We start from the raw sequence: 57,161 nt of genomic DNA, 5'->3' as shown, positions 1-57,161 counted from the left end.
TCACCTGAACAACTATGGAAAATCAAAAAAGGAAAGCATAATCCTGGCCAGGATTTTATAGCGGGGGTTTTATCAGCTTTTCCAGAATCTAGCTTTGATGACTTTTTTATTGTACCAAATTCCTTGCGAGCGCGCAAGAAAGTAATATAGCTTTTAGTATTTTTAAAAAAATTTAAAAAGGGTGAACGAAATGAGTGAAGTAAATAGCCTGCTTTTACCAATGTCGTTAAAACAAGCCTCGATTGAATATTTTCAAGGCAAGGTTAGCTACAGCAAACTTCGTGCAATGGCAAAGGCAGGTACATTGCCAGTTACCAAAATCGGTGGTCGCTACTTTGTTAGAAAAGATTTGCTAGACGCTTGGTTTGCCCAGCAGCAAATAAAAACTGTTCCTGATAGTCAGTATGGGAAACTGCGAGTTATCAATGGGTAAACAGCAAGAAGGTGAAAGACAAGAGTTACTGCAACAAATTCGCGCGATTGTAGGTGGCTAAAAGCATGAATAACTTAACAATAACAACTCAATATTTACCTGCAGCCATTGAAGATTTGGCGCGGTTTATTTTAGTAGGACAAGAAAAACTTATTTCAGTTAAAGCGGAGATTCGGGCAATTACCAAGTTGGAACTTGCGGAAGATGTAAGAAATCAGAAGATGGAAGAAGCGCAAATGGTTAGTGAAGCTCTTTTAGACGCTCAAGTTAAAATAGGCGAGATAACAGATAAGCTACCAAAAGTAAGTGGCGGGGATAGGAAAAGTGAAAATTTCAAACTTCATCGCGGTATGAAATTTGATTCTAGCGAACTAACATCATCACCCTGCAATGACAAGATTGAAACTAAAGAGCAGGTTTGCGCAAAGCTTGGTTTCAATCGCAACCAAATCCACCAATTTGAAACCCTCGCCAACAACAAAGACATTGTCGAGCAAGTCAAGGCCGAAGCCCGTGAAAATGAGGATATCCCGACCCGTTTCCGCGTCTTGCAACTGGTTAAAGAAAAAAACAAACTGGTAAAACCTGACGTTGACCCAGATTTTAAGTATCATGCTTCTCGGTCAATTAACGAGGCTATCGGCAATGCCAGTGCGGTGCAGGTTGACAATGAAAGGCTGTCCTGTTGGTTTTGTAGCTTAAAAGATTCAGCAGAACATGACTTTCAATTACTAATGATTGATGATGCGATCCGGAATCTGCAAGTTATCAAAGCATATTTGACTAAACAGAAAGCGAGGTGAGTATATGAGCTTAATTAAAGAGGCCAGGAATTATATCATCAGTAAATTTGAAGAAAACCCAAGAATGAGTAAGGAAGAACTTAAAGACCTGATTCGGCCGCATTATATTGCCGACTATCCAAAATTAGTTGATCAGGATATAAACCGTATTGTTAATTATATTATTGCCCGCATTCGTGATGAAAACGGTGTAAGGCAAGCATTTGTCATTGATGATAGCGGCGAAAAAGCAGTTGTTCATATTGATAAGAGCAATGATTTGCGCGACATTAAGACCGTTTATAGTTCATTAGTTAAAGATCGTGATGGTCGTGAACGTTCCATCGCTAAAGTACGAAAACGCGGCCAGGAAGTTGCAGGGCAAATGGCTCTAATCTTTGATGATGCTTTATGATTCAGTTTTGACATTATGCTCAGGAAAAGCTGGCATAAAAAAACCGGCGATGTGCCGGAAAAAAGTTGAAATTTGATAACTTGATTAAGGTTTTTTAAGGGGATTAGGTATTAAATCTATTTTAACTTCATCACAGAATTGTTTAGTTGTATTAACCATGCTCTGATGTATTGCGCTTTGATAACTAGGTCTTCCAAATGCATCAGCACTTTTACCACTAACAGAGATGTCTTGTCTGTATAGATAGTCTTTTAAATTTACATCGATTACTTTGGCATTTAATTTTATAACAGCTTTATATGTTGCTGTCCAGAAGCTAGAACTAAAGTCAGAAGTACCAAAATTATAAATAAGTAAAACCACGTAATCATATCCGTATTTTTTGCCGAGAGACGAGACTATTTCTCGATTAACCATACTCATGTCAGAAATTTTTTCATCTTCCATACTTGTTAAAAGTGATTGATAAAATTGTTTGTCCTCTATTAGTGTATATTGTGCTTCTGGGAATTTCTTGTTAAGGAGCGATCTCAATGCAAGTGGAGTTTTTTCATGCAATTGAGTAAGGGAATCAGTGTTAATTACTAAAGCTATACGCGGTTTTTCAGAATGTATTTGATTATTTAATGAATTATCGCTTTCTCCCGTAGTCCTTTTAGAAACCGATATTTCTTGAGTATCTTTATCTTTTGATGAGTTATTTGAATTTGATTTAGCATAAGTGCTAATACTTTGGTTCGGATCAATTGCTGTTGCGTTACATATCGAAGAAGTCAGTAATAAAAGAAAACACATTACGACGATTTTTTTCATTAATACCCATCCTTTCGTTATATTCCTTTTTCAATTTAGCCGCATTAACTTTGGCGTATTCTGTTACTGAAATATACCACTGTTCAGAAACTGTTTCTGGCAAAATGGGTACCCATTTATTTGGATCATATGAACTGGTTATTTTTCGCGAAAGCTGTCCTGTTGCATCATAATCAAGAGAATCAAGTGAAAGTATTTCGGAATTGTGTAACCGGAATAGATAGTGACTTAAATTATAAGAATTATCACCATTAGTGGAAAGTGTTTTAATCCAGACATTTATCAATAATTCATCACGGTAGGGATCTTTTTCATATCGCAAGGTTTCTTTATCAAAGAGAGCTACAACTGTATCGTCGACCATGATATTTTCATAGCGTTGAGATGGCGGTGCCGAAAGGCCAGTAACAGGGAAGCAAATAAGAAGAAACAAGATAATACTGAAAAAACACTTTGTAACGCGCATACTATCCCCTTTCATTATTTTTAATCATTAATAATAAATCGATAATAATTCTTTAATATTTATTAGATTTTCCTTAAAAAGTAGCAATTAATGATCCTTAAGTCTAAGGAAATAGCCTGATCGGCCAGCACAAGGCATAAAAAAAACCCGGCGTAACGCCAGACATCTCTGTTTCGGAATTATGCAAAGGAGGTGAACATCATGGTAAAAATCTCTCCGGCGCGAGTATCGCGAACTACTAAAAGCTTGGCCGCATTGGGTTAAGCGCAGTAAAAATGGCTTTTGGAAGTGGTAATGATTGGCCAATAAACGACTAGAAGGGAAGTGTGAAAATGCCAGAGCAAAAAGAAATGCCCGGCCTAAGGGAAGGCCAGACATTATGGCGTGCTGATGAGGTCGAATGGAATCGGCGACTTAATTTTTCAATCGTTGTTGATGGAGAATTTTGCAGGAAAAATTTCTGCACCAAATATCCAAATATAGTTCAACTTAGTGACACATCTGATTTATTTGAAAAAGTTGGCGCATGGAATGAAGTAGGACGAGCAGCAATTAATGCCTATCAGCGCCTTCATGAGTACCTTAATGAATGGCTGTATGACCCCTCTAATATTATGGATATTGATTTTATGACTGCTATGTTAAGAGATATGAAAATACTTTCTGAGTACATCGAAGCCAGGCTGTTACATCTTAAAGAGAACCGGGGATATTAATCAACTTTGAAATATGAAGATCCTTCTTTAAGCCCTGGTTTTGTGCCATATTTATCAACCAAAATCTGATACATGTTAAACGGCATACTGCGTAAAGAGTCCGGGCTATGTTGGTAAAGAGACATGGCCATGTATTCAGGATATTTAGGATGTTTATGCCAATCCTTTTCAGAAATAGAGCTTGCGCTCCGCAAATAATACCATTTTACATACTCTTTTACAGTGTTCAGTCTTTCGTCGATAGTCAAAGCAGTTTCAGGATTTATTGCCTCATGAAAATTGTTATGAATGTCATTATCAGAGGCAGCCTGATAACCGAATTCCTCTGAGAAACGCAAGAAACGTTCATGTAGTTCAACGTGATCTTCGTCTAAGTCATTATTGATGTGCCGTTTAAATTGGAAACCGCAGATACACCGACCATCTGGCAGGCAAGAAGTATTATATTCTCCTATTGCTGTATGACTATAGGGACCTACCAGATTATAAACAGTTGTATTTACGATTCCTGCAAATTTATATGCAATTTCTTCAGTGATTGTTGCTTCATTATTTTCCAGATTCCTCAACTTCTGATCAGATATGTTTAAAAAAGAAGCAGTAGTTTTAACTGATAATCCTTTTGCTTTACGAAATAGTTGCATTCTAGTTCCAATGGAATATTGCATTTCAAATTCCTCCCATATTGATTATTTCTTGGCAGATTCGACAGTCACTAATAAATTCCCTGTAGAAAGGAGGCCCAACATGCCCGAATACCTAAAATCCCGCTGCTGCATGTGTCCGCAGAAAAATGATTCCAGCCGTATTTGCCCTGGCGTACCCGGCACGCCGCATCCCGATCCAAGTCGGTGCCGATTTGTGAAATTCTACCAGGATAAACGTGGATGGCAATATTTCGTTCAGGCCGGAATCGGCGGGAATACCTTCAAGACGTTTTACCGGAAACCAGGGAAAGCCGGTAAGGGATTAATACGTGGTAAGTGCTGGCGGTCGGTACCGTGGCGCGACAGTTTCGATGAGGCCCAGACCGATCTGAACACTGAAGCCGAAAAAAGCGGATGGGAGGAAATCAATGATGCCCCCGCCTACTGAGGCCAGCCGGGTACTGGCCGAAATTCCCGATCAGCTTCTAGCCGACGGGAGTCGCGGGAACCCGCTACGAGGGAGTATTGCAAGGCTCCCCTTGATATAGATTGCTCTTTCAAAATCACAAAACAGGAGGCAAGAACATGCTAAATATCAATGCGATGATTCAAAAAGCTATCCAGGAGCAAGTGGATACCTCTATTATGTCTGACGCAACTGAGCCTGCAAAGGCTAAAATCATTCTCGAAATACCCGGTCAGGATACTGTTGTACTGGATGGACTTGACGAGTTTATGATATTTCACGAGGTAGGTAACCGTTCGGGATGCGTAGGGATAGCCACTATTCCATTTCTGATCCGTATGTTTAAAGAACTGAAGGGCAAAATTGACAAGGCTATATGTAATGGATTGGCTGAGGCATTGGGGAGGTGAGTACTATGTCCAAGGTCAGCACCATGACTAACCACATCCTCAGCCTGGTTAAACTTTTTGATTTTTCGCCAGGCGAAACGCTGATGGTCCTCAGTAAAGTAAAACAATCGATCAAAGCTACAGAAAAAGCTAAGGAGGCGTAACTTTTGCCAACATGGTCTCATATCCCCGTGGCAGTAATCATCGGAGCCGGTGCTGCTATCGTAGCAGCCATAATCATCGCGGCCCGTGAACTCGGCGACTGGCGTGCAATTCGACTGCAACTGGTGGTTAACAATCGTAATCATAACCAGAGGAGGTTCGAAAGTGACTAATTCACGTTGCTGGTGCCGGCGCTGCGCTACGAGCTGCTGCGGCGCCAGACAGTGCAAAAAGGATCCTTGCCCGGTGGAAGAGGTCTGCCAGGCGATGAAAGGTTGCTTGGACTTCACCCCGGATCTCACGCAGAGAGGTGAACATTAAGATGATTACCGCCAAAATCCAGCAAGGTCAATTCATCATACTTGCCAGATTTTATAATGCTATCTATCGTATTCGGGGTCCTCAGACTCGTGTTAATCATTTACTGGGAGAGCAGATAATTCCGCGCATAAAAAAAGCCGCCCATTAGAGCGGACTAAAGAAAATTTCTATTATAGATATTCTAGCACACTGAAAACCAAATAACAATGGGAGGGATTTACTTGAAATCAATCGGTATTGTACGGAAACTTGATGATTTGGGCCGCGTAGTCATTCCGATCGAACTGCGCCGAACCTTGAATATTGCAGAGAAGGACAGCATGGAAATCTTCGTCGACGGTGACCGGATCATCCTCAGAAAGTATGAACCGGCCTGCGTATTCTGCGGATCTGCCAATGATATCACTCATTTTAAGGGGAAGAATGTCTGCCAGGACTGCATAGATTCAATGGCGCACCATGAGCCTAAAAGGAAGGGTGCATAAGGATGGCGGCCGGAAAGTCAGTCAAATCTCATAAATTAGGGTATTCCATTCCGAAAGTTGCTACTAATACGCCTGCAACTCCCCATACTGCAGAGCTTGTGGATCCTGTTTCATACATCAAGTTTTGGGACAAGTATAATCACTACGCACCGGTAGATATTTCAAAGGCGAAGAAGATGACCAGGGCTGATCTGATGGAAGCGGATCCACGTGGCATTGAGCTGATGCTGTCCTATGGCGTAACCCAGAAACAGATTGCCATGCAGTATAACGTGCCTTACGGAAGTTTAACGGCGATATTCAAGCGGCTAAGCGTGAATACGAAAGTGGATTCAGTGGTAGAGCGACTCGAGATAATGGATCCTCCAGAACATGAGGAAACGAGTCCTACTCTTACTCCTGATGTACCAGAGCAAGAGTTAGCTATAGTGTCAACTGAAATGGAAGAATCCCCGACAGAAGAGTCGGCAGAAGATGCCGGTGAATATTCATCGAGTGAGGGGCCGGAACTCTCAGATCAGTTAAAAGATGCGATTGATGAGCTGCTTTCAGAGGATACTGCCGTAGAAAATGATAGGCCAGATTATGAAGCGTTGTATCCAAACTACACGTGGTACGATGGCAGCCTGAAACAAACGGAACAATTCTTAACGGTATCGGGAGATGGCAGATTCTCGTTGTCAAGCGGGATACGAAGAATCTTTCAGGGTTACTTGGTTGCCATCGGTTTATCTCCTGACAGGAATCATATCGCGATTGTTCCCAATGAAGACAGCGCGTATTTGATAAAACAGGAAAAATCCAGATATAGAAACCCTTATTTAAGTGAAGAATTGTCCAGGTTCGGGATCCCTTTGCCGGCAAAGTATCAGATGTCTTGGAATGAGTCAGGGGCGACATGGGAAGGTACTCTTGTTGCATATAACCCGGAGGAGCAATTTAGCCTCCGTCAATATGGGTAGACTCCCCCATTATAAAATATGCAGTATGCAAGCCATATATGCATAAAGAGGTGAAATAAAGAAGCATGACCAGCCTATACATCAATGAAGGCGCTACATGCCCCACCTGCATTTATCAGGAGGGTGCACTCAAAAAAGAATTAGACGCCGTAAGGCAGTGCAAGAAATGCATGCGGCGGGAAGGCCGGCCAGGATGGGACCCTAAGCCAAGCGTTAAAATAGAGGTTTCCGAAAAATTGATCAATTGCAGGCAAGTACGTATGGTCAGGCGGGTGATTTCGTGATTGTATCTGTTCAAATTAAAGGATTTCAATCGCACGTTGATAGCCGGTTTACCCTTAGTCCGGAGCTTACCGTTCTGACCGGTCCGACGGACTCCGGAAAGACGGCGCTCATCCGGGCGATACGCTGGGTGGCCTTCAACGAGCCGGCCGGCGAAACTTTTGTTAACCAGGCGACTGGTGAGGCAATAGTCACAATTACGCTGGATGACGGGACGGTCATTACAAAAGGCCGCAGGAAAGGTGGGCGGACCATCCATCATCTGGCGCCGGCCGGCGGGAAAGGACAAATCTTTGAGCAGGCCGATGTACCGCCGGAAGTCACGGCGGCGCTCGGCATCACCCGGCAAAGTTTTGGTGATTTTGAAATAGCGTTGAATTTTGCTTTTCAGTTGGATGCCCCGTTTCTGATCAGCGAAGCTCCTTCGGCCGGTGCTAAGGTGCTGGGCAAGATTGCTGGCACGGAGATTGTCGACCAGGCCATAAAATCTGTAGCCAAAGATACCTACGGCGCACGACAGGACAAGCTGCAGGCCGACAAGCGGATCGAGAAGCTGACTGAGGATCTGCAACAGTATGCCAATGTTGATCTGCTTAAAGATCAAGTGGGGGCATGCGAACTGCTTTTAGAAAAGTTCGATCAGTTGCAACTGAAGTATGAAACATTATCTACGTTAAAGCTCCAGAAAACACAGGTGGATGGACACCTGGCGGCGCTTGAGGCAAAACTGCAGAACTATGTGTCACTGCCGGCTGCTGGGCAAAGCCTACAGGCTGCGGAGTCTGATGCACAGCGCCTGCAATTGCTGTCAGAGCTGGCAGGCAAACATGGTCAGCTCGATATGGCGATTTCCCGGCATCAGGAGGAGCTTGCCCGTTACTCTGATCTTCAATGGGCGGGCGAATATCTGGTAGCACTCGACCAGCTGCTCTCTAAGTCGGATGTCCTAAGTGAATATGCTAACCGGCACGCACGGCAGCTTGAAGTTCTGGGAACAGTGGATGCCGTACTGTCAGTGACCAAGGACCTGGATGTAGCGGCTGCCGATCTGGCCGAGGTGGAACAGGGAATACAGCGGCTGGATGATCTGGAATTATTGTTTACCCAATACCAGGCGCATACCGTGACAATTGCGGCCCGGCAAAAACTGCTGGACGCTTTACAAGGGATTGATCAAGCGGAACCGCTGTTTGTCGGTTTGGATGAACAGCGTAGTCTCCTGGATCGATTACGGGAACTGCAGACGGTATACCGGGTGAAACACAGCACCTATGAGGACGCCGGCAGGAAGGCTGCAGCCGCCGTGACAGCGGTAGTTGCACAAGAAAAAGTCATTCAGGATTTATGGACGGAAGTTGATATATGCCCTTTGTGTGAGAGGGTAATTGAGAAAGGGGATACAATGCATGGACATTAAAGCCAGAATTGAAACAGCCAAGAGCAATCTAAAGAGAGCAGAGCAGGCCAAGACCGTGGCCGAGACCCAGAAAGCGGCTGCTGAGCAGCAGCGCGAGGAAGTGGTTCAGAAAATGGCGGCCGAAGGCGTGACACCGGAAACAATTGCTGCAAAGATTGCTGAACTGGAAACTGCAATCACTGATACGTTGACTACGGTCGAGGGACTTATCCCTCAGGTTTAAGGAGGCATGATTATGGCATTGCGTGATTTACTAGGGCCTTCTGCACCCGGAAATCACATTTTAAATACAGATTGGGGCAAATCGTTCACAGAAACTAGCAATTTAAGTACGGAATCCGCTCAATCGTTCACGATTAACTCCTATCATGTAAACAAAATCAAACTGGACGTCCGGCAAGCCGCAGAGAAGATTACCAAGCAAATCGCCAAGCGGGATCTGCTCTTTGAGCAAAGGGACGCGGAGATAGTGAAAAGCATGGCAGCCACTCAGACGCTGGACCTCAATGAAAAGGTGCAAAGGCTGCTGCAGCTCACTTCGGACTTCGCCAGGCAGCAGGCCAAAAGCCGGATTGAAGAGATAGTCACTTCGGCGCTTTCGGTTGTATTCGGCAAGGATTACAAATTTCAGTTGTCATTGGAGATCCGGGCGAACCGGCCGGAAGTCGACTACTGGCTGGAGTCGGAAGGCATTGTGACACAGCTTAAGCCACCGGATTATGACCGGGGCGGCGGAGTTGCCGATGTGGTGAGCCTTGCTCTCAGACTGGCTGTAGCTGAATTGTCAGAGGTTAAAGGGCCGGTACTTTTGGATGAGGTAGGCAAACACGTATCAGCGGAATTTGCACCGAATGTGGCATATTTCCTTAAGGAATACAGCCAAAAATTCGGCCGACAGATGATCCTGATTACACACAATGACGCGTTGGCTGAGATTGGCGATGTTAGCCTGGCGGTATCTCAAGTCAATGGTAAAAGTGTGGTGAAAGCGGTTTGAACCCTTATTTTTCCCGGCAAGAAAAAGAGAATTTCATCCGCTTAATGATACTCGAAGCCATTCTTGACGTGATTATTGAGGACTACGAAAAAGCCAATAAGCCAGACAAACAGTTTATGGCCGATATGCGCCGGGCTCGAACTTATACCACCAAAGCCCTTAACCGGCGCCAATCTTTTCTGGATCAAACTGCTAAGCTGAATTTTATGGAAAGCATGCAACGGCTTGAAGTCCTCTTTGTCCCAAAGAATGAAGCTAAGAAGCACTTTCAAGAAGTAGCTAAATTGCAAAGCATGGTATCATTTGAGGCCAAGGATTTTAAAGATTGGTATGAATTTCTCATTGAACATGCTTGCCGAACTTGTACTAGGAAAGATTTTGGAGAGTGCCAGGCTCGCCGGATACTTATGAAACATGATATTTACGCCTATAACCCGGCTGCCGTTCAGCAGTGCCAATACAGTTATGTGGAAGCTGACAATGAACAGCAAGGTCTTGGCACTGTTGGGGAAGCGTTGCTTAAAGCTACGAAAATGAAAGGAGGCGTCGCGTGAAGTTTTTATTCGTTGGCGACTTACACCTACGCGGCACCAATCCCCGCAACCGTATAGATGACTATAAAGAAGCCGTCAAAGCCAAACTCCGGGAAGTTTTCAGTTTGGCTGAACAGCATGAAATTAAAGCCATTCTCTGCCCGGGCGATATCTGGGACCGGCCGGAGGTATCAATCGGCGTACTGGTTGAGTTTATGCAAGTATTCCGGGAGTGTCCGGTAGATTTCTACACCTGCGCCGGCAATCACGACATTCACGGCTACAATCTGGATACTTACGACCGGACAAGCCTTCGGCTGCTGGCAGAGCTGGTGCCGAAATTCCGGGTATTCAGCGAAAGCCAGGTGATGGTATATCCGGATGTGGCCATCACTTTCGGACCCTACTCCGGGAGAATAGACCGAGAAGGGCATGGTTACGACACTCACTGGAAGGATGAGCAGTTTAAAATTCACATCACCCACGGCATGCTGCTCGACCATACGCCGCCCTTTGACCGGTTCACCTTAATTCAGGATGTCAAAACGACAGCAGACCTGGTGCTGACCGGCCATGACCATCACGGTTTTGGCATCTACCGGCGTTCAGACGGCAAGGTATTTTGCAACCCGGGTAGCCTGACGCGGATCAGCGCCAGTACCGGCGAGATCGAGCGGCCAATACAAGTAGCCCTCATCGATGTGCTGGACAAGCAGACGTTTGATATTCAATTGATTCCGCTGCAGTCGGCCAAGCCAGGAAGCGAGGTGCTGGATCGTTCAAAAATTGAAGCAGAAAAGCAAAGACAGTACGCCATGGAAGAATTCGCGGCGCTCATCCAGACCGGCAGCGGCGAAAAAGTGCTTCTCAATATTAATGATATTGTTGAGTCCATTGCTGCAAAGGAAAGTTTAGCACCGGATGTTGTGAAGAAAACTTTAGAAAAAATTCAGGAGCAGCGCCTTGGCGCTGCGTGATAGGAGAACTTGCATGAATGATGTTCAAGAGCAATTAGAGCATTTAGTTACGTTATACGGTCCGGATAAAGTTAAGGTGGCTGCCCAGAAGTTGTCAAACGCGTCCGTCCGGACGATGCCGGCGGAATACATTCCGGTCTTATCCCCGGATGAAGTGGAAAAAACGATTAGAAATCTTGACCAGGCGCTTGATTGGACGGTAAATGCCGGCAGAAAAAAGGAAGGCACTTATCAGGATAAAGCCGGTCTGGTTAAGCAGCAGACTACAATGGAGGCCGCGGTGAAACTGGCTGAAGCGGAAGCTTTTATGCAAATTGAGGGGGAAGGCCGCGACCAGTATGTTATGGAGGAGGGCAAAAAAATTGCACTCAATAATGATGCGGCTCGGGATGCGTTCCGCCGCCGAGCGTCTGTGGAAGAGAGGCGCCAGGTGGCCAACTTAACAGCACAGATCAATGCAATTGATGTGGAACTGGCCGAGGCCGGCGATGCCTGGTTTACGGCTAAGGAAGCTGTTGAGACCATCCGGGCCAAAGCCTATCTCCAGGCGGCGCTGCTGAATTTCTTAGCGGGCAGAGGAGCCTAGCACATGAGCTCTCCAGCAAGTTTTAAGCAAAAAGAACGCCAGCAGCGCGGTGATGATTTTCAAAAGGAGATCCGTCGCAGCTGGCGCCTCATCCCTAACGTTTGGCGCATGCGGATAACCGATGGCGGTGCCGGTACCCGGCCCGGGGATGAAATTGTACTTACGTCTAAAGCAAATTTCTTAGTTGAAATGAAGCGGACCATGGGAGATCGGTTTGAACTCAGTATGCTACGTCCTAACCAGTTGCACGGATTGCGAGACTTTGACAGAGCATTACCGAACAATATAGGCCTGGTGCTTGTATCTTTTTTAAATCCGCAAATTGATGACGCTTATGCCATTCGGTTAGCCACTTTAGAGCGCCACCTACATCAGCTGAATCACCGTTATGTAACTAGAAAAACGCTTATTGATTTACAGGTTGAGGTTGGTGCCGTGCAACTGAAACGAATTTATTATCATGACCCGGCCAATGCCAAGATGTCTGGCCCCGCCTATGATTTGTCGGAGGTAATGCAAAATTGCCAGTTCTTATAACAGTCAGCAATAACCTCCGGATCCGCGGTGCCAACACCCCACTTAGGGCAGCCATTACAGCTGCCCTGACCGTGGACAACCCCGTTTATTTGGACCGTAAGGCTAAGCGCCGGCCGAGCTGGGGTATTGACAAGAAACTTACTCTTTATGTGCTAGAAGGTACTGACATTATTGTCCCCCGAGGATTTTTAAAAGAACTGCTAAATGAACCGCAATATCAATGCGAACGAGTAATTACCTGGCAGACTACGGTTCTTCCGCCTATTGATTTTGGCCAATGGAATCCCAAATACCCGCTAAAAGATGACCAAATACCAGCGCTTGCGGCATTGGATGGGGAAAGCGGCATTCTGGTGGCACCGGCCGGAAGCGGAAAAACTGTTATGGGTATGAGGTATATATACCAAAATCAGCAGCCAGCATTATGGCTCACACATACCAAAGATCTGCTATATCAATCAGTAGGCAAAGCAAAAGAATTAATGCTTGGCGTAGGGCATGTCGGTATCCTGGGAGACGGAAAACAGCAGTGGGGTGACGGCAAGCTGATTGTAGCCACAGTTCAAACCCTGAGTGAAAATCCAAAATTAATTGAAGCTCTGACTCCGTTAATAGGGACCTTGGCCATTGATGAAGCTCACCATTTCCCGGCAGCAGCCTTCTTGGAAGTGGGAGGCCGGTTTGCGGCTGCTAACATGCTAGGCTTAACCGCAACGACAGACAGAAAAGACAGGCTGGAAGTTTACATGTATCGTGGTATTGGCCCGAAGACATACGAAATCAAGCGCAGCGGCTTATATGAAGCCGGCCGCCTGGTTAAGCCGGAAATTCGGTTCGTGTACACTGACTTTGCCTATGAGCAGGCCTCTGACCGGAACGAGATAAACTCCATCGATGCCGGCGGCGAGGAACTTGACTACCGGGCTTTGCTGGATGCACTGATTGCCGATGAGGCCCGGGCCAAGCTCATTGCCGGCAACATCCTGGATCACGCCCACATGCCAAGCATTGTTATTACAGAATCTGTACGGTATTGCTACATTTTGAAAAACATGGTGGAACGGTTTGCGAAAACCAGGTGGGGGCAGGTACCGCGAATCGCCGTTATTCATGGGCCTATTCAGAGATATGCCTGGCGCGCGGCCGGTACCGAGCATGCAGCCAGAAATATGGTGAAGGCCGGCGAGGCGATTGATTGCCGGTACAGTGACCGGCTGAAGCGCTGGGAGGTACAGGTTGAGCAGTACACGGACCAGGAATATAAGGAATGGCAAATTGCCAATACGGAGCGTAAAAACCGTATGGAAGCCTGCCGCAATAAAAAAGTTGATATTTTATTCGCAACTCAGCTGGCGCGTGAAGGTCTGGATCTGCCACACCTCAGTATTGGCCATATGGCGATGCCAAAGCGCGGCGATGCCGTTGGCTCGAAAAACGGCGCCGCTGTCGAGCAGGAGATCGGCCGGATCATGCGGCCGGATCCCGCAAACCCGAATAAGAAAGCCATTTGGTTTGATTATGTTGATTACAACGTGGGGGTGTTTAAGAGTCAGTATTCCAGCCGGCGCAGCGTATATAAGCGCCTAGATTTAAAACTGCCTAACAAGCCTCGGTCTGAGGTAGAGAAAAATCTGGATAAGTTTCTGGGTGCAATGACCTGGTAAATAAAAAAATGGAGGATGATTTCATGAGTAACGTAACAACTGTAAATAATTCGGTGGCCACGGTGGCCGTCAGCACTAACTATATAACGGCCATGCTGGAGAATATCAAAAACGATTTTCTGGCCGTTAACGAAGGCATGGATTTTGATTTCGTCAATATCGGTACATGGCTTTCTATTGACAGTAAGGGCAATTTTGTTGAAAAGGATTCCAATGATGCCGTTGTAGCGAACTATACGGATTCATTTGATGTTGTGGTTGGATACGGCGAGAAACGCTGGACACTGTGGGGAGAGCAAAAATCTCCGGAGGAAGGTCTTTTGATTGTTGCAAAGCGCGATAAGGAAGAAGCCGAGCAAGAACTTACAGCCTGGCTGCAAGAAAATCCTGACGCACAATGCCGATATAACCTACAATCTCTGGAACTACGTTACCTGGCCTACATTGTACCGGTGAGTACGTTGAGTCCAGATGATTTCCCCAAAATCTACCTTATGAGCTTCCCTTTAACTACCACAATCAGCTGGGGTAAATATGCGCAAGGCATTTATTTGGGCAATGGCAAGAAAGTGTTGATTCCGGCACGGACCGGCGTTAACAGAGTTGTTACCCGTATGACAACCTCGGAAAAATCCAGCGGCAATAATAAATGGACTGGTATCGACTTTGAAGCGGTAGGCCTTTTCGATCCCAGAGACTATGGTATTGACTGGGATCCGAAAAAAGCGGCAGCTTCTGCTCCTAATGAAGCCACCACAGCCGCAACTGCTGCTGAGGAAAAGGTCGCAGCCGGCGCCGAATCGTTTTAATTGAGCAAGACTGCCCCGCCTGGTAGTTGTTTGCCGGGAACGGTGCGGCCGCCAGGCGGGGCACAATTTTTACACCTATTTGCAGAGGTCGCAAAGATGGGTATTGAGGAGCATATTTTTAAGGAATACGAAAACCTTATCCATTACGCTATCAGCCACTACTATCCATACCGGATCCATGTTGAGTATGAAGATTTGTTTCAAATTGCCAGTATTGCTTTGATCAACGCCTGGAGAAGGTATAACCCTGCCCGTGGCGCCAGTTTTGTCACTTATGCGTTGCTTCATCTGAAATCTGCTTTGTATAAGGAGATACGGCGTAATACTGCACAAAAGCGTAGCGGTAGCGTAGTTTCGTTATTTCAAGAGGTGGGAGAGAACCGGACTCGTTTTATTGACCTGATTCCAGACCCCGACACAATAGAAGGGTATAACTTGTATCGAAAAGGAGGGAGGCCTATGGCAAGCCAAAAGAGCACAAGACCGGTACCGGTGGCGCCAGTTGTCACGAAGCTGGACTTGTCTTTATTCGTCGTATTTAACGCAAGCAATGCGATGACCACAAGGAACGCCGCTTATATTACGGTTACAAAGACTGGGAAAGTTACGATGTCAGCGGAAGTCGGCAAGCGATATAGAGCCGGTGAAACAATTGAAGTACTGTTTAACCAAGTCGGAACGATCCTTGTCATACGCAGTTCTGGCGCCGGCATTCGCTGCCGGCAGAACGGAAAGAATTCTGAGGGGAAAATTATTTCATGCGCCAGTGCGAAGGTATATCTGGAATCCAAACAAGTACCGCTGCCGGCGCGCTTCCGGGCAGAATGGGAGGAAGAGCTGCAGGCCTGGGTGGGAAGGCAGTGAGTAGTGTAATTCAGATTTCTGTTAATGGTCAGGAACACAGTTTGGGTATAAAAGAGTATCGCCGGCAGCGGGTTATCACCTTTAAAGACATTGACGTGCTTCATGGGCGGCCTGACGGGACAGCAGGAAGAAATTTTCGTGAGAATCGAAAGCGTTTTATTGAAAGTGAAGACTTTTTTCATCTTACCCAAAGTCAAATGCGTTCGACGGATTTCGTCGAACGGGAAAACCCTCAAGGAATGATCCTTCTCACCGAGTCCGGCTATTTAATGCTAGTCAAATCCTTCAACGATGATATAGCCTGGCAAATCCAGCGACAGTTAGTGAACAACTACTTTCGGATAAAGAAAGCCACGAAAATCCATTCAGATAGCATCCTAATGCGCAAGCTCAAACTCATAAATAGCCTCGGCAAGGGCCTTACAAAGGCCAAGCAAATAGAGTTGCGCCGCTTGGCGGTCATAGAGGCTGCCGAAGAATCAGGTGTCGATTACAGCGCGTTTCTGGCCGTTTTGGAGACTTCAGAAACACTTAAGGAGGATCTAGATCAAGCCGTAGATTTATTCCTCCAGGAGATCCGGAGCAGCTTTATTCGTTACCCGCAGCGGGAGAACTACTTGTATCTGCCGCCTTGTGAGGAGCGGAGGATCTGCGAGCGGCTGAAGCTAGATCGCATAACTGTATTAAGGGGCCTGGAAGAGCGTGGAATCATCAAAATATCCTACGAATGGAACCGCGGCGACCGAAAAAAGAATTACACCGCCAAGAGTCGTTTTTACAACCGGCGGCGATGCGTTCAATTAAAAATAGATTGTATAAATATGCGGGGAGAGTGAAGAGTATGGCAGCCGAGTTTTACGATGCGTCCGAGGATCTGGAAGCCTTGGCGCGTGACATTATTGAGGAGTATCACAGCCATTTGTTTGAAGCTAATATAAAGTATTTGTTCCGGACTGGAAATTGGGAAGTCAAAAAACGCGACACGTGGGGCCAGGCCAAGAAGGTTGGGAAGGAAGTCAACTTTTTAACTGGTCATGACTTTATTGTTACCATTCACCGGGATGTATGGGAGCAATTGAAGCCGGAAGATAAGCGCGCACTCTTAGATCACGAGCTACAGCACTGCTCGGCCGGTACCGATGATGCCGGCAACAAGGTTTGGTACATTCAGGGGCACGATGTGGAGGACTTCCACGCCATCATTCGGCGCCATGGGCTCTGGTCGCCGGCGCTCAGAAAAATGGAAGGCTTGTTGAATCAGACGGAATTGGAGCTGGAACCTGAGGACGTGGATCCGGAAGAGCATTTGGCTGCTCTGCCTGGTGGCATGCCGATGGCGATCGGCGGCCGGCCGGAGCTTAGGGTTATTTCGTCGAAGCCGGTGCAAGAATTGTCGCCTCCGGAGGCCGATACAGATGATGAGCGGGAACCAGACATTTTAGATGCCGAAATTATTGACGTTGAGGTCATCCATGATACCGGTACGGAGGCTTGATATGAGTGAGATTACCCCTGAACAATATGCTTCCCTGGGTAAAGTTTTATTTGATGCATTCCAGCGTTCAGATCAACAAGGCCTTGACTGCCCGATTATAAAACTTATTGAGGACTGCGAAGAGTGCCCATTTAGCGAAGCTTGTGACATGATCATTGAGTTGGAGCGAGCTGATAAAGTTCAGGGTGATGACCGGCCGCAAAAAGAAACGCCGAGTTATCCACAGGAGGATAAGTGATGGCTAAATTTATTGCCGAGTGTGGAAAAACATTTGACGTGCCCCAAAATAAGCAGCATTTTACAGGTATTCTTTTAGGTCGGGAGTATCACCCGGAAGACATGAAAAAAGATAATCGGCCTATACCAAAAGAGTGCCAGGAATGTAAAGTAGAAAAGCATATCTACGGAGTATCGCTGCATAGGGATGGCGTAGGACTTTTCGGCGCTACAGATACTACTTGTTTTGCGAAAAGAGAAGATTTCAAAGAACTGCCAACGGTTACCGAATACCACGAAGGCGGCTGCAATACCACAGAAAAATATACATTTGAAGTTATTTTACAGACTGATGAATTCCGGACAATTATCCTGTATGAATCCCCGCCTAGCCGGAATATATCAGCGTTTGACTATATCAAAGAAATGGCTGAAAGTCTTTGGGAAAAATTCGCGGATGAAGCCTATAAAGAAGAGGATGGAAGGGAACCTGATTGCATCCGAATTCAGATGGTTAATATGGAGCGCGGACAAGCAGATTATATTGAATTTTACCGAATGGAAGAACTAGAAAACGCTATTATTAGTGTGCGCTTAGTTGGTTTCGAACAGAAAAATAGATGAGTAGGGAAGCTGCGCAAACAAAAAAGGCTATAAAGGTACCTAAGTGAATTAAGGGCGGCCAGCGCCGCCCTCTTTTACCCGGGAGAGGGGTTGATGAAATGTGCAAGAGAACATAGACCAGCTTGTTGATTGGAAACATTTCTATTCGCAGTACTTAACAGGGCTTAAGCCTAAGGGCGATGAACTCCACGGCCTTTGCCCCTTTCATAACGAAAAGAATCCTAGTTTTGGCATCAAGATTAAAACAGGTCAATATAAATGCCTGTCCTGCGGCGCCAATGGCAACGCCTGGACCTTTCTGCAAGAATATAAAGGGATGACCAAGGAGCAGGCAAACAAGACGATTCTGGATTTCGCCGGCATTAAAACTGAGTCTAAGTCGCGCGTTAAGAAGCCGGCGTTTACCGTGGAGGAGTATGCGGCCGCTAAGCAGCTGGATGCTGCCAAGCTGTATGAATACGGCCTAAAAAACGCAGTCAAAGGCATGGCAGTCCCTTACATGGACGAGAAGGGGAACCTGGTCGCCACACGCTACCGGCACTCGCTTAAAGGCGCTGTACGCTTCTCTTGGATGAAAGGGTCCAAGGTGCAGCCTTACGGCTTGTGGCGGCTCCGTATGGCCCGAGAAAAGGGGTTTGTAATACTGGTAGAAGGGGAATCGGACTGCCATACACTGTGGAAGTATGACATTCCGGCCTTAGGCTCGCCAGGCGCCGACACGTTTCAGTCTACATGGTCAGCATATTTAAAGGATCTAAATGTATATTTATTCAAAGAGCCGGACCAGGGCGGCGAAACGTTTTTGAAAAAAGTCTGTATTGGATTACTTGATAGTCATTTTACCGGAAAGGTGTATTCATTAGCGTTACAAGGGTATAAGGATCCATCAGACTTACATCTGGCAGGCGAAGAGATTTTTCAATCAGCATGGACAGCTGCCTTTGGCATGGCCAATCCCATAGATATCCGGATTGTGTCATGTCTTGCGGAAAAGGTGATTGAGGACCAGCCGTTCGCGCCGATCAAGCCGGAAAAATGGCGCTATTCGGAGCATGGCGTGTTTGGCCTGGATGAAAAGGGGATTGAGGAAAAGATTTCGCCCTTGCCTGTCATTGTAACCAAGCGGCTGATCGACATCGATAGTAACACGGAAAAGCTGGAGGTGTCGTGGCGGCGCCATGGAAAGTGGGAGTTTCTAAAGGCGGAAAAAGCAACGTTATTCCAGTACTCCAAGATTGCCGAATTGGCAAACACAGGCATGCCCGTGTCCAGCAAAAACGCTAAAGAAATGGTATCGTACTTGTTTGATATGGAGGCGGCGAATATGGAATTTCTGCCGACGGTGCAGTCGGTTTCTCATTTAGGCTGGTTAGGGAAAGAGCAATTTCTGCCGGGTCACGCCAGTGATATTGCGCTGGACATGGATGCCAAGCGCGGTATGAGTTTTTTGGTCAATGGATTTGAAAAGAATGGGGATTTCACCACATGGAGGACTTGCCTCGAGTATGTGATTCAGAATCCGATTGCGCAGCTGATGCTGGCCGGAAGCTTCGCTTCACCGCTTTTAAGTGTGATTGGGCACCGAAACTTTATTATTCATGTCTGGGGTGCGTCCAAAGGCGGGAAAACCGCGGCGATGAAAGCTGCTTTAAGTGTCTGGGGCAATCCGGAGCGGATCATGGTCAGCTTTAATACAACACAGGTCGGCCTTGAGCGGACGTGCCAGTTTCTAAACAATCTGCCCTTGGGTGTCGATGAGAGGCAGCTCGCCGGTGACAAGCAGGAGTTTTTGGACAAGCTGGTGTACGCAGTATCGGCTGGCCAGGGAAAGACCCGCGGCGACAAGGGCGGCGGATTGCAAGCCAAGGCTTTCTGGAATCTGGTGGTGCTGACGACCGGTGAGGAATCGCTGGCCGGGGACACGTCCCATTCCGGGGTGCGAACCCGGGCGTTGGAACTCTACGGAGTCCCGCTGCCGGATGAAAAAGAGGCCAGTAATGTGCACCGAGTGACAGATATGCATCACGGGCATGCCGGCGTTCTCTTTATGCGGCACGTGATGGAGGAGTTGCGGAAAGACAAGGAATTTTGGCACAAGGAATATGCCAGCGTGTACCGACAACTGCAGGATAAATGGCCGCATATTGTACAGCCCCATATCAGCGCGCTTGCCATGCTAAGCGTTGCGTACTTCTGGGCGAGGCAATGGGTATGGGGTATACCGGAGGAACAGGCGCAGGAGGAGATGATCCGCATGGCGGTGACTGGCGTAGAACTGTTAGGCGCGGCACAGGAAGCGGATTACGTGGATCGGGCATTTGATTTTACTACTGCGTGGCTAGCGTCGAATGTGGACCGGTTTAAGGATAACTGCCACCAGGAGAAATACGGGTATTATGATGCCGTGAAGCAGCAGTACTGGGTGGTGCCTGCGATTCTGAAAAGCGCGTTGCAGGATAATGGGTTCTCGGTGAGCCGGACGCTTAAGGAGTTTGCGGAGAAGGGATTTATTCAACGGGAAAACAAAGGCGGGGGCAAAGAGACGTTTTCTGTGAAAAAAATATGGGGAAATCAGCGAGTTAGAATGGTGGTTTTTAATGCTTTATGTAAAGAAGAGGAGAAAAACGAGTGAAAAGGTGGGCAAGGTGGGCACTGTGTGGGCAGAAGGTGGGCAGGCTCAAAGCCTTATAAATCCTGGATTCTTAATAAGAAAATATAGTGATGCCCACCTGCCCACCTCGATTTTACCCCCTATACGCGCGTGCGTGCACACACACGCGCGTCGCGCGCGCATGTGTAGAAAAAAGAGGTGGGCAGGGTGGGCAGGTGGGCACAATGTATGCGAAGCCCTATGAAATCTGGATTGTTGCCTTGAAAGAGTGCCCACCATGTGCCCACAATGCCCACCTGTGAAATTTTGGAGGTGTTTTCTTTGGGATTGGCAATTCAAAATAACCTCTTTGGGAATGTGCCGGCAAAGCCGATAGAAAAGACCGCGCCGGCTGAAACATCCGTGAAATATGAGGTTTTTAGGGAACTTGGCAAGCCGGTGTACCGCAATGGATTCGGCAAGATGTACCTGGATCCGCGTACAGATATCGATGATGATAACGAGCTCTGGGTTACGCTTTTGGTCCTTGCCGACAAGATTGAGCCTAAGCTCTGGGAGGCACTTCTGGGATTCCGCTGCGTGGGCGCCAGGCTGCTGCCGGTGGAAGGCACAGAAGCGTATGCGCTACGTCCCCACATTGATCCTTCTGGGGATTGCGGGTTTCGTACCCCGCAGGAATACCGGGATGAAGCGGAACGTTGGCTCCGGCCGCATGAGGCGCAGCTCAAGCTCCTGTTGACTAATTTGAAAAAAGTGAGAAACGAGATGTGGGGCAGTTGATAGCAGGCAGCAAAAAAAGAGAAGCGGCTTAACCACTTCTCTTTAAAAAGATCTATCTATCTCGATTAGGCATATTTTGTTGATTCTCAAATTCAGGGTTTAAAGGTTTCTTATCATCGTGTTTTTTGGTAGGGACAGGTTTTTTATTCTGGTCATCTTTAGGCGGAAGCGGTTTTTTATCGTCTACATTGCACCTTTCGCCGTGCGGATGGTTTTTCTTACAGTTGGGGTCTTTATGATGGTTTGGGTTCTTGCATTTTTCTCCATCAATGGGCGGTTTAGGTTGGTTTTGATCTTGATTTTGGACAATCGGCGGTCTTTCAGAAATCTGATCGTTCGGGGCGGCATAGGCAGACATAGTGCCTGCACCATACGCCATTACCAATCCTAAGGTAAGAGATAAAACAGCTTTATTTTTAAACAACATAGAAATCGCCTCCTTCAAATGTTTATTGAGCACCTTTGTCGGTACGACTTTATCTTAACAATTGTTTTTTAGATTTCTTTTAGAGTTATCAGCTTACAGAAAATAACACAAATAATGGGAGGGAATATACGATTATGCAAAATAGACTTTCCGATTTGAATAATCACCTGTTCATGCAGCTTGAAAGGCTCGGTGATGAGGAGTTGACCGGCGAAAAGCTTGCCGAAGAGATTAATCGGGCGAGAGCTGTGACGGACGTTGCTCAGCAAATCATCGCTAATGGAACGCTAGTCTTAAAGGCGAAAATTGCGGTTGATTCGGTTGGTAAGGCTAACCCAATTCCACCGATGCTACTGGAGTAACGACCGATGAACAAAAAATATACCGCGGAGCAAATTGCGTATATCGCGGCCAACATAGAGGGGCGGAGTTATCCGGAATTGACTGATATGTTTAATCAGCAGTTTGGGCTGGAAATAAAGGCCAAAGCAATGATTTCTTTGGCCTTCCGCCACGGTTTGCGTAATGAGCGGGATTGTCGATTCAATACTGGCTATGAGCCCACGCAATTCAAGAAAGGACACGTCCCTCATAATAAGGGTAAAAAGGGAAATGGCGGCTGGGAGCCCACTCAGTTCACTAAGGGACATAAGCCTTGGAATTACAGGCCCGTAGGGAGCGAGCGAACTAATGCTGATGGGTATGTGGAAATCAAAATCGCGGATCCTCGCACATGGAAAGGTAAGCATATCCTGCTTTGGGAAGCAGCTCATGGACCGGTACCTAAGGGATACGTGCTGATCTTTGCTGATGGGAACCAGCAGAATGTTACACTTGAAAATTTACTGCTCATTTCCCGGCGCGAACTGGCTGTTATGAACAAGCGGGGACTTATAGCAAATGACGCTGAGCTGACCAAAGCGGGTGTTGTTATTGCTGATATTTACCTAAAAATAGGGGAACGGAAAAGAAAATAACGGGAGGGAGAGCCAGTAGACATGGAAGCTTTGCAAGTTTTTTTCATGGGCATGAGTCTCCGGCAAACAGCACGTTGGAGGCGATGAGAAAGGCGGAGGGGTGATTTCACAACGGATGTAATTGAAACTAAAACAGGAGGGGTATAATGCAAAAACCTTGGCCATGCTTAAAATGCTTTGTTATGATGGACGCTATAGATGAAGATCACTGCAAGTGCCCCAAATGCAAGACAGAAGTCTGGTATGAATATGACGAAGAAATTGATGATATTCCAAGCTTAATGCAGGAAACATTCGTTCAGTCCTTGCCTAACTCTAATCCTGAGTTTTCAATCCTTAATGGGCCGCCAGCTCCGGGAGGAGGAAGTAGGACTAAAGGTAATAAGAATAAGAAGCAGTTGCTGCAAAAACCTACAACAACTGAATTGTTTAAGCGGTTGAATGGATATTATTCTCCACTTCAGCGGAAAAAAGGGAGACCTAAAAAAGATGTTGACAATTAATTGTTTCCTGTCCTATAATTAACGCATAAAGGTGTATCCAAAAACAGGATATTTTTAGCCGCTCCAAGCAGGGCGGCTTTTGTTATGTGGTGCAGGAATTGATTCCCTTTTTGGCGAATATGTAGTAAAAGGAATATATATATGAGGTAGGTGTAGGATTTTGGAAGAAAAATCAAATCGCTTACTCTTGAAACAAAGGGAACAAGTCTTGCTAATTCATAGTGAAGTTATTAAACAGTTCCCCGAATTGCATGCTCTTTTACTTAGTAATGAGCGCATTACATATAGTTTGACTCAACAGTGTTCAACAGACCTGCAGAGAATATTAGAATACGATATTAACAATATTGTTAAGACTGCTGGAGAAGAATGGATTAGAAGAGATGGACCTCCTTTAGATAAGGGAGATAGAAGGGAATTATGGGATAATTGTTCACTTTGCAGTGCACCCAATAGATATATTTATTATATAAAAAATCGTAGAAATTCAGTTACATTAAACGTTGGTTCAGATTGTATCGATACTTTTGGTATTGAGAAGACATCTAATAAGTCTGAGGCCCAATTAAGAAAGGGAGCTAGAGAAGCTAGATTAAAGCAGGAACTAAATGCAAAATTTGGTGGCATTGTTCGTATGATAGAAGGAATGAATAATGAAATCAATGATTATCCAATATTAGTTCCTGATGTTATTGCAACAAGACATAAACAGTTGATTGCTGACGTTCAAGAATTGTATCGTCGCTATTTAGGAGAAAACGAAACAGATTTTGATAAATTCCAATTGTTTCTAAATAAGCGCAGTAAAATTTTAGAAGAAATAGATGTCTACGTTGAACAACATAAAGACATGCCATTAGTAGTTACTAAGGAAATTTGCGATATTTTGCACCGGGAGGGTAAAGCAAGCGCGATAAGGTTTTTAGCTAATACAGGTTATATTAATGGACAAAATGTCGAACACGTAGATATTCCAATTGTAATGAGAAACATTTTGCCTATGGTTACTAATTATATAAAAGAATGTGGAGCAAAAGTTGTAGGAATTCATAATCAGACAAGATCATATATAGTTAACATTGGTAACCTGAATTACAATTTTTTTATTCCACATAGAGAATTGATGTCGTTATGTGGAAAAAGTGTGTTTAATGAAGTCCAGGTAAAGCCTATATCGATAGACACAATAATAAAATTAGCCAAGATTGATGATGAAGAATCAGTATCGGCATTTATTCAGATTCTCTCGCGCAAAACACGAAATTCCCCTGTAGTGATAATAGCTTATGACCTTCAATTTAGTGAAATACTGCTTCGAGATAATAAAACACAAGAATACGTTATTGTTAGTATGAATGATTTAATCCAGCGGCTCAAAGACATACTTCTCATCAGAGGAGATAGTAGCCCAAGACTTACAGAATATTTATCAAAGCAATGGTATAATAAAAGACTTCCGCAAGATGATCTCGTTGAGCTATATCCAAGATATAGAGATTATTTTGAAAAGAAAAAGAAACAGAGTAGGTAAAAAAATTATATTCTTAGCCCATAAGGGCTTTTTTCTTTTTATCTCAAAACTCAGGAGGTGACCGCATGCCCCACTGCAACCAAACCGACTGCCGGTTCTGTGATGCCGGCAAGCTACTCTGTCAGACGGAAGCCTACCTGGTTGACAAGCGATGCATCACCTTCAAGCGGCGACCGAAGAAAGAAAACTATAAGGAATTAATGCGTGTTGATAGGCCAAACTGCCACAAAGATGGTGGCGGAAAATATAGTTGCGCTAATTAAGTAATAACCCCTTGACAATTAGTCGATAGTAAGTGATTAATACAACAACGCTAAATCGAGGGGGCAGAAATCATGAAAGGTAAGCTGTTAGCAAGTATAAAATGGGGTGCTGGTACCTGGCCGGCAGGTACCGTGGTAAGCATCATTGCACAATCAGAACACGTTGCCGATAAAGTGAAAATCGAACGATTTGCCGGCGGGCCTACCGCATGGGTATATTTGGATGATATGGAGCCTCTTGATTAGGCTCCGTTTTATTTTGTGGGGTGAAGTAATTTGGTCTTAGCAGACAATATTCCAGTCTATTGTGCCTTTGACGAACTTGTTGATATTATCGTTCCGGTGCCCAATCCACGTAATCCGAGCCAGCATCCGCAAAGGCAAATCGAATTATTGGCCAAAATTATTAAAAACCAGGGCTGGCGTGCTCCCATCACGGTGAGCACCCGCTCTGGTTTTATTGTACGCGGCCACGGCCGGCTGCTGGCGGCTCAATTTTTAGGTGTGGGCCAAGTACCTGTGGACCGTCAAGACTATGCCACAGAGGCCGAGGAATGGGCCGATTTGATCGCAGATAATCGCATTGCGGAGATATCAGAGATTGATAATTCATTGTTGGCCAGCTTATTAGCTGAGATCGGTTCGACTGATTTTGATATCGATCTGACCGGCTTCTCTGGCAAGCAGATCGACAATCTACTTGCCGATTTCCGTACCGCCGAGATATGTGAAGACAACTTCGACTCAGCTGCAGCCGCTGCCGAGATTAAAGAACCGATAACGAAGCCCGGTGACGTATGGCAGCTTGGCCGGCACCGCCTCCTATGCGGAGATGCAACCAAGCTGGCGGATGTGGAAAAGCTAATGGCTGGCAAACTGGCAGCAATGGTGTTCACGGATCCGCCATATAATGTGGCGTACGAAGGGGGAACGGCCGATAAGCTGACCATCCAGAATGACAGCATGCCGGCAGAACAGTTTAATCAGTTTCTCTGCGCTGCATTTAAGAATATGTCTGCAGCTACTGAGCCGGGTGGCGCCATTTATGTGTGCCACGCTGATTCTGAGGGCAGTAATTTCCGCGGATCCCTCCAGGATGCCGGCTGGCTCCTAAAGCAGTGTCTGGTGTGGGCTAAAAATCAATTCGTACTCGGCAGGCAGGATTACCAGTGGCAGCATGAGCCGATTTTGTATGGTTGGAAGCCGGGCGCTCCGCATCGCTTTTATGGAGGACGAAAGCAGGGAACTGTAATAGAAGAAGCAGCACCAATCAGCGTCAGAGAAGACGGTGAAGGAGTGCTGCTTACTTTTATGGCCGGTATTCAAACGGTGACAATCCGGGTACCGTCGTATAAAGTGCTACAGGCTGGAGATGATGGTCTGTCAACGGTTTGGCGGTTTGAGAAGCCACTCCGGAACGGCGAGCATCCAACGATGAAACCGATCGGGCTTTGTGCCCGGGCTATACAGAATTCAAGTCGGTCAGGTGAGATTGTGGCCGACTTTTTTGGAGGATCCGGCAGCACGCTGATGGCGGCGGAGCAGACCGAGCGTATATGCTATATGATGGAGCTCGATCCGGTGTATTGTGATGTGATTATCCAGCGTTGGGAAGATTTTGCCGGTCTGAAGGCAGTACTGATATGATAGAGTACTTATCATGGGGGATTGCCGGTGCCGCGTTATTTGGCACTTGGCTCAACATCAGGAAAGACCGGCGCTGTTTTGCTATTTGGTGCTGTACAAATGGATTCTGGGCAGTTTATGATGCATGGCATGAGCTTTACGCGCAAGCATTGCTATTCGCCCTGTATTTTTGTATGGCGATAATTGGGCTGATACGCTGGAAAGACAGTTAAAAAGACAAAGGACGGATGCTACCAACATCCGTCCTTCTCCGGGCACTCCCGGCAGGAGATAGTAGGTAACGCCGTGGCCACGGTTGCTGTAGGCTACTATCTCACAATCCATTGTAAAACATGGATGGGGGTGTCGGCAATATCTAATACAAACAAATGTTCGAAGAATGATAAAGAAAGCTTACTCTTGCTGCAGCAAGCGGCGATTATCGAAGGCATAACAGAATCTAAGGCTAAATACCGAAAAATTGTACAGGCCGGTATCGCCAAGTGGGTCAGCGATTTTCAAAAAGGTAATATCCAGGTAAATAGTGTGGATGATCTGAAGAAGCTCATCGAACTGGACATCGATCTCCAGCGCGACGAGCTTTAAGCTTTTATTATCGCGTGGGGGTGGTGACAAGTGTAAATGGCGGAAAAGAATGAACTAGCCAAGCAGGACTATCTTGCTGGCATGAAATACCAGGAAATTGCAGATAAGTATGGCGTGTCGCTGAATACCGTGAAATCATGGCAGAAACGTCATGGGTGGAGTCGTAAGGAAAAGGGTGCACCCGAAACAGAAAAAGTGTGCACCCAAAATGAAAAAAGTGTGCACCCGAAAAAAGGCGGCGCGCCCTTCGGTAACAAAAACGCTAAAGGACACGGCGCACCCAAAGGAAATAAAAACGCCGTCGGCAACAAAGGCGGCCCGCCACTCGGCAGCAAGAACGCTCTTAAGACCGGCGAGTTTGAAACCATTTGGTTCGATACGTTGACGGAAGAAGAGCAGGCTCTTTTTGGCAAAATTAATACGGATCCATTAGTGCAGGCCGAACAGGAGATTATTTTCTTCACTTTCCGCGAGCGTCGCATGATGGAGCGTATCAAGCGTTTGATGGATGGCCTGACGGAAAAGGAAAAAAGAATCGTTTCCGAACTCCGAGAAGAAAAACAGGCTGTGGAAATGTATGACGAAAAGACGGCCCAAACTAAAACCGTCATGGTGCCGGTGCCTAAGATGGTGATCACTAGCATTACGGAGACGCACTCCAAGGCCATTGATGAGATTTTACGGATTGAGGATGGCCTGACTCGGGTTCAACAGCAAAAGGCAAGGTGGGTCGCCTTAAAGCAGAGCATTGAAAGCGAGGCTAAAGGCGAAGGCGGAGATATTGCCAAGAAGCATGCGCAGCGCTTGCAGGAAGTGTGGGCGAATCGATGCTGACCGTAGAAGAATTGCTGCTTGAGCCTTATGTTATGAGTTACTACACGGATAACCCTGTCGATTATGTCAAAGAGGTTATCGGCGCAACGCCGGATGATATTCAAGCAGAGATTCTGAACAGCTGTGCCAGAGAGCAACTTACATCCGTCCGGTCCGGGCACGGTGTGGGCAAGTCAACAGTGGAAGCCTGGATCATTAAATGGTTTATGTATTCTCGGCCGTTTCCCAAAGTGCCCTGCACCGCGCCGACACAGCACCAGCTCCATGATATTCTTTGGGCGGAGCTTAATAAATGGAACCGCCAGGCGGCCGATTCGTTTTTGTTCGAATGGACCGATAAACGGTTTTATCATAAAGCACAGCGTGAGGAATGGTTTGCGGTACCGCGGACGGCGACTAAGCCGGATGCCTTGCAAGGCTTCCACGCCGATCATGTTCTCTATGTCATCGATGAGGCCTCAGGGGTAACAGATAAAATTTTTGAACCGGTATTAGGCGCACTTTCCACGGAAGGCGCCAGGCTGCTGGCCTGTGGCAACCCGACGCAGCTCGCCGGCTGGTTTTATGATAGCCACAATGACAAGCGGGAAATGTATAGCACCTTTCACATCGATGGTCGTAACTCGCCCAGGGTAACCCAGAAATATATTAAGATGATCATTGATATGTTCGGCGAAGACAGCGATGTGTTTCGGGTGCGTGTCGCCGGTCAGTTTCCGAAAGCCATGCCGGACAGCTTCATCCCGCTTGATTGGGTGGAGCGTAACAGCGTCAAAGTACCGGTTATCATTGTGCCGCGGCGAATTGACATCGGCGTCGACGTAGCCCGGTTTGGTGATGACCAATCTGTACTATGCCCTGTATTTGATCGAAAGGTTCAGCAGCAGCCGGAAATATACAATCACAATGACACCATGGAATTGGCTGGGCGAACTATTCAAATGCTGGACCGGTATACCGGTAAATATGGTCATATTCCCATGTCAGTGCGGGTGGACTGCGACGGCTTGGGCGTAGGTACTTATGATCGCGTGTCGGAAGTTGTAAAACAGAAAAGAATGGTCCATGTCAAAGTATACGAAGGCCACTTCGGCGGCGCCGGCGGCAAGCTCTCTAAGGAGGATCCAGTTCGGTACGCTAACAGCACCGGCCTCATGTGGGGCGCGATTCGGGAAATGCTGCGTCAGAACCAACTGACACTTTGGTACAATAACGCGCAAATTAGTCAACTGACCAACCGGAAGTACCGGGTAAACTCCGACGGCGAAATTGAACTGGAAAGAAAAGAAGATATGAAAAAGCGTGGACTGAAATCGCCAGATATTGGCGATGGTCTGGCTTTGGCTCTGTGGGAACCGAAGGCCAAAATGGTTGCCGGTCGCCTTGATATTTACTAAGCGGGAGGTGAGATTTTGGGAGAGAAAGAAAGAGTTGAAATAAAAAGTGTTCCCTTTTTTCCAGCTAATTGCAAGTATACCTTACTGGATGACGCCTATACCGGCGGCGGCGGTTTCTTGAACGGCGACTACTTAATCCCGCACGTTCGGGAGACTCCAGACAAGTACGGTCGGCGTAAGGCACTATCGTATTACGCCAACTATGTTAAAGCTGTCATCAATGCCTTGGTCGATCCAGTATTCCGGAAAGTGGCGGCCCGAAACTGGGAAGGGCAGGGAACCGACAGCGCCATGTTTTCGAAGTTCCAAAACGATGTTGATGGCAAAGGCACCAAAATTCAGCGCTTCATGAAACGGGCGCTTAAAAAGGCAAAACTGCACGGCGTATGCTTTATTGTCGTGGATAATGTCCCGGATCAGCCGCCGAACAAAGGCGAAGCCATAGAAAAAAGAGCGTTTCCTTATGCCTATCTGGTGTTTCCCAAACAGGTCAAAGCCTATGAGTGTGACAAGGCCGGCGTACTAACCTCCATCACCTATGAGATTTATGCGCGCCGGGCGAGCGGCGCGGCTGTCTCCTATACCACGGAGCGCTGGACCTGGACGACAACATCCTGGGAGAGGGAAGCGGAAGGTGAAACGGTGGAAACGGAGCACAAGCTGGGAGTGGTGCCGGTCATTCCCCTGTTTGGAACCGATGCGGATGAAGGCGATATGCAGCCAATCGGCGATATGTTATCGATTGCGAGGATCAACCTCGCAATTTTTAATTTATGCAGCGAACTGCGGGAATTGCTACGCAACCAGGCCTTTGCGACGCTCTGTTATCCCGTTACCGACAATGCCGGATTTGATGAGTTGAATAAAATCGTCACCGGTACCGAAAATGCGTTAGGGTATGACGGCCTGGCGAGCACCTCGCCTTCCTACATCGCCCCGCCAGCGGAGCAGGCCATTTTGCTTCAGGATGAAATTAAGCGACTGGTGGAAGAAATCTACCGGATTGCCAGCCTTACCAGCGTTGTCGGCGTCCAGCAAAAGAATTCCGGCGTAGCCAAGGAATGGGATTTTGAAAATACTAACCAGGCGCTGGCCGATTTAGCCGAAAACTGTCAAGATGCCGAAATGAAGATGGCTTTTTTGTTTGAGAAATGGACTAACTCCACGATCGGCTACTCCTGTGTCTATCCGGATGATTTCGGCATCGTGGATGTGGCCGAGGCACTTGACGATGTGACGAAAGCATTGGATCTTCAGATTGGCGGCTTATTTCAGAAAGAGGTCAAGAAAAAAGCCGTGGAGGTCTATCTGGCCCATCTACCTGAAGACCGGTTCGATGCCGTTATGGAGGATATTGACCAGCAGGACGAAGAGGTACAACAGGCCGTCGGCTTCGAAGGTGCTCCTGAATGAACCGCGAGGAACTGCTCTCTTTGCTAAGACAGCACATGGGTAAAGGCAGCGAATTGGGTGACAAGCTGGTTGAGGAAATTATACGGCAGGTTAATACCGGTTTGCCGTTGGCCAAAGCGATTAAAAACGCTCTGGCCAATACTGAGTTTACCGGCCAATATTTCGAGCAGCTTATCGATACAATCTGTACAGCTGCTTTACTTGGTTACGGCATAAAGATCCCAAGTATGCAGATGAAAACGACGGTTCGCAAGTACATACTCAGCGATTACTGGGCGCCGGATAAAATGAAGCTTTCTAAAAGGCTGCACGGCACGTCAAAAGAAATGCGTCAGGCGATCATCGACACAGTTGCGGCGGCTATGCGGAAAGGGAAAACCGTACGGCAGATGGCAATGGATCTCTATGACGGCTACAATAGCGGCAAGAAGGTCATAAACGGCGCTGAGCTGCCACAATATTTGAAGCGCCTGGTTGTGGCTGCTCGTTCGGCGGCCGGCGGTGATCCGAGCATCACCCGCGAGTTTAACCTGGCCGTACGCAAGGCGGAGCAGCAACTGAAGAAAATGGAGCAGCGGGACAAGCCGCTGAAGGTAGCTTATCAGCAATTAGTGGATGCGGCGCAGAAACTGAACGAAAAAGCCATGGAGAAAGCGGCCTGGGTTGCGGTACAGGAAAAGGCGCGGTATTACGCGGACCGCATCGCGATTACGGAATCGGCTCGGGCCTGGTCGGATATGTTTTATGCTAAGAATTATGACGATTCTTTAGTGATAGGTTTCGGCTGGCGATTGTCTACCCGGCATCCGAGGGTAGATATTTGTGATTTTCATGCTAAGGTGGATCACTACGGTATGGGTGCCGGGAACTATCCCAAAGATAAGATGCCACCTCATCCGGCGCACCCGTTTTGTACCTGTAACCTGATTGTGCTTTACAAAGGTGAAGCAGAACCCGGCAGGTTTAATCCGGATGCGGGGGCTGCCTGGCTGAAAGCGCAGGATGCTAAAAACCTCAGGGACATGCTGGGAATTGACAACTTGAGGAATTTTGAGCAGGACGGCAAGTGGCAGAAGCGACTGAGGCATTGGCATGGACATAAAGATCCGAAGCCCATGAAGAAACTGAAACAGTTGTTAAGTAATAATGGAAATGTTATACTTATAATAAATGAACGACAAATTGGCAAAAAGATCGGCAAACATGCCGAGGATTATGGGTTAGATGCAGGTAATCCAAATGACCGTGCTTGGTTGATAGCGCATATTAACGCTATTTTTACGGATTATCAGGAAAAACGTGTTGGAACTTTTCGTGGCCAAGGACCTGGTGGTGCACGAGGTGATGTTCTATTTTACCGAAAAGATAACGACATTGTAGTTACCTCTCCCGACAATCAGTTTGTTACGATTTTGAAAGATGGGATTTATAATCAATCGTATCTCAACGCCAATAAGGAAGAAGGTGAAAAATGATGACAGTGAGCGAATTGCAAAAGGGATCTGATAAGTTTATAGAATTTGTTCAACAAAAGGCAAAGGAGCGCGGTCAATCCTTTTTCATTGATAGTGGCGAAGGTCGTGACAAAGTTGTTAATGATATGTATGTGGAGGATCTCAGCGGTTGGTTAATCAATCCTGATGAGGAAGCCGTTTTTGTGCCCCAATGGGAACGCAAAAATGTAGATGAGAAGTTTGATCATCAATATGTTTTTGCCATTTGGCAAGAGGACTCCGGCAAATTAAACATAGAGTTTAGGCGCTTTCATTAGCTACCCAATAAATATAAACTGGGTGGCTTTTGCCTTAATTGGAGGCGATAGGCATTGAGTGCGGAAAAAGATTCCATAGTACAAGTGGCATTAAAGTTGGCGACAATAGCTCACTCTGGGCAGATAGATAAAGGCGGTAAGCCTTACATTCTGCATCCTATCTCTGTAGCTAAAATAGTTGAAACGGAAGAAGAAAAAACAGTAGCGTTGCTGCATGATGTGCTTGAGGATACGCCGGTTACTCTAGAGGAATTGCGGGAGAATGGTTTGCCTGAGTCGGTTGTGGTTGCGATCGACGTACTGACCAAACGCCCGGGTGTTGAGTATGGGGATTATATTCAGCGGGTAAAGCGAAACCCGATTGCTCTGACCGTCAAAATTGCGGACATGACGCATAACATGGATCTGTCACGTATTCAGAGCCCTTCGGCTAAGGATTATGCCAGAATTGAAAAATATGAAAGGATTCTGGCCGAATTAAAAACTGCAAAAGGTTAATTTTTAGCACTCGGCAAGGGTGCTTTTTTGATGCCGTTAAGGAGGTGATTCGGATGCGCAAGTATCCGCAATAGCCGCTAGCGCCGAGAGGCGCTTTTTTTGCACCCCAAATTAAAGGAGGATGACCTAATTGACACTGGAAGAACTCTTGGCCGCGCTGGCCAAACTGCCGGAAGGTTCTAAATATGCGGAAGCCCTAAAAACCGTTGTTGCCGCCAAAGACGGCGAAATTGCTCAGAAGGGCGCGCAGTATAAGACGCTAAGCAAAACGCTCAAAGAAACTGAGGAAAAACTCAAAAAAACCACGGATCGCTTAGAAAAATTCCATGACCATACCGGTATTGCTGATGATGTGGAGGACGTGGAGGTGGCACTTGCCGAGCTTAAGGTTAAGGAAGAGGAAGCCATAAAAGCGGCCGGCGGCAAGGGTGCCCCGGAAATATCCCAATTACAGAAGGATATTGCCAAGCTGCAGCGTGACCTAAAGAGAGCAACGGAAGCCCAGGCCACTTCGGAAAAAACTGCCGCAGAGGAACGCTCCAAGCGGCAAAGCAGCGAGCGGAACCGGGCATTGTTAGCAGCGCTTACCGAACATAAGGCCATCAAGCCAGATCAGCTTTTGAAGATTCTGGCCGACAAAGTCAAGGTCAATGACGATGATACCCTGGCATTCCTCAAAGACGATGGTGAGGAAATGGAAGTCAATGCCGGCGTCAAGGGTTGGCTGGATTCCAATCCGGAATTTGTGATTAATAACCAAAACCCCGGCGGCGGTGGCAGCGGGGGAGCCAATGGCAAAGGCGGCGAAGCCGGTGCCTTTGGCAAATCGCTTGCCCAGCAAGTGACTACTCAGCAAACACCTGCCCTACAAAAAGGACAGGCATTTTATTTTGGTAAAGGAGAGTAATGAATAATGAAATTTACACAGACCGATTATCTGGGCACGAAAAATATCCTGCGGTTTCCCGACCATTATGTGGCTGTTCCGGTTAAAGTGAGCGATACCGATGTTACAGCCAATTCTGATGGGAAAAAGATTGTTAAGGCGGGTACGATTGTTGGCGGATCCGGCGGCAAGGCGCTGGCAGATCCGGAGACATATTCGGTAACCGTTCAAAATGACGCGGATGCCGAGGGTGTTTTGTTTAATGATGTCGACGTTACGCATGGGGCCCGTAGCGGTGCCATGATTATCCATGGCTTCATTGAGACCAGTAAAATTCCATCGGCGCCGACTACCGAGGCGGCCACAGCGCTTGCCGGCCGGATTGTATTTCTGAAATAAATCGAATTAAGGAGAGATGACGCGAATGAATATTTTTGACATGATCAACGCTGATGAAATCGGCGTGTACTACACGGAGACCGCTTCCAATAAAATTCCCTACCTTGGCGAAGTACTGTTTCCCCCACGCAAAAAACTGGGTTTAAACCTTGCCTGGATCAAAGGCAGCAATGGCTTACCAGTTGCGCTGGCTCCGGCTGAATTTGATACCAAAGCATCTATCAGGGATCGAGTTGGCGTGTCCCGGGTTGAAACTGAAATGCCATTCTTCCGCGAGGCTATGCGTATTGGTGAAAAAGACCGCCAGCAGATTTTGATGGCAATGGAAGCAAGAAATAAAGATATCCTGAAACCCATTATCCAAAAGATCTTTGATGATGCCACCAACCTGGTTGACGGCGTTACCGTCGTCGCGGAACGCATGCGGATGCAGCTTTTGTCTGCCGGCACGATCGGTATAAGCGCAAAAGGCGTTGACTATGATTACGATTACTTGATGGCTTCTTCGCAAAAAACCACCCTGACGGGCACTGACATGTGGTCCGATACCGAAAATTCCAATCCGGTGGAGCAAATTCTTTCTGAGATGGATGCCGCGGAGGAGGCAACCGGCAACCGCCCCACCCGGGCGGTCTGCAGCCGGAAAACCTGGGGGTATTTGCTGCAGAATGAAAAAATTAAGAAGGACATGAACCCGGTCGGTGGCCTGAACATCATCATGACGGACAACCTGCTTAAGCAATACTTTTTGGACAAGCTGGGGCTTACCGTTGTGGTGTATACGAAAAAATACCTGCTGTCACTGGGCGGCGATTCGCAACAGTTTTTCCCGGACAATGTGTTTACTCTGATTCCGGAAGGCGACCTGGGCAATACCTATTTCGGCACCACTCCGGAAGAGGCCGATCTACTGACCAATGCTTCCCAGGCAAGGGTGTCCATCGTAAATACCGGTACCGCGGTAACCACCTATGCCGAGCCGCATCCTGTCAACATCCAGACCATTGTGTCCGCGATCTGCCTGCCGAGCTTCGAGACGATTGATAGCATCCGGATTATGACAGTAGCCTCCTAATAATATAATGAACATTGAGTTTGAGCTGGATTATCTGAGTTTATTGGTGGCGGCCGATAAGTCGCGGGAGTTGGCTAATGAGGCGATCATTCTTGGCTTAAATAAATCGGCGCGGGAAGTTCAGGCCATTGCACGAGCGAAGCATCGGTTCAGGAGCAGTCCTAAAGCTAATTTGGAAAAATCCATCGAATATGAAGTGGATGCAGCAAAAATGGAAGCCACGGTTTCGCCTACTGAGTCTGTGGCTCCATACGCTCTCTTTGTACATGAAGGGACAAAGCCGCATCAAATATTGCCGAGAGCAAAAAAGGCACTCCGGTGGGCCAGTGGCGGCAAATTTGTGTTTGCTAAAGGCGTCTGGCATCCAGGCACCCAGAAAGATCAATTTCTGTATGAAGCTGGCGAAACTGCTTTACCCAAAATCAATCAGATATTTTCCCATGCCGTTGCGGATCTGGTTGCCCAGCTCAACCGGCAGGTAGGAGGTGCCTAATGGCTTATTTTAACAAAGAAGACGTGCGAGATGAACTCCTAAAGCGTCAACTCAAACCAGAAGATATTGACGAAAGCACGGCTTATATCGACGATATCGCCGCTAGGCTTAGGGTAGACCCGGCTATGATACCAAATCCTGCTCCTTACGCAGTGCGAACGCTGGCCATGTCGTACGCCCTGATGCAGGCTGCGCTTAACGCTTCCATGAATAACGGCAATGGCGGCGAAAATGCCGCGGATGCCTACGAACTGAAACGGCGCGTTTACGCCGCACGGGTGACTGAACTCGAAGGGGAAATTAATGCACAAACTTTATTAGGACGGGGAAGTCAAAAATCCAAATTTCCCTTGTCGATATCCATGCAGAGGTGCTGACATGCTGTATTGGTGGCCTGTAGTAAAACATTTTAGTGACTTTTTAAAGTCACGAGCTGAATTTGCCGAGCCGTGGAATGTCTACCCAGGCAGCAAAGGCAGTGCGAAACCATTTCCGTGTGTGGAGGTTCAGTGGGATCAGGAGGCTGCCCTATCGGTACACAAACCGTATCAGGGCAGCCTTGTTTTATGGGGCGACATCTGGGTAGCATCGGATGATGTTGAACCGGATGACGTCTACCGGCAGCAGTATGAGGCGCAGATGGCTATCTTAGGTAGCCTTAGGGAATGGATTAACGCCTTAAAAGAGGAGCTTAACTTGGCGGTCAAGCTGGAATGTTCCGGCATTGTCTCTCCGGGGACAATTACCCGTCCAACCTTTGGCTGCCGCATGATTATAAATATCGAATGGAGAGGTGGAAAAAATTATGGATACTCAGAAGACTAGCCTGGTATTCGATTTGCAGCGATTTGGTACGCCGAGTCCTAAAAATCTATTATTGGGCGCAGGTCCTATCTATTTTGACCGTTTTGACGATGATGGTAATTCTACCGGGTTGCGAAACATAGGCAGCACCGATGATTTTAAATTTAAAACCGAGGTTACGAAAGTAACGAAAAAATCTTCCCTGGACAAAGCCCGGCGCACTTACGCCGAGGCGGTCAAGGAAATTGGAGCCACTGGCTCGATCACCATGACGGAATTTGACCCGGCCAACTTGGCCCTGGCCCTGTATGGTGAAGAGGGGGTAATCACTCAGGAAGCCCAGGAAATCACGGACGAAGTGTATACGGTTAAACTGGGGCAGGCTATCCAACTCCCATATTACAAGGTAAAAGATGTAGTTGTGGAACCACTGGAGGCCACTGGCCCGGTAATCGGCGAGGCTGCTTCTTACGCAGTCACTGGCACAGGCACAGTGGCATCCGGCGGCACTTATACCGGCACAACTACCGGAACATATTACATTGCTATTACTGCCGTCAACACCACAGCCGGAAATATTTCGGGTTGTAAGTTTAAGTGGCGCAAATCGCTGACTGGCGTATATAGCGAAGAAATTGAAGCTACCGGTGAGGCGCAGGATCTAGTCGAGGGAGTAACTGTCACTTTGACTGTCGCATCTGGTAAGAGCTTTGCCGCTAACGACATTTATTCGATTGCAGTTACTCCGTCTTCAGGCGCTTATACCCTTGGGAAAGATTATAAGGTACCTACCATTGAGGCGCGTGGCGGATTGATTACTTTCCCGACTACCTCATCTATTGAAGATGAATCGCAGGTAAAAATCAGCTACAGCGTCCCTGCCGCTACGTTCCCGAAAGTGTCCGGGGCAACTGTCAGTAGTGTGGAGGGCATGCTGTTATTCTTAGGCGATCCGTCTCACGGACCGACGTATAACGGGGAATTTTGGCATGTATCTATTACGCCGAATGGTGAAATTGGCATGATCTCTGATGATTTTGCCACCTTCGGTATTGATTTTACTTGCCTGGATGATTCAGAGAATCACCCGGACGATCCTTTATACCGGCTGGTTAAATTGAGCTAAATAAAATTTACTTGTTAAAACGCTCATTAATCGGATATAATAAGCATAGAAACATAAAGAACGCCCCTGTTACCAGCAGGGACGTTCGGGGAACACCGGAGGCTAACGGAAGAAGCTGACAATGAACTTAATCATTGAAAGCAAATCCGCTATTGAGACTTCGAACTTGAAGTGTTTAGTCTCAAGGCGCATTGGAAATCACCTCCTGTATTCAGTTAAGGACAGGGATACAGCCCTGTCCTTAACCATTATATCACAGCCATGACTGAGTTTTTTAACAAGTTGATGCAAGATTGCTGTAAGGGTTAGGTTAATTCCTAACCCTTATTTGTTTTGTTTATAAGATAATTTTAAAATAGGGGGAATACCTGTGAAACAGAAAAAAGAAACTACCAGCGAGCTTGATATATTGCTGCCGGAATCAAAGGTTATAATCAATGGGGAGAGAATCACCATTAAGCCTTTTGCCTTTGCCGAGCTGCCCAGCATTGTAAAATTGCTATCTAAGATGGGCGCAGGATTTTATGAGCTGATCAGTGCCGACGGTCTGCAATTCAACGACTCCGGCAACCTTATTCTTAACCAAAAGTTTATTGAAAACATCGGCACAATCTTTGAAAACCACTTCCCGGAGATTGCCGAACTGATGGCAATTTATACCGGCAAGGAACCGGCGTTTTATTTGAATAAAGATAACGGCGTTGACGGTGAAGACGGCCTTATGCTGCTACTCATGATTATTGAGAGTAACTACAGTTTTTTTACGAAACGTTTGGCCCCGATTCTGGAAGAAATAAAGGCCAAACAGAAATCACCTGGAGTGAAATCGTCTTAGAACTCAAAAAAGCCGGTCACTCCTTTAGTGAGGTTAAGGGCTACACGCTGGATCAAATGATCTTGTTCTATGGAGCGGCACTGGAGCAACGGATTCGTTATATGCAGGACGTTCGCGCCGGGGTGTGGGCCGACAAGGACGATTTTACCAAGTATGTAGATGCTATACTTAAAAGATGATACCATAATATTCCTTTACAGGTATTACTATTTGTTATAGTATTGAGTCAAAAAGGGGATTTGTGGTAATGAGAAAAATCATATTTTTTCTGCTTTTAGTCCTATTTTCAGGAGTTATTCCTGTTAATGCAAATATTACTACTTATCGGGACAGGTTTACTGGCGAAAATGAGTATTCGGTTCTTACCAAACATTATACGTATAATCAACTTTTATTTACAAAAAAATTTGAAGATGGTAAACCAACGTATACGTTATATGTTACATATAAGATTTTTGTTCCAGAAGAACAGCTTCGTCTTCCTATAGAAATTAAAGTGGATGATCTTCCGATTATTACTATTGACGAAGATCAAGTAAGACTGTTTAAAATCAACCAATTTGATCTTGATAACAGTTTAAAAAAAAGTAAGCTAATTATTCCATCACATGTAATAGATTTGATACAGGATGGCAAGTCAGTCAAAATTAGAGTACTAAAGGGTAAAGCATACTCAGTAATGATTGCATTGACAGAAGAAACAGTGTCTGAATGGCAGCGAATCATTAATACCGAAAAATAATATAATTGTAGTTGTAACCTCTAACCGCTGATCTGTTCAGCGGTTTTTTATGTCCGAAAGGAGGGAAGTATGGCTAATAATGTAATTGAAATAAAGATAACTGCCAGTAACGCCCAGGCACTGACGGCACTTAGGCAAGTAGCAGAGGCGGCGGCTCAATCAGCAGCCAAAACTAAAGCTGCAGGGTCTACCGGTGGCGACGGCTTTAACAAATCTCTTACTGAGATTGGTAGACAATCCGAAAGTGCTAATCAAAAGGTTACACAAAGCGGCCAAGGGATGTTAAGTACTTTTAGTAAGGTCGGCATGGCGGCGTATGGAATCATTTCCACTTTCCAAGCGGTAAAAGATACCTTGGGTTCTATCTTCGGTACCGGCATTACCTACGATAAGCAGATGGAAACTGCTCAGTTAGGGGTTGCCGGTATTTTAATGTCTATGACCAAACTTAACGGTGAGCAGCTTAAGCTAAACCAGGCCATGCAAATCTCAAGTCAGACCCTTAAGCAAATCCAGGAAAATGCCGTTAAAATTGGTTTGCCGGCAGAAGATATGATAAGTGGTTTTCAATCAATTCTTGGTCCAGGGTTACAAGCCAAAATGACTATGGAAGAGATTGTACAAATTACTACCACTGGTACGAAGGCCGTTAAGACTATGATGGGCTCAATGGCTAATGAGATGCAAATTACCCAGGAGTTACGCTCCATGATAAGCGGCAACATTGACCAAAATTCCCAGGTGTCGAAAGCACTGGGTATTACGAATGCGGACGTTGAAAAAGCGAAGCAAACTGCTGGTGGCTTATTTAATTATCTCATGGAAAAAATGAGCGGGTTTAAAGCGCTTGCAACTATCTGGCCTGACACAATGACCGGAGCTACAGAACGATTTAAAGCTATGTTTGGACAGGCTTCCGGCAGTGCCTCTGAAACCGTATTCAGCAAAATAAAAAAAGAAATCAATGGAATAACGGATGCCTTGTTTGTTGTTGATGAAAAAACAAAGGCGGTTAGCTTTAATCCTACTTTATTAAGCAATATAAAAGAGATTGTTGATAATACCGTCTTATTTGTCGAAAAGACAAAAGAAGCCGGTAAGGTAATAGGGTCAGTATTATTACCGCCATTAAACCTTGTGTTGTCGATCTTAAAGTTTATCATACAACATACGCAAGCAGTAGCAACAGGACTATTGGCATGGACAGCAATACAAAAGGCTATCCCTTTATATGAAAAGTTGAAAACAAAAATTTCTGATGCGGAGAAAGCATTAATTGCCCAAAAAAGAGCCGCCGCACAAGCATCAATAGCCAATGTGACAGGTGCTAATACCTCTATAGCTGCAATCGGCAGAATGGAGAAGGCTTTATTTGCAGTAAAAACCGCTATTCGCGGCTTGGCCTCTGCTACACTTTGGGGGGCTATTTCTGTAGCTGCCGGCTATGCCATTGAAAAAGTAATCGAACACTTGGATAAAATAGATAAAAAAAGAAAAGGTATTGTTGATAGTTCCGACAAGCGATTAGGAAGCATATCCCAACCTTATGAATCCGGAAATGCTGGAGCTGGTGAAGTTAGTTCCGGTCAAGGTGATCCAGGCGGCGTTAGCTATGGATTACATCAACTTACGTCTGAAAATGTCGCTGGGTTTGTTCAATGGCTATTAAAAGAAGGATATGAGGCAGGAACATATTTAACTACAGGGGGGGATAAAGCTGCTGGCATTCCCGCTCATGATGTAGAAATTGGATCAGCGGAATTTCAAGATTTATGGAAAAAGGCAGCGGACATATATGGTCAAAGTTTTGCGGATGCACAATATAAATATTTCAAAGAAAATTGGTATAATGTAACTGCTAATCAACTTGCTAACGATAATTTTGATTTAAACAAACATTCTTTCGGCCTTCAAAATGCTGTGTGGTCAACTTCTATACAACATGGTCCGCAAACTGCTACAAATATTATTGAAGAAGCTCTCAATTCCTTAGAGGATAATACCAGTGCTGGAGACGATGCGGAACTTATAAAAAAAATGTATGAAATTCGTAGCAGGTATATTTCCAATGATCGCTACCTTTCACAAAAAACAAAGGAAAATATAATAAATAACCGCTATCAGCAAGAAATGCAGGATATGTTAAATGCTGGGACAGCTAATTTTGTTTCTCTTCCCAAAGGAAACTTAACCCTCAAGGACGAGCAGCAGGAACTTAAAGCCCTTAAGGACGCCAAAATTGAATTAGCAAATGCCATTGCCAAAGGTCAGTTACAAGAGCATATTGCTAAATTAAAGCAAGAGGAGCAAACCCTTGAAAACCGCAATACAAAAACCAATTTAGGGACGGCAACTGGTGAAGAGAAAATTTCATCGAAAGAGTACAGTCGTCAGAAAAAGGTAATTGCTACTGCCAGGACAGATGCCGAAATTGCTAATTTACAACAGCAATTAGACAACGAGAATAGTAAGCTGTCAAATAAAAATTATACTACTGAAGAAACGACAAAAGTTAAAACCGCGATTGTAGACCTACAATCTCAGATCCGGCAGAAGGAGATTGAACTCCAGACCACCATTGAAGGTTTGAACAATGCCCAGGATACCGCTGGGCAAGCTCTTACGGATGCGGCCATGGATGTTGAAATTACGAACCTTGAGAATAAAGGTCAATATTCCAAGGCTCAAAAACTTCGTTCCCTGAAGCAAAATAGGGCCTTACAACAGCAATTTACGGAAAATAACATGCCGGATTCCTCCAAGCTGCTGCAGGAGAATATAAGTCATGACGAAATCCAGGCGGACTATACCCAAGCTGAAGCTACCATAGAGAACACTATTAAATCCTTAAGCATGGCGCAGGAAAAGTTAATTCAGGACGTTGCCCGAGGCACCATATCGGTTAACGATGCACTCACTCAATATCAAACTGCCTTTGATGCAAAAACAAAGGACGATATTGCAACCTTAAAGACTGACCTCGAAAAGTCCCAAGGTGCAGGGTTTACCGATCTTGTAAACAAAATTGTGCTTAAATTACTGGAGCTTAAGGATCACGCCAAAGATTACGTTGATAAGTTATTAAAATCACTGGATAGTAACCTGGAGAAGAAAATACAGGATATTGAGTCAAACCCTGACTTAACTTCCATGCAACGGGAAAGCCAAATAGCGGCGGTGAAAAGGGAAGATGCGGCCAATAATGTAACAACGCTTAAGGCATTGATAGCAAATCCACCCCAAGGAATGGATACTGATTTTTTAAAAGCGTCTCTTGCTGAAGCCGAGAAACTCAGTGAAAGGCTTAATAAGCTAAACGATATTAACTATCAGGTCAAGCAATCGTTTAAAGAATCCTTTGAAAGCGGCCTGCTCACCTTCCTGACTGACGGCATTACTAAGTGTCAATCGCTTGGAGAAGCCTTCCTAAACCTCGCCAATACCGTTGTAAGCTCCATTCAAAGAGTATACGCCGAAGCCATAACCAAGGACATTATGACGAAGTTTGGATTAGGCGATTATACCGGTGCCGCAAGCACCAACTCTACCACAGCCACAAACACCACCGCACTGAGTATTAATACATCCGCTATTAATCAGCTTACTGCTATGTTGAGCTCTTTGATGGGATTAGACAATTCAGTGGACGCTTCCGGTGATTCCAGTGATTCCGGTGACGGTGACTACCTGGATTATCTGCTCCAGGGCATGAAAAACGGCTTTGCCGTAGGTGGGAGTCTTGCGAAGTTTGCCGATGGGGGCAGCATGGATAGCGGTCCGGTCAAAGGGCCTGGGACCGGCACCAGTGACAGCATTTTAGCCTACCTGGGCAACTATAAGAAGTTTGTCGGCCTCAGTAACGGTGAATATGTCATCAAAACAGCCTCCGTTAAAAAGTTCGGCACAGACTTCTTCGACAGGCTAAACTCCGGCTTAATCCCTAGAGAATTCCTCAATATCAAAGCCAAGTTCGCTGACGGCGGTTCCATCGGCAGGACGTTGGCCGGACCGCAGGAGTTGGCGGCCACTCTGGCGTCCGGTGATACGAATATCCATCTAAAAAATGTCAACGTCTTTGATATGGCGGATATAGGGCGATACATGTCAGGTCGAGTCGGTGAAAAGATATTTATTAACCACATGAAAAACAATGCAACTATTGCGAGTAAACTTATAAAAATTTAGGGTAGGTGAGAATCTACATGGCTTGTACCGTTGGATCAGCCAACAACGTCCTTGCATTGCTCAAGGGCGTTGTTTCTTTTTTGATTGATTCCTCAAACTTTGATACCGGGAAGAATTGGACGCTTTTAACGCCCGCATCAGTGGATGCCATTACCTCGTCAACAGGGGTTATCCTCAAAGGCGTAGGGGATGGCGATGATGAAATTTACGTAGGTATGAAAATGTCAGCCGCCACAACCGGGAAAACAACTGAAAGCGTAAATATCCTGCTAAATGGTTACGCCGGTTATGATTCTGGCCTTGGCTGGGCAGAACAACCGGGGGCTATTAGCCTGGACAAATTGCCGGTTATCCCGCTGGTGGATGCCACCCATATGACCTACTGGATCAGTGCCAATTCCAGCCGGTTTATTATCATGGTAGAACTTTCTACTCAATACGAAGGCGCCTATCTCGGCCTATTTACCCCAATTGCCATTGAAAACCAGTACCCATATCCATTACTTATCGGCGGCAGCTATTACGCTGACGGCGCCTGGACGGATAGCAGTACAGACCACGGCATGTTTACGCATCCTGGCACCGGAATCAATTCCTCCGTGGCCATTCGCCGTCCGGATGGAGCTTGGCGCTACTGCAAAAGGGAAACGCTGGGCGACCTTAATATGTGGCCGACAAACATATCTCCGGAAGATACCTTAACCGTCCTTGACGATGTGCTCACCCTGGAAAATGTCATTATGTACCCGTTTCTGATGTATGAGAATAACCCGGTGGGCATGATCGGCCAACTTGACGGCGTGTACTGGATCGGCAACCGGGAGGACTTGGCGACCAAAGACAGCGTTGTGTACGAAGGCTCAAGTTATAAAATATTCAACAATGTGTCAGAGCGGGACAAAGATTCCTATTTCGCCGTCCTGTGGTCGTAAGGGGGCCGGGTAGATGCCGTACAAACAAGGCGAGGCTACAAGCCTGGAAGACCTCATAACTCAGCTTGTAGCCTGGGCTACCGACACCTCAATTCATGGTGATGATGCCTGGACATTAATGCAAAATGAGGCGTGGCCCAAGGGAACGATTCTAAAGGCTAAAGGGCTTGACGGCAAAAATAGCTGTTACATCGGCCTGATGGTCCTGGACTTTACCAGCAGCACCGCGTATTCCTCCTGGCTTTTGCAATCGGAGGTCATTGCGAAAAGAGTTTTATGGGCTAAATCGGCTCTTAACAAACCGGGAGCAAACTTTACCCATACCAGCGGCGCGGCGTCCTTTGCCGTATGGAATGATGTACACGACCTAAGCAAAGGCACAGTCACCTATACGCTATCCGGCCATAACAACTTAGTAAAATCCTACGGAAAGTGTCTGGTGTTCGGTGTTTTCAAACAATTCATTGACGGGCTCAACTGGGATGAACAGCCAGGGGCCATAGATACAGCCGAACTTGATCTTGACTTGTACCCTCTCTTTTATACAAAGACGGGTTCTACTTCCCAAACGGAGCTTACCCCGCCGGTGTATCCCGGCTGGGGTTATCCGGGGATTGCCCTGCCGTCAGGAGAACCGTCCAGCGGTTGTTTTAAATACTGGTTCATCAAGGACGCAAGCCATTTAACGATAGTTACACGTAACGGCATACAGTGGGATATGGGACACGCAGGACTGCTGGAGCCTTTCGAAGCCGTAATGCAGTATCCGTTCCCCGCTGTTGTCGCCGGAACCTGCACCGGACTTAGTATTGTTGGTGAAAACACGGTGGTTAACGGAACGCTGAAAGTGATTAAAGGGAATAAGATCGATTATTCCTACAGCAACTGGTCCATGTCACGGAGCCTACCGCTTGCGCCCTGCGAAAACGGCGCTTCACACGTTGCCTTATGTTTGCCGGATGGGACATGGACATATTTCAGCAACTGGACGCAGGAGTTAAAAAACCGCAGCTATACAAGTTCGTCAAACGTGACCAACTACTACTTTACCGTAGAGCGCCCGGTCCGGGAGAGCAACACAGCCGACGGCTGTCGGATCAAGCCAACCAATGTGGAACTAACCGGCGTGGCGCCCTGTTTGTCCAGTGACGATACCATAACCCTGGAGCCGTTGCAACTGATCCAGAATGACTCTGTAAATCACAAGGTTAACCTGTTTGGCTCACTATGGGGCATGACTTGGCCTGGCACTGACCTACCGATTGGGCAAATCACCGTCAACGGCAAAGCGTGCCTATTAATCCCGAATTGCTGGGAAGACCGCCTATGGTATGTTATCCCCTGGGTGACTGGCTATGTTGACCAAAGCAGCTACTTTTCTCAGTATAAAGAAATCATCAAGTACGGTAAGCAATTTAAAATGCTTATAGAATTGGAGGTTTAGACATGGCTTACACAAAAACGTCGATTACTACACCCAATCAGCTTTTAGTTGCGCTAAGTACCTTTGCAACAAGCTCCGGCTGGACGGTTCTGTATGAGGGGGATGATACCCCTATTGACGGCAGCACCGGCACCGATGGAAAACGACTTGTTATTCAAAGCCCTGGCGGCGACACCTTCGCCCATTTCCGGGCCGCTAACGGCAAAAACATATTTCAGACCCATAGCACCACCGGATATATGTATGGTGTGGGCCTGACCTGTTCCACGGCCTATACGGAGTTGCCGGCAAGTGGCCTTTGGTATGACCAGACCGGCGCCTGCCAAATGACCACCGGTGAAGTTATTGGCTGCGGTATCCCCATTTATTTTAATAAAGCCTGCAATGTCTATTTCAATCACATAGCAGACCCGGCAGAAATGATAACCATATCCGTTGAACTTTTTGACGGCGTATTTCAGCACATGGCTGTAGGTGAAGTGTACAAGATTGGCTCCTGGACAGGCGGCGCCATCTTTAGCGCCAGCCGCAACAGTGCCAATCTGTTTGTATCCTCCATGACTTCGCAGACGATTGAAGCAACGAGCGACTATCTGTTTGCCGTCAATGCCAAAGCCAACACGTTTTTGCGGGCGAATATCGACGCGGCGCCTAACCGGTCCCCTGAAGTGCTTTGGGGAAGCGCCGGACCGGCCACGGCCACCGCTGACGCTGGGTATACGGGCAAGCGGATTGCGCTGCCGGTATTTGGGGATGATGTGATAGCCAATTCCTGGTATCCGAAAATCCCGCACTATCGTTATATTCAATCGCAGTCGGCCACCGATACAGGCCGGAACGTCAACACCCTGAACTGCATCAGCGTAAACCTGCCGCTGGCCGTCTACGCCTTGCGCGACCCGGATGCACTTAGTAACTTCAGCCAGTGCGGATATGTGCCGGGTATTTATTTTATCTCGACGCGCAACGTGGCGCCAGCCAGCACCTACGATATAAATTACCCGGCATCCGGCAACCTGTTCCAAGCCTTTCCACAGACCAGTCGGGGCGGTAGTTTAGGCTATGACGGTATTTCGATTAAGCAATAGGAGGCGCGTTAGATGGCTGAAACGGTAGCGCAACGATATATGGACCTGTCAGCCTTGGGTAAAGCCAGCGCCAATATTGTAGGCCGGGCAACGAAGGTAAACCCCTTGCGCATGAAGCTGCTCGCCGAATCGCTTACTACCGTTACCGAACCCCTAACCTGGGGTGTCATGGCCCGGATAAATAAATCCTGGGGCAATAACCAAACCATTACCTACATGGACACCGCTGGCAGCTATGTTTGGAATGTAGCTACCGGCGTGTTTGTCATTACGGACACAAATGGTAATATTACAACCCGGACGGGGATTGACACCATTGAGGATTTGGAAGTTTCCTGGGGCGTTATGGCTCTGGTGCAAGTCGTGCTGCAAGAACTGGATTATACCAACAGGAATGCTTTTTTGATAGGCACACTGGCGGTTGTCACCAAAACGTCAAGGGTGGAGGCCGTCTCCTGGTGGGAAAGCGAATATCTGGCCGAAGGGACACAACATGCCGTATTTAGCCGAATTTCCGAGAGTGGCCACGGATCTGGCGATGCAGCCTTAAACCGCATAGGTATTGAACCGGAATATAACCCGCTGCTGCTGCAGGATGGCGGGGCTTGGGTAGCTACTAACAACTATCCAATAGACTTAATTTCCTGGCTTACCGATTATGCGGTCAGTAGGGATAACTCCCGGACCGGCGAGAAAACAATTGCTAACAATGAGTATTTACTGATAGCCGCCTTTGCGGCCAACCTGCTAAATGCCAATCCTTTTGTCACTTATGAGCCTTCAATGCTGAAAGAATGGCTTGATAGTCTCCCGTCCAGTAGTAGGCCGGAGCAGTTGCGGGATGGATACTTTAAAAGTCTGGACTACCTGATGATTGCCGCGTTTGCGCAGAATTTATTAAGTAGCGATTCAGACATTACCTATGAGCCATGGATGCTGTGGCAGTTCTGCCAGTGGTACTTCCAAAGTTCTGATATTGTAGCGAATACCCGAAGAATATTCGACTTATCGCCAAGGTGGTGATGATTTGGCAACTGAAATTTCCGAAGCCCTTGCATTTAAAACGCAAATCCATAAAGCCTGGGATGCCACCGAGCAGCGCATGGCGCTCAGAACCTACCCGCGCCGTTCCCTTGCCTATGACTATTACGGCATGAATGGGGCGCAGAGCCAGTATCTGCGGGCGCTGTCCTATGCCAAACAAAATCAAAAAATCGAAATCCCGTTGTGGCATGCTGGCTGCCGTATGACGGAAAGTGCCTATGAAAACTTTTCGCATGTAAGTGTAGATACCGTCAGTCTCTGGCAGTTCCGGGGCTGCAGCGGCATTATGTTTTGGCGTAACGACAAGACCGGAGGTGATCGGTATTTTTTAAAGGCACTTTATGCCGATGGCTCTTTAAAACTGACGGAAATACTGGAGCAAGACTATCCGAAGGCTACGACGATGATTTACCCGACCGCCTACGGGTACTTAAAGCCGGAGGATAAATATTCGGTCTATGCCTCGCATCTGACCACCATGCAGCTCAATGTGGAGCTGTTGGACGACTACAGCCTCACTTCTCTGCCGACAGCGTTTAATGAGGATAACTACGAAGCGTGGAACTGCAAAACCCCATTTCAAGACGCTATACCAGCCTCTTACCTGGGCGTGGATATATTTCCCTTGGCCCCGTCCTGGACAGGCGATCTGTCGGCTAATTTCACGCGAAACGCGAATCTATTGGACAATGAAACCGGGCTTGTCAAATATGATTTAAAAAGCGTATACGCCTCGGAAAATAAAGAGATTGATTATGTATTAACAAGCCGCTCAGAGATTAATAATTTCCAGCGGTTTTTTACTAGGTGCAAGGGCCGGCTGAAATCTTTTTATGCCCCGTCCTGGTTAAGTGATATGACCCTGGCGGAAACGGCGTCCAGCGGCCAGCTCTATTTGCTTGTCGAGTGGCCGCTCTACTGGAAATATTACGCCAGTTTGTCCCGGAGGAAATTAATCATTGTCTTTTTACGGTCCGGCTCGGTAAAGATTTTCCCGGTTGCGGGGTATGCAACAGACAGTACCGGCGAATATGGCAAGGTCTATTTAGAGACTGCGCTTACCTCGCCCCTGAGAAAGTCTGATGTAGTTATGATTTCCTTTCTCTGCCGGTATCGGTTTGACAGCGACACGCTGACAACCGACTATGATACCACCGGCATTGCGACTGTTACTACATCGTTTGCGGAGGTAAATGCTTAAATGGCTGACAGTAATATATCTACCTACGAAAATAGCACCCAGGATGGCCAGCCGCTGGAGTGCTATAAGTTTTTCTATGGCGATACCACGTATCAGTATACATCCAGCCGCTATGACGTGGCCTTGACGGTGACAACGGACAGCGCGACCAGTACAGAGACATACACGGCTGACCACATCAAGCGGGACGCTATCAAGCCGTCCAGTAAAGGTAGCTCCAATTCCACGGTGGTAACAGTGGATAAGGATAATGCCGTGGCCGCGCTGTTTAAGGCATCACCGCCGGACAAGCCGGTATATCTAAACATTTTTAGGCTCCATGACCAGGATCACGCAGCCTACGACACTATATTTGTCGGCGAAATCATTGAGGCCGCTTTTGAAGACTCCGAATGCAACTTGACGGTAAAGATGGAAAACTGGCTGACCCGGAAACTGCCCAATTTCACACGGCAGTTTTTTTGTTGTAATGTAATTTATGACGCTTCCTGCCGGTTAAACAAAGCGGACCATGCCAAGGAAATTTATATTGACGGCTATAAGGGCCTTACTGTAACCGTGGACTTGACCGGCTATGAGGACGATTATTTTGCCGGGGGGCTGTTTTACTATAACAATAACGTCCGGATGATAACCGCCAGCAATGAAACAACGCTAACCCTCCGCTATCCGTTTCCGACTACGCCTATGGGTAACGTGACTATATATCCTGGTTGTGACAAGTTGTTTAAGACCTGCGCGACTCGATATGACAATACCTTAAATTATACCGGTTGTCCTTATGTGCCGCCTGAGTTCAGTAACGACGATAAAGTGGGCAGCGGCGTGTATTGGGTGGATTCTACGGTGGTACAGCGCGATACAGACGGGTATATTGGCACGATATCGCTTTAGGAGGCGGCAGTTATGGCAATGAACAAATGGGTGGGATGGGGACTAACCACGCTCCTGTCTTACTTTTTAAATCGTAGTGATAATGATACAGACAGTGATCCGTCCGAGTTAGGCGCGGAAGCCGCCGAGCTGGGCACACCGGTGCCGGTTGTCATGGGACGGCAAATCATCAAAAGTCCGTTAACTATTTACTATGGGGATTTTAGCGCGAAAGCGTATACAGAGGCATACGGGGCATGGTCTGAGTTTAATGCATGGGGTATCATACTGACCGACATTCTTGCCTGGAGTTTAACGCCTGCATCCGGTACGGTTGTGACACCGCATAAGCATGTCGCTGAAACTACGGGTACGGGTAGTAACTCTGGCGGCTCTGTAACAATCACGGGTACCGGGAACACAGGAACGGAAGTTCCGACTAAGCAGGTTACAGCAACGAACAGCAGCAAAGTATCGACAAGCTCTGAAATGTCGGACCCGACTAAACTTAAAAGCAAAGAGCATGAAGGCCCGAAATATCTGCTCTATCTTGCCAAATGGCTTTTAATGTGGCTGATAAACGGCCACAACCTCAAGACCACCATACAAAAGGGATTTAAATACTATCTGGGCTATCAGGTGTTGGTTTGCGTTACCGGGGAGAATATTAGGCTGCGCGGCCTGTACATCGGCTACGATAAAAACAGCGACGACGATAATAGCGGGCCGGTATGGACCGGGGACGCGTCACGAGAAGACCATTTGACCACGCCTTATGTTATTAGCGTTGATAATGACGAATTATTTGGCGGGGCTGACGAAGGCGGCGGCTTCATCGGGGATGTGCGGATATATTTAGGTGGCGCCGAGCAACCAGCCGACTCCTGGATGGTTGAGCAAATGAGCGCCGATTCCGTACAGGAGGAATTACGCGGCCTTACGCCAGCTTACCGCCCGTTTGTGAGTGCGGTTGTGCCAACGGCCTATGTCGGCAAACAGGCTCAAGTCCCGAATATGTATTTTGATATGCAGTGGATACCTAACCGGCTGGGGCTTGGCGGTATTGGCGACAATGACGCAAATCCTATGGAATGCATTTATGAAATGACGGTCAATAACGAGTGGGGGTTAGGGAAAGACCCTGCTGTTTTAAATGTGGATTCGATGCTGGCCTGCGGTAAAACGCTGGCCGAAGAAGGCCGGGGCGTATCCATTAAGATAACATCCCGAACCGAAGTAAGCACGATTATTGACAACCTCTGTGAGCATTTAGACATGGTTCGTTATGATGATCCGCAGACCGGCAAGCTGACGTTCAAGCTCATTCGGGATGATTACGATATCGACACCTTGCCGGTGCTGGATTCCTCTATTGTAAGTGAAATAAAATATACCCGCACCGTTTGGTCAAATTCCAAAGGTGAGATTGTCGCCAAATACTCCGACAGTTCGTCTTTATATGAGACAAGCACCGTGACGGATAATGACCCGGCGATTATTGAGGCCAATGACGGCGACCGCAATTCCGAGGATGTGGATTTTACCTATTTTACGACTTCCACAAATGCAGCCTGGGCCGCAAACCGGGAACTCAGGGAAAAAGGCTATCCGCTGGCATCGGTGCGCTTGGTATGCAACCGCAAAGCAAGTTCGCTCCGGCAAGGGGATGTGTTTAAGCTCAACTGGGACCCTTACGGCATAGAAAAACTGGTTATGCGGGTGAATGACATTGACCTGGGCGATTTCGTTACCGGGGAAGTAACTATTGACGCGATTGAGGACGTTTTTGGTGTAGGAAAAACAACATATAGCTCCGGTGATTCTACATCCTGGACTCAGCCGGACAACTATCCTACCGGGGTGCAGTTATTCCGCTTTTTCGAGATGCCCTGGGAAGTTTTGCAGTCTAAAGATACCTACGTGTATGCGACTGCTGTGCTGCCGGACACTAAGACCGCAAAATGGCATATTTGGCGATATCGGGATCTAAGCTGGACGAAAACCACCAGCATGACAAAATGGACGCCTGCCGGTCAACTTGTGGGGTCGATTGCTATGGATGGCTCCGCAGAGGATACCGTAGGCTTTGAGGTTATCGACATAAACGGGGATGTACTGGAACTAGCCAAAAGAAAAGCGGAATCCGGTATTGCGTTAGCCCGTAACGGTTCCCGCATTCTCATGATTAACGATGAATTAATGGGCTGGGGGACTTTAACCCAGCTTGCCAACGGCAACTTTAAAGTATCGAATATCATCCGGGCCACTTACGACACCGTACCCGCCGCGCATGCCGCCGGGGATACGGTGTATTTTTTGGATTGGGGCTACTATTCCAATGTTACAACAGGCGGGGCCGTGTGCGCCAAAGGGTTAACCACAACAGAAAAATATAACATCACTACGGCCACGGCCACCGAAGAGGAAGAGTTCAGCAATACAAAAATTAAGTCTCTGACCACTGTAAGGCGGGCAGAGAGGCCAATCCCCCCGGGAAGAATCCGCTTGACCAGCCACTTAAGCAGTGCCGCTTCACGGCTAACAAAAGCCGCCGGCAATATGTCGCTGGCCTGGACCAACCGGAATAAAAACAACTCTAACGGCTGCGTCTCGCAGGAGGATTTAGTCGATTACTACAGCGGGCAAACGGTGTCGGTTCCTATCGGGCTGCAGACGGTGATCCGGGCGTACCTTGGCAGTACCTTGATCCACGAAGAAGTATTAACTCAGACGGAAGATGAAGAGACAGCGGTAGTGACCACGCCAACAGACTTTACTTACACCTGGGCAGAGCGTTGCCAGGACAGCACCGATTTCAGCCAGGATACGATCCTAACCATAACGGCCAAGCTGGATGATCTGGAGTCTTACCAATACCAAAACCGTACCTTTGAGTGGAAACCGCCGTATATCGTGGCTGGCTGCACCACCGAAGAAGAAGCTATGACCTTGTTAGCCAGTATATATAGCACAAATGGGGTAGTGGTATCCCTTGCAAATGCTACGCTAAACAAGACGATCACTTTTGCTAATATGCCTTTAATTCTCCTTGGTACTGTTTATACTGAAACAACTACGGATACCGACACAACCACGGATAGCGAGACGGATACTGAGGAAGATTCTGAGGTATTTACAGATTCGGATGCCGAAACGGATGAGGATTCCGATACAACTTCCGATTCCGAAACAGAGGAAGGCACCGAATCAATACCCGAAGGGGCCATTTTAGTGCAGGATGGAAAATGGCTTGTTCCAAACGGCACGGCCTTGGCAATTACCGGGGAAGGTACTTATGACACCGTAACCCTAGAGAGTGGTTATATAGTCCTCACCTATTTCGATGCTACAAGTCCGGGAAGTTTGTACGCCTATCAATTTGATGGGACGAAATTTAACAATATTGCCGTTCCCAGTTTATAAGGTGGTGATTTTGTGGCGACAGAAACAGAGAATATCAAACTTAAAAAGTTAGAAGACAGCGACAAGGTAGTAAAGGACATTTTCAATGAGAATGTCGATATCTTAGAAGCTAAATTAACGGAGCTGGAAGAAGGGCAGACCGCGGATATTACCGCTTTAGAAGAAAGGGTAACTGCTACGGAAACCGGGCTAACGAATCTGGCTGCTACGGTTGCTGCCAAAAAAGACGAAAGGGCCATAACCTTCCTCAGTGCGGATTATGAAATTCGGTATCCCTGGAAAGGGACGGCCAAGCAAATCACAGTCAGCCTTAAATCCGTTCGTACCACGGACACCAGTTTTGAGCTTCAAAGACAATCTAGCACCGACTATGCAGCACAGACCGCCAATTGGGAAAAAATTGGCGGTCAAACTTTTAACCTCGTTGCCGGTTCGGTGTCCGGAGATTATTCTATCAGCCACGGCATTACTGCCGGCGATATATTACGGCTGTATACCACCAGTGACGATAGCGATATGTCAGTTCAATTGTTTATTTTAAATGGTTAAGAAATTATTTTAAAATATTTAATAATAGTTTTAAATTATTGGAGGGGTTTATATGGCAGTACCTACAGATTATGTATTTGCTTCTGGAACTTGTTTAAAGAGTGAAGTATTTCAACTTATTATAAGCAAACTGGTGGCCGCAGGTTGGACAGATGTATCTTCGCTGGCATCCAGTGACTATGTAGTTTTGAAGTCTACAGGCAACACCGGGGACAAGAATCTAATCTTAAATATTCGCCCGGTAAATGCTGCAGCCGCCAACTCTGTGGAAAGCACAGATTATTGCGTTATGTCTTACCGGCTGCAGGATACCTACACGCCGGGTGAAAGTGGTGTAGCTGGGACGTTTGGCCGTTCGTCGCTGGCCTGGACCGCCTTATATCTTGTCCCCGTTTCCGCGCTGACAACCACTTTGGCGGCAGCTACACCGATCAATTATAAAGTGTATGCGGATGCCAGTAAGATTATCCTGTTACTGGAATATCCTTCAGCAACTGGTTACAGCCCGACACTCATTTACATGGGCCAACCGGATACCGTGTATGTAACAGAGTCCAACAATCGCGGTTGTCTTGTAGGCACTACCAACAACGGCACAACCGCAAGCTCGGTCATGATCTGCAATACCTCAGACGATCAAGCCGCTGTGACCGCACCTTATGCCATTGCCACCAGCGCACTGCTGCCGTCCAAAAATCCTAACGGTGCAGGGAAATATGCTGTATCTGAGATTTATTACGGTTCATCTACGGAAAGCATTAGAGGCAAACTGGACGGCGTTCTTTGCGCCTATAACAGTAACCTACTTACAGGCGACCAAATAACCATAGGAACATATACCTATTACGTTGCTGTATGCGCCTCGGTGAATGTGCTATCGTTCCCTTCATTGGCTCTGTTAGTTCGCACTGCATAAGGAGTTGATTTAATGTCAACTACTCATGGTTATAGAATTTTTGCTGATGATTTATCTGCAGCTTCCGGTGTGCTATCCCTTACTGATAATGCTACTTACACCATCAGCGCCGTTAATGAAAGGTCTACCTCCTATGCAGCATATAAACTATATAATAAAGGATTAAGTGGTAACGGTTGGATGACCAGTACCACAGGTAGTGGTTGGAATAAGATTGTGTTTAGTACGGCTGTAACAATCTTAAGCTTTAAAGCTGTACTCATCAATTTTACAACATACTATTTTCAGGGAAGTAATGATGGAAGTACCTGGACAACTCTCTATACAGGAGCAACCGCAGGGGGGGCTGGTAAGGCTGTAAGTGTCTCGGGCGACTTTACAACTACTGGCGCATATCCTCAATATCGTTTGTATGGTACATCAACCTATAGTGGTTATCTATTAGCTGGGAGCGATTTAGAATTTGTACTGACTATTGAAAGTAGAGATTCAGTAACTTTTGACGGGCTACTACTTTCAGCGGTAATTAAAGTTGAAGGAATAAAAATACAACGAGTAGTTACTGGGCTTATCCCAGAAACATTCAGATGTGGAAAGCGTGCCAAAAATGTTCCCGGAATTGTTCCAAAGACAATATCTTGTGGTAAGCGGGATAGAAAAGCGACAGGTTTTTTAAGGCCAAGTTTGGCAATGGAAGAGAGGGAAAAGAAATTACCCGGCATACTTAGGCCAAATTTAAAATTTAGCAAGAGGCAAAGAATCACGCCTGGGTATATCAGCTCTCAGATAGCCAAAGGAACAAGGGCGCAACGATCCGTTTCCGGCTTTATTCCTAAAAGTATCACTGCCGGCAAACGTATTAAAAGCGTAACCGGCTTTATGCTGCCTAACATGAAGCCTGGGATAAGAAGCAGAATCAATGAAGGTGTACTTGTCGAGACGGTACTATACGACTCAAACGCTGCCGATCATATCAGGCTGACGGTTACGCCGACATTCTCTTATGAAAGCTCCGCTATTGAAGTGTCAACGGTTAATGCTCGGGAAATCACAATAGGTAAATATTCCTTGCTTATTGGTGATTCTGAGTCAATCTCTTATGCAGATACCAGTATTGATTTGGCAGCTTTGTCATTTAACATAGACCTAACGGACTTAGCAACGGGCGACAATAGCTGCCGTCTTTACTTGCTGTATGATGATGGTGGCCGGGATTACCTTGATTTTGTCGTAACCCTGGAAGAAACCTATCGCGCTACATCATATCGAACGTTATACACGTATACTGGGGGATTTAGCTTATCCGGTGACATTGGTAAATTAAGAGAAGATGATATGGAGTATGTGGGTAATAACATAACTGGTGGCAATGGTGTTTTAACCACTACAGACGTTATTTCATTTGATTTATCGAAGGTTAAAGGTATAAATGGCATAAACATTGCCGGTGATGGCTGCTTGTTCCTGGTTAGCTTTGATGGCAGGCAGACTTGGTATGCCTACCAAGATTCAACTTGGGTTGTAGTGGATAGCGACAATATTGCAACCAACGGTATGACGGCCAGCATATTGTCAGCCATAACAAACGCGCAGTGGGCAGAGATATTCCAAAGAACACAGCTTGATTTTATGTGCTATATGAGTTCTTTGTTGGCTTCTCACGTTACATCTTATGCACCCGAAAATTTATATACTTCGGGTGTACTTCCTACAGGTGATTATGATTGGCATACAAAGACTGTATCTGCTCCAAGTAGTGAATATAAGATATCAAAAATCCAAACCCTTTGGTCTGGTGGTGCACAGGGAAGTACGCGTTATAACTACGCAGAAATATTAAGTAATTTATAT

At 46.7% G+C, this 57,161-nt stretch carries 67 protein-coding genes (2 of these 67 cut by a window edge); 63 read left to right on the top strand and 4 right to left on the bottom strand.

What is annotated here, in order from left to right:
• From SATMO3_RS28750 to SATMO3_RS28735, 4 genes are all read left to right on the top strand, one after another.
• Window positions 1-150, top strand: partial view of a helix-turn-helix domain-containing protein gene (locus tag SATMO3_RS28750; protein WP_371374532.1) — the 3' portion only. It extends 105 nt beyond the left edge of the window; the window shows 150 of its 255 coding nt (coding positions 106-255); its start codon lies off the left edge, out of view; it ends in the stop codon at window positions 148-150.
• Between the two features lie 40 nt (window positions 151-190).
• On the top strand, window positions 191-433 hold the full coding sequence (locus SATMO3_RS28745; protein WP_371374529.1) for a helix-turn-helix domain-containing protein: 243 nt from the start codon (window positions 191-193) through the stop codon (window positions 431-433).
• Window positions 434-498: 65 nt separating this feature from the next.
• The gene (locus tag SATMO3_RS28740; RefSeq protein ID WP_371374526.1) at window positions 499-1,236 is read left to right on the top strand and encodes a hypothetical protein; all 738 of its coding nucleotides are present in this window, start codon (window positions 499-501) and stop codon (window positions 1,234-1,236) included.
• 4 nt (window positions 1,237-1,240) lie between these two features.
• Window positions 1,241-1,630, top strand: a complete 390-nt coding sequence (locus tag SATMO3_RS28735; protein WP_371374524.1) for a hypothetical protein — start codon at window positions 1,241-1,243, stop codon at window positions 1,628-1,630.
• 84 nt (window positions 1,631-1,714) lie between these two features.
• Here the strand turns inward: SATMO3_RS28735 and SATMO3_RS28730 are convergent, their stop codons facing one another.
• Both SATMO3_RS28730 and SATMO3_RS28725 read right to left on the bottom strand, forming a co-directional pair.
• Window positions 1,715-2,443, bottom strand: a complete 729-nt coding sequence (locus SATMO3_RS28730) for a hypothetical protein (protein ID WP_371374521.1) — start codon at window positions 2,441-2,443, stop codon at window positions 1,715-1,717.
• A complete protein-coding gene (locus SATMO3_RS28725) occupies window positions 2,388-2,909 on the bottom strand; it encodes a hypothetical protein (RefSeq protein ID WP_371374518.1) in 522 nt (173 codons plus the stop codon). Before SATMO3_RS28725 ends, SATMO3_RS28730 begins: the two co-directional genes overlap by 56 nt.
• Window positions 2,910-3,235: 326 nt before the next feature.
• On the opposite strand from SATMO3_RS28725, the gene SATMO3_RS28720 reads away from it, so the two are divergent.
• Window positions 3,236-3,625, top strand: coding sequence for a hypothetical protein (locus SATMO3_RS28720; RefSeq protein WP_371374515.1), 390 nt, complete (start codon window positions 3,236-3,238; stop codon window positions 3,623-3,625).
• Here the strand turns inward: SATMO3_RS28720 and SATMO3_RS28715 are convergent.
• A complete protein-coding gene (locus tag SATMO3_RS28715) occupies window positions 3,622-4,293 on the bottom strand; it encodes a helix-turn-helix transcriptional regulator (protein ID WP_371374512.1) in 672 nt (223 codons plus the stop codon). The two genes, SATMO3_RS28720 and SATMO3_RS28715, sit on opposite strands and share 4 nt — an antisense overlap.
• A 79-nt stretch (window positions 4,294-4,372) precedes the next feature.
• Between SATMO3_RS28715 and SATMO3_RS28710 the strand changes: the two genes are divergently transcribed.
• From SATMO3_RS28710 to SATMO3_RS28600, 23 genes are all read left to right on the top strand, one after another.
• Window positions 4,373-4,720: a hypothetical protein gene (locus SATMO3_RS28710; RefSeq protein ID WP_371374509.1), complete on the top strand. Its 348-nt coding sequence runs from the start codon at window positions 4,373-4,375 to the stop codon at window positions 4,718-4,720.
• Between the two features lie 137 nt (window positions 4,721-4,857).
• The gene (locus SATMO3_RS28705; protein ID WP_371374506.1) at window positions 4,858-5,148 is read left to right on the top strand and encodes a hypothetical protein; all 291 of its coding nucleotides are present in this window, start codon (window positions 4,858-4,860) and stop codon (window positions 5,146-5,148) included.
• Between the two features lie 5 nt (window positions 5,149-5,153).
• Window positions 5,154-5,291, top strand: a complete 138-nt coding sequence (locus SATMO3_RS28700; RefSeq protein WP_371374503.1) for a hypothetical protein — start codon at window positions 5,154-5,156, stop codon at window positions 5,289-5,291.
• A gap of 3 nt (window positions 5,292-5,294) precedes the next feature.
• A complete protein-coding gene (locus SATMO3_RS28695; RefSeq protein WP_371374500.1) occupies window positions 5,295-5,462 on the top strand; it encodes a hypothetical protein in 168 nt (55 codons plus the stop codon).
• On the top strand, window positions 5,455-5,610 hold the full coding sequence (locus SATMO3_RS28690) for a hypothetical protein (protein ID WP_371374497.1): 156 nt from the start codon (window positions 5,455-5,457) through the stop codon (window positions 5,608-5,610). The genes SATMO3_RS28695 and SATMO3_RS28690 overlap by 8 nt, the downstream gene beginning before the upstream one ends.
• Window positions 5,611-5,831: 221 nt before the next feature.
• A complete protein-coding gene (locus SATMO3_RS28685) occupies window positions 5,832-6,095 on the top strand; it encodes an AbrB/MazE/SpoVT family DNA-binding domain-containing protein (protein WP_371374494.1) in 264 nt (87 codons plus the stop codon).
• A 2-nt stretch (window positions 6,096-6,097) separates the two neighbouring features.
• Entirely contained in the window at window positions 6,098-7,057 is a 960-nt protein-coding gene (locus tag SATMO3_RS28680) for a hypothetical protein (RefSeq protein WP_371374491.1), read from the top strand.
• Window positions 7,058-7,337: 280 nt separating this feature from the next.
• The gene (locus tag SATMO3_RS28675) at window positions 7,338-8,756 is read left to right on the top strand and encodes an AAA family ATPase (protein WP_371374488.1); all 1,419 of its coding nucleotides are present in this window, start codon (window positions 7,338-7,340) and stop codon (window positions 8,754-8,756) included.
• The gene (locus SATMO3_RS28670) at window positions 8,746-8,979 is read left to right on the top strand and encodes a hypothetical protein (protein WP_371374486.1); all 234 of its coding nucleotides are present in this window, start codon (window positions 8,746-8,748) and stop codon (window positions 8,977-8,979) included. The genes SATMO3_RS28675 and SATMO3_RS28670 overlap by 11 nt, the downstream gene beginning before the upstream one ends.
• 12 nt (window positions 8,980-8,991) lie before the next feature.
• Window positions 8,992-9,753: a hypothetical protein gene (locus SATMO3_RS28665; RefSeq protein ID WP_371374483.1), complete on the top strand. Its 762-nt coding sequence runs from the start codon at window positions 8,992-8,994 to the stop codon at window positions 9,751-9,753.
• Window positions 9,750-10,307, top strand: coding sequence for a DUF5651 domain-containing protein (locus SATMO3_RS28660; protein WP_371374480.1), 558 nt, complete (start codon window positions 9,750-9,752; stop codon window positions 10,305-10,307). Before SATMO3_RS28665 ends, SATMO3_RS28660 begins: the two co-directional genes overlap by 4 nt.
• Complete coding sequence (locus SATMO3_RS28655) at window positions 10,304-11,263, top strand: exonuclease SbcCD subunit D (RefSeq protein ID WP_371374478.1); 960 nt, start codon at window positions 10,304-10,306, stop codon at window positions 11,261-11,263. Before SATMO3_RS28660 ends, SATMO3_RS28655 begins: the two co-directional genes overlap by 4 nt.
• 13 nt (window positions 11,264-11,276) lie before the next feature.
• Window positions 11,277-11,849, top strand: coding sequence for a hypothetical protein (locus tag SATMO3_RS28650; RefSeq protein ID WP_371374475.1), 573 nt, complete (start codon window positions 11,277-11,279; stop codon window positions 11,847-11,849).
• A 3-nt stretch (window positions 11,850-11,852) separates the two neighbouring features.
• Window positions 11,853-12,386 carry a hypothetical protein gene (locus SATMO3_RS28645; RefSeq protein ID WP_371374472.1) on the top strand — a complete coding sequence of 178 codons (534 nt, stop codon included), beginning with the start codon at window positions 11,853-11,855 and terminating at the stop codon, window positions 12,384-12,386.
• Complete coding sequence (locus tag SATMO3_RS28640; protein ID WP_371374469.1) at window positions 12,371-14,050, top strand: DEAD/DEAH box helicase; 1,680 nt, start codon at window positions 12,371-12,373, stop codon at window positions 14,048-14,050. The genes SATMO3_RS28645 and SATMO3_RS28640 overlap by 16 nt, the downstream gene beginning before the upstream one ends.
• A gap of 23 nt (window positions 14,051-14,073) precedes the next feature.
• Entirely contained in the window at window positions 14,074-14,859 is a 786-nt protein-coding gene (locus SATMO3_RS28635; protein WP_371374466.1) for a hypothetical protein, read from the top strand.
• 96 nt (window positions 14,860-14,955) lie between these two features.
• Window positions 14,956-15,723, top strand: coding sequence for a sigma-70 family RNA polymerase sigma factor (locus tag SATMO3_RS28630; RefSeq protein WP_371374463.1), 768 nt, complete (start codon window positions 14,956-14,958; stop codon window positions 15,721-15,723).
• Window positions 15,720-16,559 carry an ORF6N domain-containing protein gene (locus SATMO3_RS28625; RefSeq protein WP_371374461.1) on the top strand — a complete coding sequence of 280 codons (840 nt, stop codon included), beginning with the start codon at window positions 15,720-15,722 and terminating at the stop codon, window positions 16,557-16,559. The genes SATMO3_RS28630 and SATMO3_RS28625 overlap by 4 nt, the downstream gene beginning before the upstream one ends.
• Before the next feature lie 5 nt (window positions 16,560-16,564).
• A complete protein-coding gene (locus SATMO3_RS28620) occupies window positions 16,565-17,218 on the top strand; it encodes a putative metallopeptidase (protein ID WP_371374458.1) in 654 nt (217 codons plus the stop codon).
• Between the two features lies 1 nt (window position 17,219).
• Window positions 17,220-17,456 (top strand): hypothetical protein, encoded by a 237-nt coding sequence (locus SATMO3_RS28615; protein ID WP_371374455.1) that lies wholly within the window; start codon window positions 17,220-17,222, stop codon window positions 17,454-17,456.
• Window positions 17,456-18,058: a hypothetical protein gene (locus SATMO3_RS28610; RefSeq protein WP_371374453.1), complete on the top strand. Its 603-nt coding sequence runs from the start codon at window positions 17,456-17,458 to the stop codon at window positions 18,056-18,058. Before SATMO3_RS28615 ends, SATMO3_RS28610 begins: the two co-directional genes overlap by 1 nt.
• 100 nt (window positions 18,059-18,158) lie before the next feature.
• Entirely contained in the window at window positions 18,159-20,690 is a 2,532-nt protein-coding gene (locus SATMO3_RS28605) for a DUF927 domain-containing protein (RefSeq protein ID WP_371374451.1), read from the top strand.
• Between the two features lie 258 nt (window positions 20,691-20,948).
• Window positions 20,949-21,449: a hypothetical protein gene (locus SATMO3_RS28600; RefSeq protein WP_371374448.1), complete on the top strand. Its 501-nt coding sequence runs from the start codon at window positions 20,949-20,951 to the stop codon at window positions 21,447-21,449.
• Between the two features lie 52 nt (window positions 21,450-21,501).
• Here SATMO3_RS28600 and SATMO3_RS28595 read toward each other — a convergent pair whose 3' ends face one another.
• On the bottom strand, window positions 21,502-21,876 hold the full coding sequence (locus SATMO3_RS28595) for a hypothetical protein (protein WP_371374446.1): 375 nt from the start codon (window positions 21,874-21,876) through the stop codon (window positions 21,502-21,504).
• 134 nt (window positions 21,877-22,010) lie between these two features.
• On the opposite strand from SATMO3_RS28595, the gene SATMO3_RS28590 reads away from it, so the two are divergent.
• From SATMO3_RS28590 to SATMO3_RS28420, 35 genes are all read left to right on the top strand, one after another.
• The gene (locus SATMO3_RS28590) at window positions 22,011-22,238 is read left to right on the top strand and encodes a hypothetical protein (protein WP_371374443.1); all 228 of its coding nucleotides are present in this window, start codon (window positions 22,011-22,013) and stop codon (window positions 22,236-22,238) included.
• A gap of 6 nt (window positions 22,239-22,244) precedes the next feature.
• On the top strand, window positions 22,245-22,853 hold the full coding sequence (locus SATMO3_RS28585) for an HNH endonuclease signature motif containing protein (protein WP_371374439.1): 609 nt from the start codon (window positions 22,245-22,247) through the stop codon (window positions 22,851-22,853).
• 146 nt (window positions 22,854-22,999) lie between these two features.
• Window positions 23,000-23,356, top strand: a complete 357-nt coding sequence (locus SATMO3_RS28580; RefSeq protein ID WP_371374436.1) for a hypothetical protein — start codon at window positions 23,000-23,002, stop codon at window positions 23,354-23,356.
• A 160-nt stretch (window positions 23,357-23,516) separates the two neighbouring features.
• Complete coding sequence (locus tag SATMO3_RS28575; RefSeq protein ID WP_371374432.1) at window positions 23,517-24,887, top strand: hypothetical protein; 1,371 nt, start codon at window positions 23,517-23,519, stop codon at window positions 24,885-24,887.
• A 65-nt stretch (window positions 24,888-24,952) separates the two neighbouring features.
• Complete coding sequence (locus SATMO3_RS28570; RefSeq protein WP_371374429.1) at window positions 24,953-25,150, top strand: hypothetical protein; 198 nt, start codon at window positions 24,953-24,955, stop codon at window positions 25,148-25,150.
• 72 nt (window positions 25,151-25,222) lie between these two features.
• The gene (locus SATMO3_RS28565) at window positions 25,223-25,396 is read left to right on the top strand and encodes a hypothetical protein (RefSeq protein WP_371374426.1); all 174 of its coding nucleotides are present in this window, start codon (window positions 25,223-25,225) and stop codon (window positions 25,394-25,396) included.
• Window positions 25,397-25,426: 30 nt separating this feature from the next.
• Window positions 25,427-26,797: a site-specific DNA-methyltransferase gene (locus SATMO3_RS28560; RefSeq protein ID WP_371374423.1), complete on the top strand. Its 1,371-nt coding sequence runs from the start codon at window positions 25,427-25,429 to the stop codon at window positions 26,795-26,797.
• Complete coding sequence (locus SATMO3_RS28555; protein WP_371374420.1) at window positions 26,794-27,009, top strand: nicotinamide mononucleotide transporter; 216 nt, start codon at window positions 26,794-26,796, stop codon at window positions 27,007-27,009. The genes SATMO3_RS28560 and SATMO3_RS28555 overlap by 4 nt, the downstream gene beginning before the upstream one ends.
• A 73-nt stretch (window positions 27,010-27,082) precedes the next feature.
• The gene (locus SATMO3_RS28550; RefSeq protein ID WP_371374417.1) at window positions 27,083-27,382 is read left to right on the top strand and encodes a hypothetical protein; all 300 of its coding nucleotides are present in this window, start codon (window positions 27,083-27,085) and stop codon (window positions 27,380-27,382) included.
• Between the two features lie 36 nt (window positions 27,383-27,418).
• A complete protein-coding gene (locus SATMO3_RS28545) occupies window positions 27,419-28,216 on the top strand; it encodes a helix-turn-helix domain-containing protein (RefSeq protein ID WP_371374414.1) in 798 nt (265 codons plus the stop codon).
• Complete coding sequence (locus tag SATMO3_RS28540; RefSeq protein ID WP_371374411.1) at window positions 28,198-29,613, top strand: terminase; 1,416 nt, start codon at window positions 28,198-28,200, stop codon at window positions 29,611-29,613. Before SATMO3_RS28545 ends, SATMO3_RS28540 begins: the two co-directional genes overlap by 19 nt.
• Window positions 29,614-29,628: 15 nt before the next feature.
• Complete coding sequence (locus SATMO3_RS28535) at window positions 29,629-31,026, top strand: hypothetical protein (RefSeq protein ID WP_371374409.1); 1,398 nt, start codon at window positions 29,629-29,631, stop codon at window positions 31,024-31,026.
• Window positions 31,023-32,501: a hypothetical protein gene (locus SATMO3_RS28530; protein WP_371374406.1), complete on the top strand. Its 1,479-nt coding sequence runs from the start codon at window positions 31,023-31,025 to the stop codon at window positions 32,499-32,501. Before SATMO3_RS28535 ends, SATMO3_RS28530 begins: the two co-directional genes overlap by 4 nt.
• The gene (locus SATMO3_RS28525; protein ID WP_371374403.1) at window positions 32,498-32,797 is read left to right on the top strand and encodes a hypothetical protein; all 300 of its coding nucleotides are present in this window, start codon (window positions 32,498-32,500) and stop codon (window positions 32,795-32,797) included. The genes SATMO3_RS28530 and SATMO3_RS28525 overlap by 4 nt, the downstream gene beginning before the upstream one ends.
• Before the next feature lie 54 nt (window positions 32,798-32,851).
• Window positions 32,852-33,295: an HD domain-containing protein gene (locus SATMO3_RS28520; RefSeq protein ID WP_371374400.1), complete on the top strand. Its 444-nt coding sequence runs from the start codon at window positions 32,852-32,854 to the stop codon at window positions 33,293-33,295.
• Between the two features lie 130 nt (window positions 33,296-33,425).
• The gene (locus tag SATMO3_RS28515) at window positions 33,426-34,202 is read left to right on the top strand and encodes a hypothetical protein (RefSeq protein WP_371374398.1); all 777 of its coding nucleotides are present in this window, start codon (window positions 33,426-33,428) and stop codon (window positions 34,200-34,202) included.
• Between the two features lie 6 nt (window positions 34,203-34,208).
• Window positions 34,209-34,580, top strand: coding sequence for a hypothetical protein (locus SATMO3_RS28510; RefSeq protein WP_371374396.1), 372 nt, complete (start codon window positions 34,209-34,211; stop codon window positions 34,578-34,580).
• Between the two features lie 25 nt (window positions 34,581-34,605).
• Window positions 34,606-35,655: a major capsid protein gene (locus SATMO3_RS28505; RefSeq protein ID WP_371374393.1), complete on the top strand. Its 1,050-nt coding sequence runs from the start codon at window positions 34,606-34,608 to the stop codon at window positions 35,653-35,655.
• 7 nt (window positions 35,656-35,662) lie between these two features.
• Entirely contained in the window at window positions 35,663-36,148 is a 486-nt protein-coding gene (locus SATMO3_RS28500) for a hypothetical protein (RefSeq protein WP_371374391.1), read from the top strand.
• The gene (locus SATMO3_RS28495) at window positions 36,148-36,525 is read left to right on the top strand and encodes a hypothetical protein (protein ID WP_371374388.1); all 378 of its coding nucleotides are present in this window, start codon (window positions 36,148-36,150) and stop codon (window positions 36,523-36,525) included. Before SATMO3_RS28500 ends, SATMO3_RS28495 begins: the two co-directional genes overlap by 1 nt.
• Window position 36,526: 1 nt before the next feature.
• The gene (locus SATMO3_RS28490) at window positions 36,527-36,973 is read left to right on the top strand and encodes a hypothetical protein (RefSeq protein ID WP_371374385.1); all 447 of its coding nucleotides are present in this window, start codon (window positions 36,527-36,529) and stop codon (window positions 36,971-36,973) included.
• Window positions 36,954-38,078, top strand: coding sequence for a hypothetical protein (locus SATMO3_RS28485; protein WP_371374382.1), 1,125 nt, complete (start codon window positions 36,954-36,956; stop codon window positions 38,076-38,078). The genes SATMO3_RS28490 and SATMO3_RS28485 overlap by 20 nt, the downstream gene beginning before the upstream one ends.
• Before the next feature lie 370 nt (window positions 38,079-38,448).
• Window positions 38,449-38,913: a hypothetical protein gene (locus SATMO3_RS28480; RefSeq protein ID WP_371374378.1), complete on the top strand. Its 465-nt coding sequence runs from the start codon at window positions 38,449-38,451 to the stop codon at window positions 38,911-38,913.
• Between the two features lie 247 nt (window positions 38,914-39,160).
• Window positions 39,161-39,655, top strand: a complete 495-nt coding sequence (locus tag SATMO3_RS28475) for a hypothetical protein (protein ID WP_371374375.1) — start codon at window positions 39,161-39,163, stop codon at window positions 39,653-39,655.
• Window positions 39,656-39,724: 69 nt separating this feature from the next.
• Complete coding sequence (locus SATMO3_RS28470; protein WP_371374373.1) at window positions 39,725-43,840, top strand: hypothetical protein; 4,116 nt, start codon at window positions 39,725-39,727, stop codon at window positions 43,838-43,840.
• Window positions 43,841-43,857: 17 nt separating this feature from the next.
• The gene (locus tag SATMO3_RS28465; RefSeq protein ID WP_371374370.1) at window positions 43,858-44,772 is read left to right on the top strand and encodes a hypothetical protein; all 915 of its coding nucleotides are present in this window, start codon (window positions 43,858-43,860) and stop codon (window positions 44,770-44,772) included.
• A 13-nt stretch (window positions 44,773-44,785) separates the two neighbouring features.
• Window positions 44,786-46,216, top strand: coding sequence for a hypothetical protein (locus SATMO3_RS28460; protein ID WP_371374367.1), 1,431 nt, complete (start codon window positions 44,786-44,788; stop codon window positions 46,214-46,216).
• Between the two features lie 2 nt (window positions 46,217-46,218).
• Entirely contained in the window at window positions 46,219-47,304 is a 1,086-nt protein-coding gene (locus SATMO3_RS28455) for a hypothetical protein (protein ID WP_371374364.1), read from the top strand.
• A gap of 12 nt (window positions 47,305-47,316) precedes the next feature.
• Entirely contained in the window at window positions 47,317-48,327 is a 1,011-nt protein-coding gene (locus tag SATMO3_RS28450; protein ID WP_371374362.1) for a hypothetical protein, read from the top strand.
• Between the two features lie 4 nt (window positions 48,328-48,331).
• Entirely contained in the window at window positions 48,332-49,549 is a 1,218-nt protein-coding gene (locus SATMO3_RS28445) for a hypothetical protein (RefSeq protein WP_371374359.1), read from the top strand.
• Complete coding sequence (locus tag SATMO3_RS28440; RefSeq protein WP_371374356.1) at window positions 49,550-50,443, top strand: phage BR0599 family protein; 894 nt, start codon at window positions 49,550-49,552, stop codon at window positions 50,441-50,443.
• A gap of 12 nt (window positions 50,444-50,455) precedes the next feature.
• Window positions 50,456-53,845 carry a phage tail protein gene (locus SATMO3_RS28435; protein ID WP_371374352.1) on the top strand — a complete coding sequence of 1,130 codons (3,390 nt, stop codon included), beginning with the start codon at window positions 50,456-50,458 and terminating at the stop codon, window positions 53,843-53,845.
• Window positions 53,846-53,857: 12 nt separating this feature from the next.
• Complete coding sequence (locus SATMO3_RS28430; protein WP_371374349.1) at window positions 53,858-54,394, top strand: hypothetical protein; 537 nt, start codon at window positions 53,858-53,860, stop codon at window positions 54,392-54,394.
• Window positions 54,395-54,446: 52 nt separating this feature from the next.
• Window positions 54,447-55,310 (top strand): hypothetical protein, encoded by an 864-nt coding sequence (locus SATMO3_RS28425; RefSeq protein ID WP_371374347.1) that lies wholly within the window; start codon window positions 54,447-54,449, stop codon window positions 55,308-55,310.
• Between the two features lie 12 nt (window positions 55,311-55,322).
• Window positions 55,323-57,161 carry the 5' portion of a hypothetical protein gene (locus SATMO3_RS28420; protein WP_371374344.1) on the top strand. It continues 768 nt past the right edge of the window, so only the first 1,839 of its 2,607 coding nucleotides appear in the window; it begins with the start codon at window positions 55,323-55,325; its stop codon lies off the right edge, out of view.

It is taken from the genome of Sporomusa aerivorans (assembly GCF_041428895.1).
Classification (GTDB): domain Bacteria; phylum Bacillota; class Negativicutes; order Sporomusales; family Sporomusaceae; genus Sporomusa; species Sporomusa aerivorans.
This window is presented reverse-complemented; position numbering and strand designations above follow the sequence as displayed.

What these genes read in the sequence shown, in the direction of transcription:
- SATMO3_RS28590 (WP_371374443.1), top strand. Translation starts at nt 22,011, where the DNA reads ATGCAAAATAGACTTTCCGATTTGAATAATCACCTGTTCATGCAGCTT.
- SATMO3_RS28740 (WP_371374526.1), top strand. Translation starts at nt 499, where the DNA reads ATGAATAACTTAACAATAACAACTCAATATTTACCTGCAGCCATTGAA.
- SATMO3_RS28475 (WP_371374375.1), top strand. Translation starts at nt 39,161, where the DNA reads ATGAGAAAAATCATATTTTTTCTGCTTTTAGTCCTATTTTCAGGAGTT.
- SATMO3_RS28565 (WP_371374426.1), top strand. Translation starts at nt 25,223, where the DNA reads ATGAAAGGTAAGCTGTTAGCAAGTATAAAATGGGGTGCTGGTACCTGG.
- SATMO3_RS28435 (WP_371374352.1), top strand. Translation starts at nt 50,456, where the DNA reads ATGGCAATGAACAAATGGGTGGGATGGGGACTAACCACGCTCCTGTCT.
- SATMO3_RS28505 (WP_371374393.1), top strand. Translation starts at nt 34,606, where the DNA reads ATGAATATTTTTGACATGATCAACGCTGATGAAATCGGCGTGTACTAC.
- SATMO3_RS28460 (WP_371374367.1), top strand. Translation starts at nt 44,786, where the DNA reads ATGCCGTACAAACAAGGCGAGGCTACAAGCCTGGAAGACCTCATAACT.
- SATMO3_RS28555 (WP_371374420.1), top strand. Translation starts at nt 26,794, where the DNA reads ATGATAGAGTACTTATCATGGGGGATTGCCGGTGCCGCGTTATTTGGC.
- SATMO3_RS28425 (WP_371374347.1), top strand. Translation starts at nt 54,447, where the DNA reads ATGGCAGTACCTACAGATTATGTATTTGCTTCTGGAACTTGTTTAAAG.
- SATMO3_RS28745 (WP_371374529.1), top strand. Translation starts at nt 191, where the DNA reads ATGAGTGAAGTAAATAGCCTGCTTTTACCAATGTCGTTAAAACAAGCC.
- SATMO3_RS28630 (WP_371374463.1), top strand. Translation starts at nt 14,956, where the DNA reads ATGGGTATTGAGGAGCATATTTTTAAGGAATACGAAAACCTTATCCAT.
- SATMO3_RS28585 (WP_371374439.1), top strand. Translation starts at nt 22,245, where the DNA reads ATGAACAAAAAATATACCGCGGAGCAAATTGCGTATATCGCGGCCAAC.
- SATMO3_RS28470 (WP_371374373.1), top strand. Translation starts at nt 39,725, where the DNA reads ATGGCTAATAATGTAATTGAAATAAAGATAACTGCCAGTAACGCCCAG.
- SATMO3_RS28580 (WP_371374436.1), top strand. Translation starts at nt 23,000, where the DNA reads ATGCAAAAACCTTGGCCATGCTTAAAATGCTTTGTTATGATGGACGCT.
- SATMO3_RS28500 (WP_371374391.1), top strand. Translation starts at nt 35,663, where the DNA reads ATGAACATTGAGTTTGAGCTGGATTATCTGAGTTTATTGGTGGCGGCC.
- SATMO3_RS28705 (WP_371374506.1), top strand. Translation starts at nt 4,858, where the DNA reads ATGCTAAATATCAATGCGATGATTCAAAAAGCTATCCAGGAGCAAGTG.
- SATMO3_RS28450 (WP_371374362.1), top strand. Translation starts at nt 47,317, where the DNA reads ATGGCTGAAACGGTAGCGCAACGATATATGGACCTGTCAGCCTTGGGT.
- SATMO3_RS28455 (WP_371374364.1), top strand. Translation starts at nt 46,219, where the DNA reads ATGGCTTACACAAAAACGTCGATTACTACACCCAATCAGCTTTTAGTT.
- SATMO3_RS28680 (WP_371374491.1), top strand. Translation starts at nt 6,098, where the DNA reads ATGGCGGCCGGAAAGTCAGTCAAATCTCATAAATTAGGGTATTCCATT.
- SATMO3_RS28530 (WP_371374406.1), top strand. Translation starts at nt 31,023, where the DNA reads ATGAACCGCGAGGAACTGCTCTCTTTGCTAAGACAGCACATGGGTAAA.
- SATMO3_RS28570 (WP_371374429.1), top strand. Translation starts at nt 24,953, where the DNA reads ATGCCCCACTGCAACCAAACCGACTGCCGGTTCTGTGATGCCGGCAAG.
- SATMO3_RS28510 (WP_371374396.1), top strand. Translation starts at nt 34,209, where the DNA reads ATGAAATTTACACAGACCGATTATCTGGGCACGAAAAATATCCTGCGG.
- SATMO3_RS28735 (WP_371374524.1), top strand. Translation starts at nt 1,241, where the DNA reads ATGAGCTTAATTAAAGAGGCCAGGAATTATATCATCAGTAAATTTGAA.
- SATMO3_RS28710 (WP_371374509.1), top strand. Translation starts at nt 4,373, where the DNA reads ATGCCCGAATACCTAAAATCCCGCTGCTGCATGTGTCCGCAGAAAAAT.
- SATMO3_RS28665 (WP_371374483.1), top strand. Translation starts at nt 8,992, where the DNA reads ATGGCATTGCGTGATTTACTAGGGCCTTCTGCACCCGGAAATCACATT.
- SATMO3_RS28495 (WP_371374388.1), top strand. Translation starts at nt 36,148, where the DNA reads ATGGCTTATTTTAACAAAGAAGACGTGCGAGATGAACTCCTAAAGCGT.
- SATMO3_RS28620 (WP_371374458.1), top strand. Translation starts at nt 16,565, where the DNA reads ATGGCAGCCGAGTTTTACGATGCGTCCGAGGATCTGGAAGCCTTGGCG.
- SATMO3_RS28485 (WP_371374382.1), top strand. Translation starts at nt 36,954, where the DNA reads ATGGATACTCAGAAGACTAGCCTGGTATTCGATTTGCAGCGATTTGGT.
- SATMO3_RS28440 (WP_371374356.1), top strand. Translation starts at nt 49,550, where the DNA reads ATGGCTGACAGTAATATATCTACCTACGAAAATAGCACCCAGGATGGC.
- SATMO3_RS28545 (WP_371374414.1), top strand. Translation starts at nt 27,419, where the DNA reads ATGGCGGAAAAGAATGAACTAGCCAAGCAGGACTATCTTGCTGGCATG.
- SATMO3_RS28645 (WP_371374472.1), top strand. Translation starts at nt 11,853, where the DNA reads ATGAGCTCTCCAGCAAGTTTTAAGCAAAAAGAACGCCAGCAGCGCGGT.
- SATMO3_RS28490 (WP_371374385.1), top strand. Translation starts at nt 36,527, where the DNA reads ATGCTGTATTGGTGGCCTGTAGTAAAACATTTTAGTGACTTTTTAAAG.
- SATMO3_RS28670 (WP_371374486.1), top strand. Translation starts at nt 8,746, where the DNA reads ATGGACATTAAAGCCAGAATTGAAACAGCCAAGAGCAATCTAAAGAGA.
- SATMO3_RS28595 (WP_371374446.1), bottom strand. Translation starts at nt 21,876, where the DNA reads ATGTTGTTTAAAAATAAAGCTGTTTTATCTCTTACCTTAGGATTGGTA.
- SATMO3_RS28615 (WP_371374455.1), top strand. Translation starts at nt 17,220, where the DNA reads ATGAGTGAGATTACCCCTGAACAATATGCTTCCCTGGGTAAAGTTTTA.
- SATMO3_RS28525 (WP_371374403.1), top strand. Translation starts at nt 32,498, where the DNA reads ATGATGACAGTGAGCGAATTGCAAAAGGGATCTGATAAGTTTATAGAA.
- SATMO3_RS28700 (WP_371374503.1), top strand. Translation starts at nt 5,154, where the DNA reads ATGTCCAAGGTCAGCACCATGACTAACCACATCCTCAGCCTGGTTAAA.
- SATMO3_RS28610 (WP_371374453.1), top strand. Translation starts at nt 17,456, where the DNA reads ATGGCTAAATTTATTGCCGAGTGTGGAAAAACATTTGACGTGCCCCAA.
- SATMO3_RS28635 (WP_371374466.1), top strand. Translation starts at nt 14,074, where the DNA reads ATGAGTAACGTAACAACTGTAAATAATTCGGTGGCCACGGTGGCCGTC.
- SATMO3_RS28725 (WP_371374518.1), bottom strand. Translation starts at nt 2,909, where the DNA reads ATGCGCGTTACAAAGTGTTTTTTCAGTATTATCTTGTTTCTTCTTATT.
- SATMO3_RS28730 (WP_371374521.1), bottom strand. Translation starts at nt 2,443, where the DNA reads ATGAAAAAAATCGTCGTAATGTGTTTTCTTTTATTACTGACTTCTTCG.
- SATMO3_RS28650 (WP_371374475.1), top strand. Translation starts at nt 11,277, where the DNA reads ATGAATGATGTTCAAGAGCAATTAGAGCATTTAGTTACGTTATACGGT.
- SATMO3_RS28715 (WP_371374512.1), bottom strand. Translation starts at nt 4,293, where the DNA reads ATGCAATATTCCATTGGAACTAGAATGCAACTATTTCGTAAAGCAAAA.
- SATMO3_RS28465 (WP_371374370.1), top strand. Translation starts at nt 43,858, where the DNA reads ATGGCTTGTACCGTTGGATCAGCCAACAACGTCCTTGCATTGCTCAAG.